This is a genomic window from Stutzerimonas sp., from assembly GCF_982611455.1.
Genome location: NZ_CEXBBO010000019.1, coordinates 1 through 56363, shown reverse-complemented (window position 1 = coordinate 56363; position 56363 = coordinate 1). Strand labels below are relative to the sequence as shown.

Sequence of the window (56363 nt, the reverse complement as noted above, 5' to 3'; positions counted from 1 at the left end):
CAAGGAAAGTCGAGGATTGCATTACACCCTGGATTACCCCGCGCAACTGCCCGAAGCGGTGGACACTATTCTGGCGCCGTCCACCTACGGCGACTGAACTTCAACCTGACCCGCAAACGCCGATGCTGCTCGAGCGGCATCGAACCACGCGGAATGCATATCCCGCGAGCGAACCACTCCCCAGGCACTTTGTAGCGCAGCACCACAGCCAGCGGCAGTGCGAGACTGTCAGGGCGTAGCTGGACGGGTTGCCAACCAGCACGCCGACTCCAGAGCGACCAGCCCTGCTGATCCTGGCGCAAGCCGAGGCAGGAAGAATCGCGGGAAAGAAGGATGCGAGACGGTATCACCCAGCCAGCATGCAGCAGGCAAAGCAGCAAGCCGAGGACTTGAAGCCAGAACGGGATTGGCAGCGCCAGCAGAGTGGCGAAGGCCACTAGCAGCACGGTCACATAGAGCGCCAACAACAGGTTCGAAGCCTGCCAGTGGCATTCGAATGTCTGGCTACTTTGGCTGGACACGATCAAGGATCATCCGAACGATGTAGCGCAGGTCTTCGTCGTCGGGCTCGGCGCGCTCCATGAACCAGCCAAACATGTCCTGGTCCTCGCAGCTCAGCAGCTTGCAGTAGCGGCGCTGGTCTTCTTCATTGAGCTGCGGGTATACCTCCTGGACGAAGGGCACCAACAAGACGTCCAGTTCGAGCATGCCGCGGCGGCTCTGCCAGAACAGGCGATTGAGTTCGGATTGTTCGACCATGGACGTGCTCCTGAGTTGAAGCCGGGCATTATAACGATTGGCGCAGCGGGCCGGCACGCCTATTAAAGGAACAGGCCCTAGCAAGACGGAAGGAGTGACACTTGGCGCACGCTGTGTTTTGCCAACGTCCTGCTATGATGCCCGTCCGGAATTTTTCACGGCGACCAGTCATGACCGACACTGCTTTTTTCTGCGTCCTGTCGCATGAAGGCGTCCTGGCCGTACGCGGCCCGGACGCCAGCAAGTTCCTGCAGGGGCAACTGACCTGCAACCTCAATTATCTCGACGCCCAGCATTCGAGCCTCGGTGCACGCTGTACCCCCAAAGGACGCATGCAGTCGAGCTTCCGCATTCTGCCGGAGGGCGACGGCTACTTGTTGGCGATGGATCGCGAATTGGTACAAACGCAGCTCGCGGACCTGGCCAAATACGCGGCATTCTCAAAATCCAAACTGTATGACGAGAGCACCGAATGGGTTCGCTTCGGGCTCAATGCTGGCGATGGTGTCCTGGTCAGCCTCGGCCTGGATCTTCCCCAAGACGCAGATCAGATGGTCACCGAGCACGGACTGATCGCCATTCGCCTTCTGGATGGTCGCGCCGAGCTCTGGGTCCGTGCTCTGGATGCCGAAACGATCCGCTTGCGGCTTAGCGCCCAGCTTCGCGAGGCACCGCTTGAACATTGGCTAATGGCACAGATTCGTGCGGGGATCGGACAGGTCGTCGCCAGCACCCGGGAGCTGTTCATCCCGCAGATGATCAACCTTCAGGCGCTGGGCGGCGTCAGTTTCAAAAAAGGTTGTTATACCGGCCAGGAAATCGTTGCGCGAATGCAGTATCTCGGCAAGCTGAAGCGCCGCCTGCATCGTCTTGCCGCTGAAAATGCCGAGGCGGAAGTGCCCGCTCCAGGGCTAGAGCTATATTCCCCCGTCCACGGCTCCAGCGTGGGTGAAGTAGTTCTGGCGGCAAGGGCAAGCGTCGACGGTGCATTGGAACTGCTTGCCGTACTGCAGGAGGACGCCGCGGCCGACGGTCGAATACTCCTCGGCTCACCGGATGGCTTGCCGCTGACCTTGCTCGACCTACCCTACACGCTAGACGCGGCCCGAGAAATCCAGCGCTAGCCATTGCCAGCCACGCCAAACATAGAATCACGACTAAGGAACGACATGAGCACCCTTGCCGATAAAGTCCAGCAAGAACTGATGCAGGCGATCGAAAATGACGAACTGGTCCTGCCGACGCTTCCCGAAGTAGCACTACGCGTCCGCGAGGCAGCGGAAGATCCGGACGTGAGCATTCCGACGCTGGCCAAGGTGATCGGCAACGACACCGCCCTCACCGCTCGCATCATCAAGGTGGTCAACAGCCCCTTGTTGCGTACCAATCGGGAAATTAACGATCTGCAGATGGCGATCAGCCGTCTCGGCATCAACTACACCTCAAACCTGGCAACCGGCCTCGCCATGGAGCAGATGTTCCAGGCCACCACCGACGTGGTGGACCGCAAGATGCGTGAAGTCTGGAACAAGAGCACCGAGATCGCCGCTATCAGCCATGTCCTGTGCCGCAACTTCACGCGCCTTCCCGCTGATCAGGCGACGCTGGCGGGGTTGGTGCATCAGATCGGTATCCTGCCGATTCTGACTTACGCCGAAGAACACAGCGCCTTGCTCAGCGATTCGATCAGCCTTAACCATGTGATCGACCGGATCCATCCAATCATCGGCGAGAAAATCCTGCGTACCTGGGAGTTTCCGGATCCGATCGCCACGGTTCCTGGCCAACACCTTAATTTCTCACGCGTGTCGGACAAGGCCGATTACGTCGATATCGTTCAGGTGGCTACCCTGCAGAGCTACAGCGGCACTTCGCACCCCTACACGCAGCTGGATTGGACCCAAATTGCCGCGTTCGCCAAATTGGGAATCGATCCGAACTCCCTACTGCAGGAAGACGAAGACCTGTCGGCGGCCATGGACGCGGCCATGAGCATGCTGCAATAACCCCCTCGTGGGCGCCCGGGGCACCCACTCGCCCTGCTCCATCTCTGACCGCTTGCCCGGTGCATGGAACCGCTACTGTGCGCTCCAGTCACAAAATAGACGGCGTTCTTGCCGCATCTCGCTAGTGCACCCATGGCCATGCCTTCGGCGTCGCACCGGCTTGCCGGGTAGATGAAGGAGAACAAGATGACTCGCACAACCAAAGCTTTTTTATCGGGTACCGCTGCACTGTTATTGGGTGTAGCGGCAAACCTCGCGCTGGCTGCCGATGGTGAAAACTTCGTTGACGAGGCCTCAGCAAAAGGCATGGCGGAAATCGAAACTGCCAAGCTTGCGCTGGATAAAGGCACCGCTGAGGACGTCAAGACCTTCGCTCAGAAAATGATCGATGATCACACCAAGTCGAATCAAAAGCTTGCCGAACTGGCCGGGCAGCATGACGACCTGGAGATGTCCGACGAAGCCATGTTGATGGACAAAGCCAAGGCCATGATTCTGAAGCTGCGTGACGGTGAGAATTTCGACGAGGCCTATGCCAACAACCAAGTAACCGCTCACGAGCAGACCATCGAGCTGTATCGCGAATACGCTCAGGATGGCGAGAATGCCCAGCTCAAGCAGTTTGCCGAATCGACTCTGCAGGAACTTGAGCAACACCTGCAAGATGCCAAAGAGCTTGCGTCCAAGCACGGCGGCAAGCAGTAAGCCTACGCGGGCGACTGGCGCCACCTCGCGCGGCGCCAAATCAAACCTCGGCCGGCAACTCCCAGTCGATCGGCGCCAGACCTTGCTGCTTCAGGAATTGATTGGCCCGGCCGAAATGGCCGTTACCGATGAAGCCTCTATGCGCCGACAGAGGCGATGGGTGCACTGACTTGAGCAGCAAATGCTTGGTCGGATCGATCAGTTTGGCCTTGCTCTGGGCATGCGCACCCCAGAGCATGAACACCACGCTTGGCCGCTGCTCGCTCACCACTTCGATGATCCTGTCAGTGAGGCGTTGCCAACCCATCTTCGCATGTGATCCTGCGATCCCCTGCTCCACCGTGAGCGACGTGTTGAGCATCAGCACGCCTTGATCCGCCCAGTGCTGCAGATAGCCGTGGCGAGGAATATCCAGGTTCAGGTCGCGCTTGAGCTCTTTGAAGATGTTTTGTAGCGACGGCGGCGGTGCAACACCCGGCTGCACCGAAAAGCATAGTCCGTGCGCCTGTCCAGGACCGTGATAAGGGTCCTGCCCGAGAATGACTACCCGAACCTGATCCAGCGGTGTTGAATTCAGTGCGTTGAAGATCAACGGGCCCGGCGGATAGATAACTTTTCCTGCCGCTTTCTCGCGCCGCAGAAACGCGCTCAACTCCTTCATGTATGGCTGCTCGAACTCTTCGTTCAAGGCCGCCTTCCAACTGGCTTCGAGTTTGACGCGGTCATCTTGTGTCATAGCGCTTTCCTGATCCACCGAGTCGCCGACCCTAAGGAAAGGAAACCGATGAGTCAATGCATGGCCGGACGCGAATCTCTGCTTGCTTAGCCTCAGCTGCAGCCGACAATTTCTCCCAAGAATGTCGTGCACCGCACGCCTGCGCATCAGGCCTTTGCCTACGACTAATTAAAGGGTGACGAATAGCCGCAGTGCACGGTAAAAAGCGTCTCGCCAACAAAAAATACAACAAGGATCTTGCGATGAAACGGACTACCCTCTTAGCTCTGGGGCTGGGTTTCTGTCTTGCTGCCGAAGCTGCCGACCCGATTACCCTTGGCCTCAACTATCCCCGTACCGGCAGCTACAAGGAAGAAGGCCTCTCGCAAATGCGCGGCGCACTGCTGGCCATTGACGAGATCAACGCCAAGGGTGGCGTGCTGGGTCGGCCATTGAAGCTTTCCAGCCGCAACTCCGCATCACGACCGGAGAAATCCGTCGCCAATGTCGACAAGCTGGCCGACGAAGGCGCCGCCATGCTGTTTGGAGGTGTCTCGAGCGCGGTCGCCATCGCTGCTGGCAAGCGCGCCAAAGAGCGCGGTTTGCTTTACTTCGGCACTCTCACTTATTCCAACGACACGACTGGCAAGGACGGTCATCGCTACATGTTTCGTGAGTGCAACAATGCCTGGATGAGCGCACAAGTACTGGGCCAGTATCTGAACAAGAACCTGCCGAACAAGCGCTACTTCTATATCACCTCCGATTACACCTGGGGCCATACCAGCGAGAGCTCGCTGCGCCAGGCAACCGGTACACAGGACAAGAGCAAGCATCCCGGCCTCAAAACGGCGTTTCCCGGGGCGCGCCTCTCTGATTATCGCGAAGCGTTGACCCAGGCGGCCAACAGCGATGCCGAAGTGCTGGCACTGGTACTGTTCGGCGAAGATCTGGTACGCGCGATGCGGATTGCCGATGAACTGGGCTTGAACAAAAAGATGCAGGTCGCTGTACCCAACCTCACGTTGAGCATGGTCGAAACCGCAGGCCCAGACATTATGCGAGGCGTGTTGGGCACCGAGCCATGGACCTGGCGGGTACCGGAGCTGGAGGGCTCGGTGGCCGGCCAGAAGTTTGTCGAGAATTACGACGAACGCTACCAGACTCACCCGTCCAGCTCGGCTGCATCGGCGTACAGCATCGTCTATCAATGGGCCGATGCGGCGACCCGCGCCCGTAGCCTGAATAGCGAACAAATCATCTCGGCGCTCGAAGGCCATCGTTATAGCCTGCTCAAAGACGAGCAGGAGTGGCGTGCCTTCGACCACCAGAACGTGCAGACGGTATACGCCGTCAAGGTCAAGCCACGTGAGGAAGTGCTCAAGGACCGCTTCAAGCAGGACTACTTCGAAATCGTACATCGCCTGACCGGTGAGCAAGCCGCGCCGACCTATGCCGAATGGCAGGCCGAACGCCGTGCCACCGGCCAGACACTGGCATTGCAATAGGCCACAGACGCAGCGGCACTGGGCAATCCAGTGTCGCGCCAACGTTTCGTCGCCCTCGGTCATCGCAGACGTACCGCCGCGCCAACCGCCTTCTCGTCCCGCCCTGTGCCCCATTCTCATACCAGCCAACGGCTCCGTATCAGAACTGGCGTATCGGCAGAACCAATGAATGAATGTCCTGAAACGCACGGATGATTCGCGAATCTGATGTAGACAAGCCGCACGCATTCGATCCCCGACGAGGAAGATGACCATGAGCACGACCGCAGTTGAACCTTACAAATCCGGGGTCTTCGACCTGACCCATAAGCTGACCGTGGAAAAGCACGGGCATACCGCACTGATCACGATCAACCATCCGCCCGCCAACACCTGGGACCGTGAGTCGCTCATTGGCCTCAAACAAGTCGTCGATCATCTGAATCATGATGACGAGGTCTACGCTCTGGTAATTAGCGGCCAGGGTGACAAGTTCTTCAGCGCGGGCGCCGATCTTAAACTCTTCGCCGATGGCGATCGAACCCGGGCACGGGAGATGGCTAGGCGCTTCGGCGAAGCGTTCGAAGCGCTGCGTGAGTTTCGCGGCGTATCGATAGCGGCTATCAACGGCTTCGCCCTCGGCGGCGGGCTCGAATGTGCGCTGGCCTGCGATATCCGCATTGCCGAACAACAGGCACAAATGGGCTTACCGGAGGCGTCGGTCGGCCTGCTGCCGTGCGCGGGTGGCACCCAGGCACTCGCTTGGCTGGTGGGCGAAGGTTGGGCCAAGAGGATGATCCTCTGCGGCGAGCGCGTTACCGCAGATACTGCGTTGCGTATCGGTTTGATAGAACAGATCGTAGAACCCGGCGAGGCCCGTGGACACGCATTGCTGTTGGCCTCGCGCGTGGCTCGTCAGAGCCCGGTCGCGGTGCGCACGATCAAGCCACTCATCGACTCGATGCGCAGCCGCGGCCCCGCCACCCTTGCTGCGAAAGAACGCGAGGCGTTCATCGATCTGTTCGAGGCGGAAGACACGCTCGAAGGCGTCAATGCGTTTCTGGAGAAGCGTGACCCGCACTGGAGAAACCGGTAGATCGTGCTACGAGTCCGGGAGAGAAAGCGCCGACAGACTAGTCGTGATTCAGCATGACGGCGCTAGAAGAGAGTTCCCACTCAGGCAGGCATCTATCTCGCTGACATCAACAAAGATGCCACTGACGTTTCAACGACGGTAGCTTCGGTTATTGAAGTCCCGATGCTGATGCATGCGGTAATCGCGTCCGTCACGAACCTGCGGTGGTCGGCCAAAATTCCGATCATTGCGGTTCCAGCGCTGAGGACGATCGAAGTTCGACTGCCGGCCTTGTAGCTGATGAATCGCTCGGCGGCGGTCATTGTCCCAGTGTTGCCGGTCAGACCCACGGTGCCGATCGTAATACCGCTGCGGCAGCTGCCCCTGATAGCGCGGCGGCAAGTTCTGCGGATATTGACGGTGCTGCGGATATGGACTGCGCGGGTCGTACTGGTACGAACGGTTGTCGACGCGATAGCTGCCTCCATCCGGTTGGTAGAACCACACGCCGCCGCGCGAGTCGGCGTATGCCTGAGAGCCCAGTCCCAGCGCAAGCAACAAAACCACGATTCGAGTCTTCATCGAACACCTCCAACAGCCGCTCTACCTGAAAGCTGCGACCTCATGCCATCAGACCACAGCAAATAGCCACCTGACGATCGAACGGACGGTCGGTGCATTTCCACATATGTCAGCGCCCCGCCTCGTTCCGTGCGGATACGTCAGGCAGCGCGGCTTGTATGGCTGCCGTCGCTTCCCGATAATAGCGGCCTTTTAGCTCGGGCTCATGCAGAGCACCAGAGGAACCTCGTGATGACCGAACTCGCCCTGATCATGGTTAGCGCCATTCTGGTCAACAACTTCGTGCTGGTGCAGTTTCTCGGTCTTTGCCCGTTTATGGGTGTATCGAAGAAGATCGAAACCGCTATCGGCCTTTCGCTGGCGACAACCTTCGTCTTGACGCTGGCCGCGATGTGCAGCTACCTGGTTCAGCAGTATGTGCTCAAGCCGCTGGACCTCGAATTTCTGCGCACCATTAGCTTCATCCTGGTAATCGCCGTCGTGGTGCAGTTCACCGAAATGGTGGTGAACAAGACCAGCCCGCTGCTGTACCGGGTGCTGGGCATTTTTCTACCGCTGATCACCACAAACTGCATTGTGTTGGGGGTCGCCCTGCTGAACGCCAACAAATCGGAATTCACCTTTATTACCGCCACGGCGAACGGCTTTGCCGCCGGCCTCGGGTTTTCCCTGGTACTGGTATTGTTCGCAGCCATGCGCGAGCGCATCGCGATTGCCGATGTGCCCAAGTCCTTTCAGGGCGCTGCGATTGGCATGGTCACCGCCGGCTTGATGTCGCTGGCGTTCATGGGCTTTTCCGGGTTGATCAAGCTATGAGCGTGGTCGTTATTGCTGTGCTCGCCTTGCTCGCGCTGTGCCTGGTATGCGGCGCAATTCTCGGTTTTGCCGCGGTGCGTTTTCGTGTCGAGGGCGACCCGATCGCCGAACAGATCAACGCCTTGTTGCCGCAGACCCAGTGCGGTCAGTGTGGCTATCCGGGCTGCAAGCCCTACGCCGAGGCGATTGCCGGCGGCGACAAGATCAACAAATGCCCACCGGGCGGCGAGTCGACGATCCAGGCGCTGGCCGATCTGCTCGACGTCGAGCCCGAGCCACTCGATGCCGTCGAGGGCGAAGTCCCTCCCCGCGTCGCCTATATCCGAGAGGCCGAGTGCATCGGCTGCACCAAGTGTATTCAGGCTTGTCCGGTCGACGCGATCGTCGGTGCGGCGAAGCAGATGCACACAGTCATTGTTTCCGAATGCACCGGTTGCGACCTTTGCGTAGAGCCCTGCCCAGTCGACTGTATCGACATGATCGAAGTGGGCAGCAACCTGCAGAGCTGGAAGTGGGGCCAGCCGCTGGCGCCAGGCCAGCTGATCGCCAGCGACCGGGAGCAGGCTGCATGACTTCGTTGACCGTCTGGGACATTCACGGCGGCATTCATCCGCCGGAGCGCAAGGCGCTCTCCAACCGCACGCCGATCCAGAAGATGCCATTGCCCGCGCAATTGGTTGTGCCGCTCGCCCAGCACCTGGGTACCCCGGCCGAGCCCTGCGTGACGCTCGGCGAACGTGTGCTCAAAGGGCAGAAAATTGCAGAAGCGAGTGGGTTCGTCAGCGCGTCGGTTCACGCGCCGACCTCCGGCACAGTCAGTCTCATCGGGCCACAGCCTTACCCGCACGTATCGGGGATACTCAGTGCCGCCATCGTTATCGACAGCGATGCTCAGGACGAGTGGATCGAGCTGCAACCGCGCCCCGAATACGCTCAGCTGCCGCCTGCAGAATTGCTGGACATCATTCGCCAGGCCGGTATCAGCGGCCTGGGAGGCGCAGGCTTCCCCACGACGGTCAAACTGAGCGCTTCACCGAGCCAAAAGGTCCGCACACTGATCATCAACGGCACCGAGTGCGAGCCCTATATCACCGCGGATGACCTATTGATGCGCGAAAAGGCTGCCGAGCTGGTGGCCGGTATCGAAATCCTTGCGTATCTGATCCAGCCGGAGCAGGTGCTGATCGGCATCGAAGACAACAAACCCGAAGCCATCGCTGCCGTGCAGGCGGCGGTCGACGAGCGGCCTTATGCGGTAAAGGTTTTTCCGACCAAATACCCATCCGGCGGAGAGAAGCAGCTCATCCAGATACTCACCGGCGAGGAAGTCCCCAGCGGCGGTCTGCCCGCCGATATCGGCATGCTCTGCCAGAATGTCGGCACCTGCGTGGCCATTCACGACGCAGTCCTGCTCGGCAAGCCGTTGATATCCCGTGTCGCCACCCTGACCGGCGGAGCGCTGGCGCGGCCGATGAATGTCGAAGCCCTGATCGGCACGCCAGTGGCGGAACTACTGGCCTTTGCAGGCCTCGACGGCAGCAAACTCAACCGGCTGATCATGGGCGGCCCGATGATGGGCTTCACCTTGCCATCGATGGACGTGCCGCTGATCAAGACCACCAACTGCCTGCTGGCTAGCACCCTGGCCGAGCTGCCACCACCACCGCCCGCCCTGCCATGCATTCGTTGCGGTGAGTGTGCCGAGGTCTGCCCGGCCAGCCTCCTGCCCCAGCAACTGCATTTTTTTGCCCTCGGGCAAGAACACGAACAGCTGAAGGCCTACAACCTGTTCGATTGCATCGAATGTGGCGCCTGCGCTTATGTCTGTCCGTCGAGCATTCCGCTGGTGCAGTACTACCGCGCGGCCAAGGGCGAGATTCGTGCGCTGGAGCAGAAGCAGCAAAAGGCCGATCACTCCAAACAACGTTTCGAATTGCGCCAGGAACGCCTGCGGCGGGCCGAGGAGCAAAAGGAAGCAGATCGCAAAGCCCGCGCCGAGCGCGCAGCACGCGCCAAGGCGACTCAAGCGGAAACCAGCTCGGTGCCCAACCAGGACGACCCGGTCGCTCGCGTTCAAGCACAAAAAGCCGGACTGTCAGAGCAGCAGAAGAAACTCAAAATTGAAGCCAGCATGGCTCAGGTCGCCTTGAAAAAGGCCGAAAAGCAACTCGCAGCGCACGCGACACCGGAGCTCGAGGCTCAGGTCGCCGATCTGCGCATTGTCGCTGCCAACGCCCAGAAGGCCCTGGATGAAGCCAACGCAGCCGTGACGGACACAACCGTCACAACACCTGCAGCGAACGACGAAGCCGCGAAAAAAGCCAAGATCGAAGCCGCCATGCTGCGTGCTCAGATACGCAAGTTGGAAAAACTCGACGCTCGCGATCCCGAGCAAGACGCAGAGTTGAGCCGCTTGCAATCACAGCTGGCCGAGACCGAAAAGGCGCTTGCATCGATACAAGACAGCGCGCCCATCGCACCGGGCAAGCCCGCTGCCCAGAGCGACGACGTAAAAAAAGCCAAGATCGAAGCCGCCATGCTTCGTGCCCAGGTCCGCAAGCTGGGAAAAGTAGAAGCTCGCAATTCCGAACAGGATATCGAGCTGAGCCGCTTGCAGTCGCAGCTGGCCGAGGCTGAAAAGATGCTTGCATCGACAACCGAAAGCGCTCCCCCGCCTGCCTCCAAAACAACCGGCGGCGAAGCCCTGAAGAAAGCCAAAATTGAGCTGGCGATGAAGCGTGCCGAACTCAAGAAGGCCGAAAAGGCCGGCGCTGAAGACGCCGAGCTGAGCAAGCTGCGTGATGGCCTGGCCAGCGCCGAGCAGGCACTACATGACGTTGAAGCGAATTCCGGCAAGCCAGAGCCGGAGCTGGTGCGCACCGACAAGCGTCCGATAGACGAACTGACTCGCACGCTGAAGACCGATGTCGCTTTTGCCCGAGCGGATCTGCGCAAACTGGAGCGCGATACAAACAGCGACACCAGAGACGTCGAGGCCGCACGGACGCGTCTGAACGAAGCCGAGCGCAAGTTGCAAGAACACACTGATTCGTAGATAGCTACGCCGCCGGCGCAACTATCCGGGAGCGACGATCGGCCTGAATGCGATCTCCACCCTGCAAAGCATCTGACCGGAGAGCCAATGGCCCTGCCTCGCATCACCTCACCGCATACAAAAGGCAACAACCGCACCCAGCGGGTCATGTTGCTGGTGCTGGCCGCCACGCTGCCCGGGGTGGTGGTGCTGACCTGGCTATACGGCGCCGGAACGTTGATCAATCTGGTTTGGGCCAGTGCCGCGGCGCTCGGCTGCGAGGCGCTGGTTTTGAAGCTGCGCCAGCGGCCGGTGCAATTCTTCCTGCGTGACGGCAGTGCGCTGGTTACTGCCGTGCTGCTGGCGCTCGCATTACCGCCCTACGCTCCCTGGTGGCTGACGCTGATTGCCACCGGCAGCGCCATCATCTTCGGCAAACAGCTCTATGGCGGCCTCGGCCAGAACCCTTTCAACCCGGCGATGATCGGTTACGTCGTGGTGCTGGTTTCGTTCCCGATCGAGATGACAACTTGGCCAATCCCGCACAGCGTCGGTCTTATAGACGGTCTGCAACACATCCTTGGCTTCGCCTCGCTACCTGACGGTTGGTCCCAGGCCACCGCACTGGACGTACTCAAGGTCAATAAAAGCCTGACGATCGATGAGCTCTGGGCCAGTCCGGCCTTTGGCCACTTTGGCGGCATTGGTTCCGAGGCTGTCAATCTGGCGTTTCTTGCTGGCGGTTTGTTCTTGCTGCACAAGCGGCTGTTCAGCTGGCACGCACCGATCGGCATGCTTGCTGCGCTGGGGATAATGAGTCTGCTGTTTTGGAACGGTTCGGGTTCCGATAGCCATGGTTCCCCCCTGTTTCACCTGCTCAGCGGCGCAACCATGCTGGGCGCGTTTTTCATCGTTACCGATCCGGTGAGCAGCGCCACCAGCAACCAGGGGCGTCTGATCTTCGGAGTCGGCACCGGCATTCTGGTCTACGTGATTCGTGCCTGGGGCGGCTACCCGGACGGCGTTGCGTTCGCCGTGCTGCTGATGAACCTGTGCGCGCCGACCATCGACTACTACACCCGCCCGCGCACCTACGGCCATCGCAAGGCCGAGCGCGGCTTCAAGCTGGGCGAATGACATGATTCTTCCTGAACTCAGCCGCTCGATGCTCAAGAACAGCCTGGTGCTGGGCCTGTTTGCCATCGTGACCGTAGGCGCGGTAACGCTCATGCAGCAATTCACCGCCGAACGCATCCAGGCGTCCGAACGGGCCGCACAGCTGCGTGCGCTGAACGAAATCCTGCCCCGAGACAGCTACGACAACCAATTGCTCGACAACGGCGTTGATGTGCATGATCCCCTGCTCGAGACCAAGCGACCGCTGCCCGCCTATATCGCGATCAAAGACGGCAAGCCCAGCGCAGTGATTCTCCAGGCCATCGCGCCGGATGGCTACAGCGGTGCCATCCATTTGCTCGTAGGGATCCGGGCCGATGGTCGGGTAGCCGGCGTGCGCGTAGTTGGTCACCGCGAGACACCCGGGCTCGGTGACAAAATCGAGCTAGCGAAGAGCCAGTGGATTCGCAGCTTCGAGAACCGGTCGCTAGGCAAGCCCGACGAGTCCGGTTGGGCAGTAAAGAAGGATGGCGGCGATTTCGACCAGTTCGCTGGTGCCACCATCACCCCTCGCGCCGTTGTTGGTGCGGTGCACCGAGCTCTGCAATATTTCGACGCGAACAAGGCCGAGTTGCTCGGCGCGTCAACCAACCCGATAGCGCCCGAAGATGCGTTGAAAAGCGCAGCAGAACCCGCCGAAACGACAACCCATTCACGCGCAGGCGCCGCCGCGACCCGTGAGGAACTGCAGGTCACCGACCCGCAGCTCGAGCAGAAAGGCAATACACCATGAGCAACCCCAGTTACCGCGAACTGAGCATCAATGGCCTGTGGAAGAACAACCCGGCGCTGGTCCAGCTGCTGGGGCTCTGCCCGCTGCTCGGGGTTAGTAACTCGGCGGTCAACGCTCTCGGGCTTGGGCTTGCCACGGCACTGGTGCTGGTCTGCTCGAACATCGGCGTGTCGCTGGTGCGCGGCGTGGTCAATACCGCCGTGCGCCTGCCGGCTTTCGTGATGATCATCGCGGCCCTGACCACCTGCATCGAACTGTTGATGCAGGCCTACACCTACGAGCTGTATCAGATCCTTGGCATCTTCATTCCGTTGATCACCACCAACTGCGTGATCCTTGGTCGCGCCGATGGCTTTGCCGCCAAGCACAACCCGCTGATCGCGGGGTTCGACGGCCTGCTGATGGGGCTGGGTTTTGCCCTTGTGCTTCTGATATTGGGCGGCCTGCGCGAGTTGTTCGGCACCGGGATTCTGTTCGCCAATATGCACCTGCTGTTCGGCCCGATTGCCGCCGACTGGCAACTCACCGTATTCAGCGAATACAAGGGCTTCCTATTGGCTATCCTGCCGCCCGGCGCATTCATCGTGCTCGGTCTGTTGATTGCGCTGAAGAACGGCATCGATGAACAGCTGGCAGAGCGCGCCAAAGCCAGACAGCCGGACGCGCCTGTGCAGAGCCGCCGAGTTCGAGTAACCGGGGTGATCGAATGATGCCGAATGGATTGCTTTCATGAACGCCGCAAAACGTCGCGAAATATTCCGCCGCTTTCACGAAGACAACCCCGAGCCGAAGACCGAGCTGGCATACGGCACGCCGTTCGAGCTATTGATCGCAGTGATCCTGTCCGCCCAGGCCACCGACGTCGGCGTCAACAAGGCAACCGCCAAACTATATCCGATCGCCAACACGCCGGAAGCGATCTACGCGCTCGGTTACGATGGCCTGTGCAGCTACATCAAGACCATCGGCCTCTACCCGAGCAAGGCCAAGAACGTGCTCGAGACCTGCCGCATCCTGATCGAGAAACATGGCAGCCAGGTGCCGGACAATCGCGAAGATCTCGAAGCCCTACCAGGCGTCGGCAGAAAAACCGCCAATGTCGTACTGAATACCGCCTTTCGCCAGTTCACCATGGCCGTCGACACACACATCTTCCGGGTCGCCAACCGCACCAATATCGCGCCCGGCAAGAACGTGCTGGAGGTCGAGCGACGGCTGATCAAGTTCGTGCCGAAGGAATACCTGCTCGATGCGCATCACTGGCTGATTCTGCATGGCCGCTACGTCTGCAAGGCGCGCAAGCCGCAATGTGGAAGCTGTCGAATAGAAGACCTTTGCGAATACAAGCACAAGACCTCGGACGATTGATAAGTCAGCAGAAAACCCTATCGCCCGATTGAAAAAATCTTTTTTACGGCCTTGTCTTTTGTCGCTATAAGGTGCGCCAACAACGCGCCTTAGCCGTGGAGTAACAAAGTGTCCGAGAAAGAAGATATCCAGATTGAAGACGACTTCGTCGCCGAGGACGAAGACGATACTGCCGAGGCTCCGGTTGAAGTAGCCAAAACCAATCTGACCAAGCGGCGAATTATCGACAACCTGCTCGAAGAGCGCCGACTTCAGAGGCAACTCAACGAATTCGACTTCGATCTCTGAAGCGAAAAGCCCCGTAAACAGACCGTGTGAAAACGTAGCGAGCGAAGGTTAGGCAAGGCAAAAACAGGCAAGGAAGCGGAGTTTACGAGTTGTAAATGAGCATTCCGAGCCTGTTTTTAACGCAGCATAACCGAGCGCAGTAGTTTTCACACAGTCTGTAAACGGGGCTTTTTGTGCGCGTTCGGACTCAATCCCGACGCGACGGCGACAGCAATTCGACCTTGTACCCGTCTGGATCTTCGATGAACGCGAGGATGCTGGTGCCATGCTTCATCGGTCCCGGCTCACGGGTAATCTTGCCCCCGCGGCTGCGGATGTCCTCGCAGGCCTTGTAAACGTCCTCCACCTCCAGCGCGATATGGCCGTAGCCATCGCCCAGGTCGTACTTGTCGACGCCCCAGTTGTGGGTCAGCTCCAACACGCTGTTATGCGCTTCGTCGCCGTAGCCGACGAAGGCCAGGGTGAACTTGCCTTCGGGATAATCTTTGCGGCGCAGCAGCGTCATGCCCAGCACTTCGGTGTAAAAGGCGATGGAGCGATCCATATCGCCCACTCGCAGCATGGTATGCAGCAATCTCATGGTTGGTTCTCCTCATTCGGCAGGCTTGTGGCTGTGCAGAAAGCATAACCCCGGCTGGTGCCGGGGTTATGGTCGGGCGCGGCGCAGCAGTCGTTTTAGAACTGCGTCCGGCCCTTGTTCGCGGCAATGCGCATACGCAGTGCGTTGAGCTTGATGAAACCACCCGCATCGGCCTGATCGTAGGCACCGGCATCATCTTCAAAGGTCGCGATGTTGGCATCGAACAGCGAGTCATTGGATTTGCGTCCGGTGACGATGACGTTGCCCTTGTAGAGTTTCAGACGGACCACGCCGTTCACAGAAATCTGCGATGCATCGATCATCTGCTGCAGCATGCTGCGCTCCGGGCTCCACCAATAGCCGTTGTAGATCAGACTGGCGTACTTGGGCATCAGCTCGTCTTTCAGGTGAGCGACTTCACGATCGAGGGTGATCGACTCGATGGCGCGGTGGCCCTTGAGCATGATGGTGCCGCCGGGGGTCTCGTAGCAGCCGCGCGACTTCATGCCGACGTAGCGGTTTTCGACGATATCCAGACGACCGATACCGTTCTCGCCACCGACCTTGTTCAGGTAGGTCAGCACTTCGGCCGGGGTCATGTCCTTGCCGTCGATGGCGACGATGTCACCCTTGCGGTAGGTCAGCTCGATATAGGTCGGGGTGTCCGGTGCGGCTTCCGGCGATTTGGTCCAGCGCCACATGTCTTCTTCGTGCTCGGTCCAGGTGTCTTCCAGCACGCCGCCCTCGTAAGAGATGTGCAGCAGGTTGGCGTCCATGGAATACGGCGACTTCTTCTTGCCGTGACGCTCGATCGGAATCTCGTGCGTGGCGGCGTAATCCATCAGCTTTTCACGCGACAGCAAATCCCATTCGCGCCAGGGGGCGATGACCTTGACGCCAGGCTTGAGCGCATAGGCGCCCAGCTCGAAACGCACTTGGTCGTTGCCCTTGCCGGTGGCGCCGTGGGAGATGGCATCGGCGCCCGTCTCGTTGGCGATCTCGATCAAACGCTTGGCGATGAGCGGTCGGGCGATGGACGTACCGAGGAGGTACTCGCCTTCATAAACGGTGTTGGCACGGAACATAGGGAAAACGAAATCGCGGACGAACTCTTCGCGCAGATCATCAATGTAGATTTCCTCGACACCCATGGCCTTGGCCTTGGCGCGGGCTGGCTCGACTTCTTCGCCCTGACCGAGGTCGGCGGTGAAGGTCACAACTTCGCAGTTATAGGTGTCTTGCAGCCACTTGAGGATCACCGAGGTGTCCAGGCCACCGGAATACGCCAGGACTACCTTCTTTACGTCGGCCATTGCCATCCACTCCCGGGATTGAAGGAAAGCGGGGATTCTACTGGTCGCGACGTTTGTTTTACAGGGGCGCTTCGCGATCTCAGGATGCCGGGGTGGTGGTCTCGGCTATCGCAGCGGTACTCACCGGGGCGCGATCCAGACGCAGAGTCACTCGGCGGTTCTTGGCGCGATTGGCTTCGCCGTTGTTAGGAACCAACGGGTAGCGCTCACCATGAAAGCGCACGGTGACCTGCTCCTTCGGCACGCCATTGGCAGTCAGGTATTCTTCAACCGCCAGCGCGCGGCGGCGGGACAGATCGCGATTGGTGAGTCGGTTGCCACTGTTGTCCGAATGGCCGTCGAGCTGGATACGATTGACGCTCGGATCGGCCTTGAGAAACTGCACAATGATATCGAGCTTGGCCTGGCCCAGCGCATCGAGAGCCACATCACTGCTGGGAAAGCCGATCTGGGATTGGCGAATCTGATCGAAATTCACTGGCAGCAGCTTCGCCGTGCAGGCGCGAAACTCCTCATACGCCTTGCCGAAACGCGCGGGCAACAACCGCACCTCGAGCGCTTCGCCGCCGTGCCGCGTGTGGTGGCGCACCACCGGACTGCGCCCATCCAGCAATCCACTGAGCAGCCGCCCGGCTTGCAAATGGGAGCTGTGGAAGGGAATTTCGCCGCCACCGACCGACACCACCCCCAGGTTGATATCGCTGCGTGCCGGCTGCCAGGGCGCAGCCGCCGCCAGCAATGTCGCCGAACCACTGCCCAACCAGCGATCCGGCGACTGCAGCCGGAAAACCGCCTGCTCGCCCGCTCGCCTGACGAACTCTCCCGAACCGAAACCGGCAATCGGCTGCACCAGCCGGCATTCGAATTGATCACCTTCAACCTGCCATTCCACCCTCTCCAGACGTGTCTGGAAAGTGATGGCATTGGCTGGCGAGGCCAGCAGGCAAGCCAGGATAAGAGGGCGCAGGCGCACGATGGACTCCAAGAGCAAAGCGGTCTCATGGGCTATCGGGCCGGGCCGGGAAAACTTGAGGTTTGCGGGTCGGCGGCGAACCGCCCGACGCTCCGGCAAGCGCCGTAACTGTCATGCGTCTAGGCGTGATAGCAGCCGCTGTTTACCTTTTCGAAGCGATTTCTAACGCTGAATCGATGCTGCCGGCCAGGCAACGCAGATAGTTTTTCAACAGCCTGCTAGCATTCACCGCCGCCAGTACCGAGTAGATGCTGGCTTCGATCCGTTCATGGGCGAGCAGATGATTCTCAATCGAAAACTCTCGAGTGGATGCTTTGAATCCCAGTAGTTCATCGTCACAGCCAACAGCCGATGCAGTAGATCAGGCGTTCTCCTCCGCGCCAAGCGAGCCGGACAGGCAGCGACTGATCATCTGTGAACACTGCGACTCGGTATATCTGCGCCCTGTCCTGGCCCGCCGACAGACGGCACACTGCCTGCGCTGCGGCGCGCTGTTGGAAAGGGCTCGGCTGCTGAATGCCGATCAGTTGCTGGCGCTTACGCTGGCTGCCGCCATCCTGTTTCTATTCGCCAATGCGTTTCCGATCATGCAAATAGGCCTGCAAGGGCTCAGTAACGAGGCGACGTTGTGGGGAACCGTCGAGGCGCTGGCTCACGGGCGGATCACGCCCCTCGCGCTGGTCGCCGGCCTGAGCATCATTTTCGCGCCGGCCTTGCAGATCATCCTGCTGACCTGGGTGCTGGTGCATGCGCGCAGCGGCCAGATCGCGCCGGGTTTTCGCGCCTGCATGCGGGCGCTGGAACATCTGCGTCCCTGGAGCATGCTGGAGGTATGCCTGCTGGGCATTCTCGTCGCCATCATCAAGCTCGGCGGTATGGTCGACGTGCATCCGGGGATCGGCCTCTGGGCCATGGCCATCCTGACCATTCTGATCCTGCTGATCCTGCTGATCGCCGGTCGTGATGTGCGCGACGGTTTATGGGACGAACTGGATGTGCCGGCACGATGACGCAGCCACCCTATGCATCCGAACTGGCCCTGCAGCTTTGCCACGATTGCGGCCTGGCGTGTCGCTTGGAAGATCGCCATTGCCCGCGCTGCGAAGCCTTGCTGCACAGGCGCAAGCCCAACAGCCTGGCACGTACCTGGGCACTGCTGCTCGCCGCACTGATGCTCTATATACCGGCCAACATGTTGCCGGTGATGTACACCGACATGTTCGGCAGCGGCAGCGAAAATACCATTCTCAGCGGCGTGATTAAGTTCTGGAAAGACGGCTCCTGGGACATTGCGCTGCTGATTTTCATTGCCAGCGTCGGGGTGCCCTGCATGAAGTTCTTCGTACTCGGCATGCTGCTGATCAGCACCCAGCGCCGCAGTCGCTGGGCCATGCGCGAACGCGCTCGGCTTTACCGTTTCATCGAAACCATCGGCTACTGGTCGATGCTGGACGTACTGGTGGTCGCGCTGGTAGCGGCACTGGTGCAGTTTCGCGCGCTGAGCACCATCGAACCACGGCTGGGCATCCTGTTCTTCGGGCTGGTCGTGGTGTTGACGATGATGGCTTCGATGAGCTTCGATCCGCGATTGATCTGGGATGCAGATAAAAACGATGTCAGATAACCCTCACCACCCTGAACTCCCTGCCGGCACGCCTGAAATCAGGCAGCGGCGTGTCCGTGTCTCGCTGGTCTGGCTGGTGCCTATCGCCGCCGCATTGGTGGGCTTTTCCATGGTTGTGCAGAACTGGCTTTCCGCCGGGCCGCAGATCAGCGTGAGTTTCGAGACAGCAGAAGGGCTCGAGGCCAACAAGACTCAGGTCAAATACAAGAACGTGGTCATCGGCCAGGTCACCGCGATCGCCCTGAGCGAAGACCACACTCGGGTCATCGCCACAGTCGAGCTGGACCAGCATGCCGAGCCCTTTACCCGTGAAGACACCAAGTTCTGGGTCGTGCGTCCGCGTATCGGGGCCAGCGGCGTGTCCGGCGTCGACACACTGCTTTCCGGCGCATTCATCGGTGCGGATGCCGGTCGCGCAGAGCAAACCCGGCGCGAGTTCGTCGGCCTGGAAGCACCACCGCCGGTGACCTTCGGCGCCAAGGGCAAGCAGTTCACGTTGCGCACCGATGATCTGGGCTCGCTCGGCATTGGCTCGCCGGTGTACTTCCGTCGCCTCCAGGTTGGTCAGGTAATTTCGTTCAAGCTCGCCGACGACGGCAAGGGCATTCAGGTACAGGTGTTCGTCAACGCGCCCTACGATCAGTTCGTCACCGACGACACGCGTTTCTGGAATGCCAGCGGCATCGACGTGTCCATTGCCGCCGATGGCCTTCGCGTGAATACCGAGTCGCTCTCGGCCATCCTTGCTGGCGGCATCGCTTTTCGCGCGCCCAACTACAGCCCCGACGCCGAGCCCGCCGCGCAAGATAGCCAATTCTCGCTGTTCGCCGATGCCCGCCAGGCGATGGCACCGGCGGATGGTCCTGCGCATTATGTGCAGATGCGCTTCGACCAAACCTTGCGAGGACTGAACGTCGATGCGCCAGTAGAATTCCTCGGCGTACCGATCGGCCGTGTGGTATCGGTCAAGCTCGACTATGACGAACGGAACAAGAGCTTTCCGGTGGTCGTCGGCGCGGTGATCTTTCCCAGCCGTCTGGGTGCTGCGCACGACAAGCTGACCCAGACCCTGGGCGGCGATACCGAAGAACATACCGCTCGTCTGATGCGGATATTCGTCGAACGTGGGCTGAGGGCGCAGGCACGCACCGGCAATCTGTTGACCGGCCAGCTCTACATTTCGCTGGACTTCGACCCGCGGGCGCCAAAGGTTGCCTTCGACCCGAATGCTCGTCCAATGGCCATCCCCACCATTGCCGGCAGTTTCGACAAGTTGCAGGAACAACTGCAGGCCATGGTCGAAAAACTCAGCAAACTGCCCATCGACTCTCTGGCCGACAACCTCAACGGCAGCCTCGGGGAATTGCGACAGACCTTGAAGCAAGTCAATGGCGACGTACTCCCACAGCTCCAGCGAACCCTGGAGCAATCGGAACAGACCCTGCAGAACGCCAGCCAGGCACTCGCCGAAGATTCGCCGCAACGTCGGCAGCTGGGCGATACCCTCGACGAAGTCCAGCGTGCGGTGCGCTCGGTGCGAACCCTCTCGGATTACCTCGGGCGTCACCCGGAATCGCTGATCCGCGGCCGCAGCGGCGACGAAACACCGGGCAGCTACAAAGGCCAAGCCACTTCCCGCGAATTGAATCCGGAGCATCAGCCATGATTCTGCGCCCTTATCTGCTCATGCTCGGCAGCGCGCTGTTCCTATACGCCTGCAGCTCGACGCCGACTCGATATCACACGCTCATCGCCGCCCAGCCGCGAACGGCCGAAACGGTCGAGGCCGTCGGGTTCCAGTTACAGGTACTGCCGGTGCGCATCCCGGTACAAGCCGATCAGCCCAGCCTGGTGGTGCGTGAAAGCGACGGGCGCCTGGCCATCCTGGAAACTGCGCTCTGGGCCTCGCCGCCGGCCGATGAATTCCATGATGCACTGGCCATCGAGCTGGAACACCGCCTCGGCGTACGTGATCTGGCGGGCCTACCGGGACGCTCGAACACACCTGTGCTGAGCCTGCGCGCCGACGTGCGTCGCTTCGACTCGCTGCCCGGCCGGCATGCTGCACTGGATGTCGTCTGGAGCCTGGAGATGAGCGAGCGTGACCGGGAAAACCGGACGCTGACCTGCGCCAGCGTGATCCACGAGCAGGCCGGTATCGAGCTGGAGAGCCTGGTACTGGCCCATCAGCGCGCCATCGCCGAGCTGGCCGATACGATCGCCCGGACCGCCCGGAACTGGGCGGCGAATCCCAATGGCGATTGTCCACCGTAGCGGTCGCCACTTTTTCGCCCGCGTGCGTCTTGCCACCCTCGGATGACTAATAGCGCCAAAGGGCACCTATAGTTTCAGGGGCTGAAGCGAGCCACCGAATTTTCCGGTAGCATTTGCGCACGTTTTACCCGCCTGGAAACCTGCATGTCCGACCGACTGACTCTACTGCGCCCCGACGATTGGCATATTCATCTGCGCGACGGCGCAGCGTTGCCGCATACCGTGGCGGACGCTGCTCGCCAGTTCGCCCGCGCGATCATCATGCCGAACCTGGTCCCGCCGGTTCGCAACGCGGCCGAGGCGCAGGCTTACCGCCAGCGCATTGTTGCCGCTCGCCCGGGCGGCAACAGCTTCGAGCCGCTGATGGTGCTCTATCTCACCGATGGTACGCAGCCCGACGACATCCGCGCGGCGCAGGCCAGCGGCTATGTTCACGCAGCCAAGCTCTATCCGGCCGGTGCGACCACCAATTCGGCATCCGGCGTGACCCGCATCGACAATATTTTTCCGGTGCTGGAAACCATGGCCGAAGTCGGTCTTCCGCTACTGGTGCACGGCGAAGTGACCCGTTCGGAAATCGATATCTTCGATCGCGAGAAGTACTTCATCGACGAGCAACTGAGCCGGGTGACCGAGCGTTTCCCAACCCTCAGAGTGGTGTTCGAACACATCACCACCCGCGACGCGGTGCAGTTCGTCGAGGCATCCAGCAGCAACGTCGGCGCGACCATTACGGCCCACCACCTGCTCTACAACCGCAACCACATGTTGGTTGGCGGGATTCGCCCGCACTTCTTCTGCCTGCCGATTCTCAAGCGCAACATCCACCAGGAAGCCCTGCTCGACGCGGCGACCAGCGGCAGTCCGAAATTCTTTCTTGGCACCGACTCGGCACCACACGCCCAACACGCCAAGGAGAACGCCTGTGGCTGTGCCGGTTGCTACACCGCCTTTGCTGCGATAGAGCTCTATGCCGAGGCGTTTGAACAACGCCAGGCGCTGGACAAACTGGAAGCCTTCGCCAGCCACTTCGGTGCCGACTTCTACGGTCTGCCGCGCAATACCGAGCAGATCACTCTGGTACGCGAATCCTGGAACGTGCCGGCCAATTTGCCCTTCGGCGAGCATAACGTGGTCCCCCTGCGCGCGGGCGAAACCCTGCAATGGCGGCTGGAGACAAGCGCATGAGCGACGAGCAGTTCGACGACGAGCTCGAAGGCAATCTCCCCGGCAAGCCGCGCTCGCCCATGGCAAGACGCTTCCGTGGCTTCCTGCCGGTGGTCGTGGACGTCGAGTGCGGCGGCTTCAACTGCGCCACCGACGCGCTGCTGGAAATCGCCGCCGTGACCATCGGTATGGATGAGCAGGGCCTGCTCTATCCCCAGGAAACGCTGTTCTTCCGGGTAGAACCCTTCGCGGGAGCCAATATCGAGGCAGCGGCGCTGGAATTCACCGGCATCAAGCTGGACCACCCGCTGCGCATGGCGGTCCCCGAGTCGCAGGCGCTGAGCGAAATCATCCGCAGTGTGCGCAAGGCAGTTAAATCGGCCGGCTGCAAGCGCGCCATTCTGGTTGGACACAACAGCAGTTTCGATCTTGGCTTTCTCAACGCGGCGATCGGTCGCTGCGATATCAAGCGCAACCCTTTCCACCCCTTCTCAAGCTTTGATACGGCGACCCTCGCCGGCCTCGCCTACGGCCAGACCGTCCTGGCCAAAGCCTGCCAGGCTGCGGGTATTGATTTCGACGGGCGCGAAGCACATTCAGCGCGCTACGACACCGAGAAAACCGCCGAGCTGTTTTGCGGCATCGTCAATCGCTGGAAAGAAATGGGCGGCTGGGAAGAGTTCGACGAGTAGCTGCCGGGACACCAGCTGATCGCCCAAGCGGCAATCAGCCAGCCCCACGGCCCAACAAGCCTGCACCACTGGCGATCCTGTCATCCAGGATCGCCCGCGCCACGTATCAGGCCAACGCCTGTTCCAGCACCCTCGCCACATGCAAGGCTTCGCGCTGCGCCCCGTCATGGATCTGGTGACGACAGCTGGTACCGTCGGCGACTATCAGATCCTTGGCTTCGGCCTTACGCACCGCCGGCAGTAGCGCCAGCTCGGCCATCTGCATCGAGGCATCGTAGTGCTCGCGCTCGTAGCCGAAACTGCCGGCCATCCCGCAGCACGAGGTTTCGACGGTTCTGACCTCCAGATCCGGTATCCAGCGCAACACCTGCTCCACCGGTCGCAGCGCATCGAATGCTTTTTGATGGCAATGACCGTGCAACAGCGCGCGCGGCGCATCCAGCCCCTTGAGCTTGAGTTGTAGATTACCGACAGCCTGCTCCCTGACCAAAAACTCCTCGAACAGGAAGGACGCCTTCGACAACGCCTTGGCCTGTTCGCCATAGCCGTAACGCAGGAACTCGTCGCGCATGGTCAGCAGGCACGAGGGTTCAAGCCCGACGATGCTCACGCCACGCTCGACGAACGGCAGCAGATAGTCGAGCGTGCGCCTGGCCTCAGCCTTGGCTTTGTCGACCTGTCCCGATGCCAGGTAGGTGCGTCCGCAGCACAGCGGCCGCTCCTGGGGCTCCTGGTTGAAATGCACCCGATACCCGGCTGCCTCGAGTACGCGACAGGCGGCTCGCGCGTTCTCCGGCTCCATGTAGTTGTTGAAGGTATCGACGAACAGCAGGACTTCCCGGGTATGCGTCGAACGGCTTGCCGGAGCGGTCGCTAGGAAGTTACCCGCGAAGCGCGGCAGCGCGCGCTGCCCGGCCAACCCGAGCGTGCGCTTGAGCCATTGCGACAGCAGCGGCATGTGCTCGACGAGGCCCGTCACGCCGGCCAGATGGCGGGCATACGGCGCATAGCGTGGCATCTCCGCGACCATTCGCTCGCGTAGCGGCAGCGGATGCGTTTTTGCCCAGGCGGCGCGGGCCTCGATTTTCATCTTCGCCATGTCCACGCCAGTCGGGCATTCGCGCTTGCAACCCTTGCAGGACACACATAGGTCGAGCGCGGCCTTGACGTCCTCGCTGGCCAGCCCATCGGGACCCAGCTGGCCGGATAACGCCAGACGGAGCGTGTTGGCGCGACCACGGGTCAGGTGTTGCTCGTTGTGTGTCGCTCGGTAGCTTGGGCACATGGTGCCGGCGTCGAATTTGCGACAATGGCCGTTGTTGTTGCACATCTCCACGGCGCCGATCAGCCCCCCGGTCGGATCGGCGCCACTGCCGGGCGCGCTCTGCTTGCCGGTAAGTGGATCGCGCAGCACGTTCCATTCCGACCAGTCGAGCACCGGCATCACCGGGATCGGCTGATAGGTCTTGGGAAAGCGGAAATAGCTGTGGTCATCCATGCGCGGGGTATCGACGATCTTGCCCGGATTGAGCAGGTTATCCGGATCGAACAGCTGCTTGATCTCCTTGAACGCGGCATTGAGTTGCGGGCCGAATTGCCAGGCCACCCATTCTCCACGGCACAGGCCATCCCCGTGCTCACCGGAAAAGGCCCCCTTGTAAGCCCGCACCAGCGCGGACGCTTCTTCGGCGATGGCGCGCATCTTTTGCGCGCCATCGCGGCGCATGTCGAGGATCGGCCGTACATGCAGGGTGCCGACGCTGGCGTGGGCATACCAAGTGCCTTCGGTGCCGTGCTTGTGAAATACCTCGGTGAGCTTGGCGGTGTATTCGGCCAGGTGCTCCAGCGGCACCGCGCAATCTTCGATGAAGGACACCGGTTTGCCGTCGCCCTTCATGCTCATCATGATGTTCAGACCGGCCTTGCGTACGTTCCACAGGGCCGTCTGCTCCGCCGCCTCGGTCATCCTGACCACACTGCCGGGTAATCCGAGGTCGGCCATCAGCTCGCTCAGTCTGCCGAGCTGCTCATGCAGACCCGCGATGTCCTCGCCCGCGAATTCGACCAGCAGCAATGCCTCGGGCTGGCCGATCAGCGCCTTCTCGATCACCGGCCTGAAGGATGGGTTTTCCATCGACAAATCAATCATCGTGCGATCGACCAGTTCGACCGCCGTCGGGTCGAGCTTCACGATGTGCTGGGTCAGGTCCATCGCCTGGTAGAAGGTCGGGAAGTTCACCACCGCCAGCACTTTTTGCCGGGGCAGCGGTGCCAGCTTGAGCTTGATTCGACGGGTGACCGCGAGCGTACCCTCCGAACCGATCAGCAGATGGGCCAGGTTGACCTGGCCAGCCGCGTCGTAGGGGAGCGGATTCTGGCAGTCGAACAGATCGAGGTTGTAACCGCCCACGCGGCGCAGCACCTTTGGATAATGCTCGCGGATATTGGCATGCTCGCGCTCGGCGATACGCTGCACCTCATGGGCGATCTGCCGTACCCGATGCCCCTGGGCCAGCTCGTGGAGCAGACCGAAGCGAGCCTCGCTACCGTCCGCCAGCAACGCATCGATGCCCAAGACGTTGTGCACCATGTTGCCGTAGCGGATCGAGCGCGAGCCGCAGGAGTTGTTGCCCGCCATGCCGCCCAGGGTGCACTGGGCTGAAGTCGATACATCTACCGGGAACCACAACCCATGCGGCTTGAGCCAGCGGTTCAGCTCATCGAGCACCACCCCCGGCTCGACCACCACGGTCAGGTTTTCTGCGTCGAATTCGACGATCTGGTTCAGCCAGCGGCTGGTGTCGACCACCAGCGCATCGCCAACCGTTTGCCCGCACTGACTGGTGCCGCCACCGCGCGCCAGCAACGGGACCTTGGCATCCCGCGCGATATCCAGTGCCACTTGCAAGTCATGCTGATGGCGCGGAATCACCACGCCGACCGGCGTGATCTGGTAGATCGAAGCATCCGTCGCATAGCGGCCACGTGACGCCCGATCGAACAGCACCTCGCCGGCGATTTCGCGCTGCAACCGCGCCGCCAGCGCCGAAGCACGCTCTGACGACACTTTGCTGGCCGTTATTTTGGGTTCGGTAAACGAAGTCATCAGGACCTCCCATGTCAGCCATCAAAGGGGAATGTCAGCGCGCGTCGTCCAGCGGGTTCGCTGCGAAATAGTCCAGCGCGGCGAGTACACCGCTGCCCTTGAGCGACACGCCGGACATCTTCAGGCCGGCCTCGCAACCGCCGAGGGTGGCGATCAGGGTGAGATCGTTGCAATCACCGAGATGGCCGATGCGGAACATCTTGCCCTTCGCCTTGCCCAGCCCGGTGCCCAGCGAAAGGTCGAAGCGGCGGTAGATCAGGCTGCGAACCTCGTCGGCATCCACGCCTTCGGGCATCACCACACCGGTCAGCACCGGCGAGTAAACGCTCGGCTCCTGGCACTGCACCTCCAGGCCCCAGGCTTTGACGGCTGCGCGCACCCCGGCGGCCCAACGCTGATGGCGTGCAAAAACATGGTCGAGCCCCTCTTCCAACAGCATGTCGAGCGCCTCGTTCAGCCCGTACAGCAGGTTGGTGTTGGGGGTGTACGGCCAGTAGCCGCTGCGGTTGAGTTCAAGAATCTCATCCCAGGCCCAGAAGCTCTTCGGCAGCTGCGCGCTGCGGCTGGCCTCGATCGCCTTCTCCGATACCGCATTGAAGCTGATGCCCGGCGGCAGCATCAGCCCCTTCTGCGAACCGGAGATGGTGACGTCCACGCCCCAGGCATCGTGCTGGTAATCGGCGCAGGCCAGGCCGGAAATGGTGTCCACCATCAGCAGCGCTGGGTGCTTGGCCGCATCGATGGCACGACGCACCGACGCAATGTCACTGGTCACGCCGGTGGACGTTTCGTTGTGCACCACGCAGACAGCTTTGATGATGTGGCTGCTGTCCTCCTTCAGGCGCCGCTCGATCATGTCGGCCTGCACACCACGACGCCAACCTTCGTAACCCGGCAGCCCGATGAATTCAGGCTCGAGCCCCAGGCGTCGGGCCATCTTTTCCCACAGGGTGGAAAAATGCCCGGTTTCGAACATCAGTACCCGATCGCCCGCTGACAGCGTATTCATCAGGGCCGCTTCCCACGCCCCGGTACCGGACGCCGGATAGATCACCACCGGTTGCTGCGTCTTGAACACGCGACGGATTTTGCCCAGCAGTTCGCGGCCCAACGCACCGAACTCGGGGCCACGATGATCGATGGTGGGCAAGCTCATGGCACGCAGAATCCGGTCCGGAACAGGCGAAGGACCTGGGATTTGCAGGAAATGACGTCCGGACGGGTGAAAGTTGAGTTTCAACATGGCGGTTCTCCAAATCTTGTTCTTGTATTTTGAGTTTTGAATTCACAACAAATTAAAGCTCAGACGTCTTTCAGCGGATGCAACCCTCGCTTCGCAGACTGCCGATGTCCTCATCGCTCATGCCAATCCCGTGCAGAACCTCGTCGGTGTGCTCGGCGAACAACGGAGCTGGTCGACGGATCTCCAGGGGCGTTCGGGAAAACTTGGTGGGAAAGCCGATCGTTTTCATCTCGCCGATCACCGGGTGGTTGACTTGCTGGACCATGCCGCGTGCCAGGTAGTGTTCGTCGTGCATGGCCTGGGCGAAATCGTTGATCGGCCCTGCCGGCACCCCGGCCGTGTCACACAGGTCGAGCCAGTGCTTCATGGGCTGCTGGGACAGAATTCCTTCGAGAAGGTCTTCGAGCACCTCGACATTGCGGGCTCGGTCGCTATTGGTGACGAAACGCTCGTCGCCGAGCAAATCCTCGCGCGCGATCACGTCGCGGCAGAGGCGCTCCCAGGTTCGCTGATTGGCGCAGCCGAGCATCAAGTAGCCGTCCTGAGTTCTGACGGCCTGATACGGCGCCGAAATGCGGTGACGCGATCCGGTAGGCTGCGGCACGGTACCGTTGGCGAAATACGCCGCTGCCTCCCAGGCGAACCAAGGCAGCCCGCACTCGGTGATGGCAATGTCGATGTGCTGCCCTTCCCCGGTGTTCTGCTTGTGGATATAGGCGGCGAGAATCGAATAGATCGCGGTAAGGCCAGCCCCGATATCGTAAACCGCTATGCCGGTCTTCAACGGACGCTTGCCGGGCTCGCCGGTCATCGACATCAGACCGCTCATACCCTGAGCGACTAGATCGAAACCGCCTTTGTTGCTGTAGGGACCGGTTTGGCCATATCCGGAAATTGAGCAGTAGATAATCCCTGGATTGATTGCACGGATCGTCTCGTAGTCGATCTCCAACGATTGGGTCACGCCAGGCCGGTAATTCTCGACGATGACGTCGGCGTCAGCGGCCAGCCGATAGAAAATATCCCTGGCCCGTTGGTCCTTCAGATTCAGCGAGATGCTCTTCTTGTTTCGGTTGATCTGAAAAAAACAGGTGGATTCGCCGTTTACATAGGGGCCCATTTGCCGGCTGTCATCACCGCCATTGGACTTCTCCACCTTGATCACCTCGGCTCCGAGATCGCCCAGCACCATGGTGCAATAAGGGCCCGCCATGATTTGCGAGATATCCAGAATTTTCACGTTGCTTAGCGGAAGCATGCTTGGCTCTCCAAAACTGGGACCGGCGAGACGTTACTCACCGGTCCATTCGAACGGGGTCTTGCTGACGAACTTGCCGACGGCGGCCTTGAAGTCGCGGCTGCCGTAGCAGGTTCGTATCCAGTCATCGCTGGCGTCTGCCGGAGTGCGCCGATGCGCCAGTACTCGGTTGATGGTCTCCTTGGTCGCTTGCACGGTCAGCGGTGCGCGACCGGCAAACGCCTGCGCCTTGCGAGCGACCTCCGCACTGATGACGTCGGGCTCGAACACCTCGCTGACCAAGCCGGCCGCTAGCGCCTCCGGTGCCTCGATCAGTTTGGCTGCCATCAGCACTTCCTTCGTCCGCGGTACGCCGAGCAGATCCATGAGGCGTGAAACATTCGTCACCGAGAGGCAGTTGCCAAGCGTCTCGGCGATCGGCACGCCAAACTTCAGCGAGGGCGTGCAATAGCGGAAGTCGCAGGCCAGCGCGATGGCCGCGCCGCCGCCGACACAGAATCCCTCAAGCATGGCGATGGTCGGCTTGCGCAGGTTTTCCAGTCCTGCGATCACGCTGTCGATCCGACGCTCATAGTTCACGCCCGCTTCACCACCTTCGAAATCTGCGAACTGCTTGATATCGGTGCCGGCGACGAAAGCCTTACCGCCACATCCATGAAACACCACGGCGATGATTTCGGGGTCCGCCTCCAATTCCCGGCACAAACGCTCCAGTGCGTCGTACATGGTCCAAGTCATCGCGTTGCGACTCTCCGGCCGGTTGAAGCCGATCCAGGCGACGCCCTGATCGATGCGACAGTCGACCTGCCCCTGAGACATATCACTCATCTTCGTCTCCTCTAGCTCGATGCCGCTCACGCGCCGTAAACGAAATTCACCAGAGCCATGGCAATGGCCGGGATGTAGGTGTTGATCAGCAGAATCGCGAAGAGCACCCCGAGGAACCACAGATTGGTACGGGAGGTGGCCCAAATATCGGACTTGGCGATCGAGCAGGACGCGATCAGCACACTGGCGACCGGTGGAGTTTGCTGGCCGATGGCCAGGTTGAGCGTGACAATCAGACCGAAGTGAATTGGATCGATACCCACCGCAAGCACCAGCGGCAAAACGATCGGGACCACCAGAATGATCGCGGCTGCCGAATGCAGGAAGACGCCGAGAATCAGGAAGACGATGTTAAGCAGCGCCAGGATCACGTACTTGTTGCTAGTCCACTCGCTGATGGAGCTGGCGAGTTGCTGCGGCAGCTGCGTTTCAGTCAGGTAGAGGCCCACCACCGCGGAACTCGCCACCAGCAGCATCACCACAGCGGTTTGCACGCCGGCATCGAGGCAAGCTTTGTAAAAGGTTCGTAGGGTGAACTCGCGATAAACGAAGGCACTGATGAAGATCGCCACCACCACTGCCAACGCCGCTCCCTCAGTTGCAGTGACGACCCCGCCGAATATTCCACCGAGGATGATGACTGGAATCGACAGCGCCCAGATTGCCCCCTTGAACGCCTCCCACAACCGCTTGGTCTGGAAGGCCCCTTCGGATGGAAAGTTGTTCTTCCTGGCCAGGTAATAGCACATGCCCGCCAGCCCCATGGCACCGAGCAAGCCTGGGAAGATGCCGGCGACGAACATCTTCACTACCGACTCTCCAGACATCACGGCGTAAAGGATCATCGGAATCGATGGCGGCAAGATGATCGCCAGGCTGGCCGCCGAGGATGACAATGCCGCCGCGAATTCCTTGGAGTACCCTTTCTGGGTCATCGCCGGAATCATGATGCTGCCGATAGCCGATACGCCCGCTACCGCCGAACCGGAAATCTCTGCGAAGAAGATCGAGGCGCCGATGGTCACCATCGACAACCCACCCTTGATGAACCCGAGCATCGCCGAGGCCAAATCGATCAGACGCCGCGAGATGCTCGAGGCATTCATGATTGCGCCAGCGAGAATGAAAAGTGGGATGGCAATTAGAGGGAAGCTGGTGGTGCCGTCGTACATCACCATCCCGATGTTGGGAAGAGCCAGCGCACCGTAGCTGGAGAAGATTGCAACCGCACCGACGATGCCCAGCGATATGGCGACTGGGACATTGATCAGGATGAGGAAGATCAGACCCAGAAACATGTAGAGGATTATCATCTTGTTATTCTCCCAAGCGCCTTAGCAGGCGCTCGCTCTGAACTGTCCCAGTCATGCCTTCACCGGCTTGACGCCTACTTCTTCCAACTCGTGATCGACGAATCCATCGCCTTTCGCGCTCTTGATCACTTCAGGCAATCGCAAGATCTCGGCGATGATGAAAAGTACCGATCCAATCGGCAGCACTGATTGCGTCAACTGCAGCGAGACGTTGGTGAGACTGACCAGTGAGGAGCCTTCCAGGATGAGCACGACCTGCATGCCGGTATAGGCCAGCAGCACGAAGAAGCTGATCGTGATCGCCTCAGCGAGCAGAGCGATTGGCAAGCGCAGCGTTGGAGAGAAATAATTGATTACGCTAGGGCAACCGATGTGGGCGCCCTTCGCCGCGGCCAACGCCGCGCCGTAGTAGGTGAGCCAAGCTAGACCGACAGAGGCCACCTCGTCGTACCAGCTGAACGGCGAGCCGGCCAGCCGCGATGCGAAGCCGATTGTAACGACCAACGTCAATGCGATTACGTTGGCAACCACGATGATTTCCAGAAGTTTGGAAAAACCCTTTCTGAAAGCGGTGAAGGAATCCATCAGCTCTCTCCGGTCTGCCTGAAGCACCGCGGTGCTCAGGCGTTAATCAGAATGCGATCGTGCAGACGCGAAGTCGGTTACATCTGGCGAAGCTGTTCGACCTCGTCGAGCATTTCCTGGCCACCTTCGACTTCCTTGGCGAACTTCGCGTAGATGGCCTTGGAGCCGTCGATGAAGGCCTGCTGATCGACCTTGTTCACCTCCATGCCTGCCTCCTCCATTTTCTTGACGAGGCTTTCATCGAGCATTTCCCCTTGTTCAAGCGCATAGGCTTCGGCTTCCACAGCAGCGTCGCTCAGGACCTTCCTCACGTCCTCGGGAAAACGCTTCCAACTGGCGCCAGCGAGAACGAACGCAGGGGTGTAGACGTGATTGGAAAGGGAAAGGTATTTCTGCACTTCATGGAAACGCTGGGAATAAATCTGCACCAGCGGATTTTCCTGACCATCCATGGCACCGGTCTGCAGCGCCACAAAGGCTTCGGAGAGCGCCATCGGAGCCGGGTTGGCGCCGTAGCTCTTGAACATCTCGACACGCCATATGCCGTTGGGCGTGCGCAGCTTGAGCCCTTTGAGATCCTCCGGTACGACGATCGGCCGAGAGTTGTTGGTGATTTGCCGGAAGCCGTTTTCCCACACCCCGATGATCCGGTAGCCCTTGTCTTCGGCGGTCTTGTACATCACGTCACGCACCAGCTCGTCGCGAACTCGCTTCATATGTTCCCGATCGGTGATCAGGTACGGCATCTCGAATAGCGAAAACTCCGGCGCCACGCTACTCATCACCGTCGACGGCAAGGCCAGGTCGAGCGAGCCCAGCTTGAGCTTGTTGAGCATCTGGGAGTCGCTGCCCAATTGGCTGGAGCCGTAGGTCACGACCTTGGCTTTGCCCTTGAGCTTTTCGTTAACGGTCTCGGCGAATTTATTGGCGGTGATTTCGAACAAAGATCCCGGTCCGCCGACATGGCCGAACTTGATCTGGAGTTCGGCCGCCTGGGCTGTGGTCGTGGCTAGACCGAACAGGGATGCGATCAAGGCTGTTTTCAATATTTTCATGCTGACCTCCACTCTTGTTTTTATCGAGGCGTACCGCAAAGACCATCCTTACAGTCGAGGAATAACCCGTCCCCACTGCAACGCCGGTAGCGGCTGAACCGGCAATCGCGCCGGGAAACGAAAAATGAATTCATTATTCATAACCCGATCCAGACCTTAGACCAGCTTTTTGCGGTACGCCAGGAATGAGGCAAGAAAAATCGCCACCGTCTGTCCCTTTCGCCGGACAAGGCGAAGCGCAGGCCGACGCAGGAGCAGCGCTCCGTCGTCAGTCCTGGCTACCTTGGTTCAGAAAAGGTTTGGCGGGTTATCCGGCACAGCCGTTGGGAAAGTGGCAGCCGCGATGAATGAGCGTCGATGCGAGGCGCTGGTGCTAATCGTCAGCCGAAAAGCGATCGTACCCATGGCGAGCAGATCGATGCGAGGCGATCTGCCAGTGCCGATCGCCAATCCCACTGAAGGCGGGCGTCAGGCCGGAACGATACCGGCCCGGAACCCTGCCGCTTCTATTCCCAGAATGGCCACTTGCTCGTCCTCGTCCGAGGACGCACCGCTGGCTCCCACGGCACCGATCACTTCGTCATTGTTCGAGAGAATCAACACTCCGCCCGGTACGGGCACGAAGTGCCCGTCGGAAGCCGCCGCCACCGAGGCTAGAAAAGCAGGACGTGATTCGTTTCGCTCGCCGACCGTACGGCTGGATATACCGTTGCCCAGTGCCGCAAAGGCTTTGCCTCTGGCGACCGGAAAGCGCAAGGGTGCACAGCCATCTTCGCGTTCGGCCGCGATGAGGTTGCCGCCGGCATCCATGACGAATAGGGTGAGCGGTTCCATATCCTTGGCTCTTGCCTCGGCGAACGCGGCATCGATAATTCGCCGGGCTTGTGCCCGTGATATGACTACGTTCGAACGATATACCTTGCCAGCCATGTTATTTCCTCTGAGGGCCCGGTGCAGAGCCAGGCGAACTGATCAGGCCCGTGCATTGCAGGGCAACAGCGCGGAGCCAGGCTTTGGCGTGGCGCATATGCGCCTACCTTTGTTACTCCCTTTTAGCGTATGTCGCACTTTTGACCTATTTTGTATTCTTAATTCAAACGCTAGCAGACCTTTCACTGATATCAACAGCGGACGTGATTCAGCTATCGGTGTGCCTCATCAGGAATACGCCCCCTTGGAAAAAATTCAGCACAAGATCCTGTATCAGGAAGCCGCAAACCGAATCCGTGAGTTGATCGAGCACGGCTCGCTGGTCGCAGGTGAAAAAATTTCCGAGAAGCAGCTTTGCGAGACGTTCGGCATTTCCAGAACGCCGCTTCGCGAGGCGCTGAAGGTTTTGACTTCAGAAGGACTAGTGGAAATTCTGCCGAATCGGGGAGCACGCGTAAGCCGCTTGTCTCTAAGCGACGTGAAACACACCTACGATGTCATGGCGGCCCTGGAAGGGCTGGCCGGCGAAGCCGCCTGCTATCGTCTGAACGACGAAGAGTTGGCAGCCCTTTGCGAGCTTCACCAGAAAATGGTCGATTACTACGAGCGCAAGGACCTGCAGGCTTATTTCCAAGCCAACCAGCAAATACATGAAAGGATTCTGCTGGCTTCCGGGAACCCGATCCTGCTGGAGATGTACAACAACCTCAGCCAGCGAGTGAAAAGAATTCGCTACACGATGGAAATGAACGAAGACTTTTGGCGCAAGGCGGTGAACGACCACGAGGAAATGATCGATGCATTGCGGGATCGTGACGGCAAGCGCTTGGGCAATATTCTCAGAGGCCACCTCAGCCACAAGCTCGAAGCGGTCAATCTTGAGGGAGTAATTGTCGTGGGTTGATGGCCTGTGGAGCTGCCGGCTCGATAGCGCTGTAAGACCGATGGCGGACCCTTGAGCAAGGAACGCGCGAACTTAGCGCCTTTGAATACTCTGCCAGTTCCCCGCTGCTCCGCTGAAAGCGGTTGGCCACGTCGAGCAAGGTAAGCAACGACGCTCCGGTGAAGCACAGCGTTTAGCTCGACAAAAGCTGACCGACTTGCGCTTGGTCCCGTCACGGAAACCAAGCGCTTCCATCGGATGAATTAGCGAGTCAAATCACAGCGGCTTGCCGCGATTGCCGTGCTCGCCGACAAAGGCCTGCATCGTCTTGAGATCATTGGCCAGCACCGTGCAGCGCTCCGGTCGCTCGAACAGGTCGGCGAGGTGGGTCGGAAGCTCAAGCGCCTTACCAACACCAGCCTTCTCGACCGCCTCGGGGAATTTCACCGGATGGGCAGTGGCCAGCGTCACCATGGGTGTCGACAGGCTGCGACGGCATTCACGTGCGGCATAAACGCCGATCGCAGTGTGCGGATCAAGTAGCTCACCGGTGCTGGTGAATACTTCGGCAATGGTCTTGCAGGTCTGTTCGTCATCCACGGCCAGCGAATCGAACAGCTTGCGTGCCTCTGTCCAGCGCTCCTCTTCCACCGACAGTTTGCCACTGGACTTGAAGGTGTTCATCAGCTCGGCCACGGCGGCGCCGTTACGCCCGTGCAGATCGAACAGCAGGCGCTCGAAGTTCGACGACACCATGATATCCATGGAGGGTGACAGCGAAGGATGCAGAGTGTCCTTGTCGTAGCGGTTGCCACTCATGAAACGATGCAGAATGTCGTTGCGGTTGGTCGCGACCACCAGTTGGCTGATCGGCAGGCCCATGTTGCGCGCCAGGTAGCCGGCGAAGATGTCGCCGAAGTTACCGGTCGGCACGGAGAACGCCACCGAACGCGCCGGACCGCCCAACTGTAGCGCGGCGTGGAAGTAGTAGACGATCTGGGCCATGATCCGCGCCCAGTTGATCGAGTTCACTGCCACCAGACGAGTTCCCTTGAGGAAGCCCTGATCGGCAAAGCTGTCCTTGACCATTTCCTGGCAGTCATCGAAGTTGCCTTCGATGGCGATGTTGTGGATGTTGTCACCGTAAATGGTCGTCATCTGCCGGCGCTGCACTTCCGATACGCGGTTGTGCGGATGCAGGATGAAGATGTCGACGTTGTCGCAACGACGGCAGCCTTCGATCGCCGCCGAGCCGGTATCCCCAGAGGTCGCACCGATGATCACCACGCGCTCGCCACGCTTGGCCAGCACGTAGTCAAGCAAGCGGCCGAGCAGTTGCAGGGCGAAATCTTTGAACGCCAGGGTTGGGCCGTGAAATAGCTCCAGGACCCATTCGTTGCCGTTCAGCTGACGCAGGGGAGCGACCGCGCCATGTGCGAAGACGCCGTAGGTTTCTTCGAGAATCTGCTTGAAATCGGCATCTGGAATGCTGCCGGAAACGAACGGGCGCATAACCTTGAAGGCCAGCTCGTGGTACGGCAGACCCGACCAGGAGGCAATTTCCTCGACAGTGAAGCGCGGCAGGTTTTCCGGTACGTAGAGGCCACCGTCGCTGGCCAGTCCGGCGAGCAGCACGTCTTCGAAATTCAGGGCGGGCGCCTGGCCACGGGTACTGATGTAGCGCATTTTTTCAAACCTTCGGTTCGAGCCTGAAGCCTGAAGCCTGAAACCTGAGCGATCCACTCTGGCTTCCAGTTCCCAGCTTCCAACTCCAGTTAATTCAGCTGTTCCACACGAATCCGCACGACGTCGCCACTGACCCCTTCGAGCTGCTCGAGGGCCGAGATGGCGTCGTCGATGCGCTTTTCCAAAACCCGGTGAGTGACCAGGATCATCGGCACCAGGCCGTCATGCTCCTCGGCTTCCTTCTGCATGATCGACTCGATGTTGATCCCGCGCTCGGACAAGATGGTCGCGACCTGGGCCAGAACACCAGGATGATCCTTGGCCTGAATGCGCAGGTAATAGGCGCTTTCGCAGGCGCCGATCGGCAGGATCGGGTGGGCCGAAAGCGAGTCGGGTTGGAACGCCAGATGCGGGACGCGATTGTTCGGGTCAGTGGTCAGCGCGCGGGCCACGTCGACAAGATCGGCGACAACTGCCGATGCCGTCGGCTCCATGCCGGCACCCGCGCCATAATAGAGCGTCGAACCAACCGCATCACCGTTGACCATTACGGCATTCATCACGCCGTTAACGTTGGCAATCAGACGATCGGCCGGGATTAGCGTCGGGTGCACACGCAACTCGATACCCGAAGCCGTGCTGCGTGCGACTCCCAAATGCTTGATGCGATAACCCAGCGCCTCGGCATAAGTTACGTCAGCCGTGGTCAAGCGGGAGATACCTTCGGTATAGGCTTTTTCGAACTGCAAAGGCACGCCAAAGGCAATGGACGCAAGAATCGTCAGCTTGTGCGCAGCGTCGATTCCCTCGACGTCGAAGGTCGGATCGGCCTCGGCGTAACCCAGCTCCTGCGCCTCCTGGAGTACATCTTCGAAGGTGCGGCCCTTCTCGCGCATCTCGGTGAGGATGAAATTGCCGGTACCGTTGATGATACCCGCTAGCCAGTTGATCTGATTACCCGCCAAGCCTTCACGAATCGCCTTGATCACCGGGATTCCGCCAGCAACCGAGGCTTCGAACGCGACGATGACGCCTTTCTCACGAGCCCTGGCGAAAATTTCGTTGCCATGCACCGCGATCAACGCCTTGTTCGCGGTAACCACGTGCTTGCCGTTTTCGATCGCCTTGAGAACCAACTCACGGGCCAGGGTATAACCGCCGATCAGCTCGACGACGATATCGATTTCGGGGTTGTTTGCGACGTCGAAGATATCAGCGGTAATCGGGGTGTCACCGGTATCGCACCTGGGGTTCGGATGGCGTGCAGCAATCTGCGCAACCTCGATTCCACGCCCGGCACGGCGGGCTATTTCCGCAGCGTTGCGCTCGAGCACATTGAAGGTACCGCTACCGACGGTTCCCAGCCCACAGATGCCAACTTTGACCGGTTTCAAGCTGCACTCCCCATTACCAACGAACGGCCGAGTACAGCGGCCGAACAAAAGAGTCGCACATTACGAAGCGCGCGGGGTTTAGTCAAATCGGTGGAGATGATGACGCGACCCGCCGCTATCTGGAATTGCCTAGCAGTCTCAGGCGCTGGTGCCATTGTGCGAGCGACTCGTCCGGGTATTCATCGAAACAGCGATCATCAGGGCCAATCTGCAGCTCGACCCAAGAGGCTTTCGAAGCCAGCATCAGATGGGTCGACTCCGGAGGACTCGGTAAATCGGTATCGATAGCGGATGCGTGAGGGTGAACCAAATCCGGCCAATTCGGATCCCACAGCCAGAGCGCGCTACCGCAATGCTTGCAGAAATGACGCTGGCCATCGCTGATGGTGGTTGAACCCGTTTGCGCATCAACCATCTTCGCCTGATAGATGCTCAGGTGTTCGCGCCCTTCGACAGTCAGGGTTCGATGATCACCACCCAGGTTGATTGCATAGCCACCCGCCCCAGCCGTCTTGCGACAGATAGTGCAATAGCACCGCATGAAGGGATAAGGTTCGGCCGACTCGAGCGAAAAACGCACAGCCTTGCAGTGACAGGAACCTTCGAGTTTCATCTTCGCGCCTCCTTGGTATGTATGCCTTCAGGCTTTGAACGCAGGGGGCGCAACAGTTCAGGCGGTGCCAAACAGGAGGACGTCTTTTCGACTGAAGGCGCCCTCCTCGAATATCACTTCGCCTTCAATGCGAGCTCGGCAAGCTGTGGTGCGGGCTGGTAACCAGGAATGATCTGACCGTCAGCGAGAACGATCGCCGGGGTGCCTTGAACACCAATCAACTGACCCAGCTCGTACTGCTCGGCCACTGGATTGTCGCAGCTGGCGGAAGATACTTCCTCACGCGCCTTGGCCTTGTTCATCGCAGCCTGACGATCCTTGGCGCACCAAACGCTAGCCAGCGTATTGGCCCCGTGGCTACCCATACCCTGCCTTGGGAAGGCCATATAGCGAACCTCGACGCCCAGGCGATTCAGCTCAGGCACTTCGCTGTGTAGCTTCTGGCAATAGCCGCAATCGGTATCGGTAAACACCGTGATATGGGTCTTCGGTTTCTCGGGGGCGAACACCACCATCTCGCTGGTAGGAATGGCGTCGATCGCCTTGGCAACCGAGCGGCTCTGGGCCTGCTCGGTCAGGTTGGTCGCCTGACCGTTCTTGAACTGGAACATGTAACCCTGGATCAAAAATTGTCCGTCAGCACTGGCGTAGAGCTGACGTCCGCCCTTGAGCTGCACCTGGTAAACACCGTCCATGGGGCTTTCGGCAATCGCTTCGATCGGCATGTCGGGCTGAATGGAGAGCAAGGATTCACGGATCGCCTTGTCGGCGTCCGCAGCCAGCGCAACGGAGCCTGCCAGACCGATAGTCGCGGCAGCAAAAAAACGAATCACGCGCATGAAATCTCCTGGCGACTTCGATCAAGGTAAGACAGGCAGATTAACATAGGCACTGCCATACGGCGCATGGCGCCAGGTTTCGGTCGTTGGCTTTGCGGTTGTCACGCACCTTGCCAGCGACCGCTACTCAGCCACGCGGGTGGTGCTGCGCATGCAGTTCCTGCAGGCGCGCACGAGCGATGTGTGTATATATTTGCGTGGTAGATAAATCGCTGTGGCCGAGCAGCATTTGCACGGTGCGAAGATCCGCGCCGTGGTTGAGCAAATGCGTGGCGAACGCATGACGCAGCGTATGCGGTGAAATCGATACCGCTATCCCCGCGACCTTAGCGTGCAGCTTGATTCGATACCAGAAGGTCTGGCGCGTCATCTGGTCGCCGCGCAGACTGGGAAAGATCACATCGCTGGCCTTACCCGCAAGGAGCGTCCCGCGGGCATCGCGCAGGTAGCGCGTCAGCCAGTGCATGGCCTCCTCGCCCAGCGGCACCAAACGCTCCTTGTTGCCCTTGCCGAAGGTACGCAGCACACCCTGGCGAAGATTGATCTGTTCCAGGCTGAGGCTGACCAATTCAGTCACTCGCAAACCAGACGCATAAAGGACCTCCAGCATCGCACGGTCGCGCATTCCCAGCGGCTCTCCGATATCGGGAGCGGCCAGCAATGCCTCGACATCTGCCTCGGACAACGCCTTGGGCAGCGGGCGTCCAAGTTGCGGCAGATCGACCCGCAGCGTAGGGTCGACCGAGATCGAACCTTCGCGCAGGAGGAACCGGTAGAAGCCACGAAGCCCGGAAAGTAGCCGTGCAGTAGAGCGAGCCTTATAGCTGCTAGCCAGACGCCAGGCAAGATGATCCAGGATCATGTCGCGGCCAGCATCGACCAAGCGCACGCCGTGCTCGTCGAGCCAGCCGTTAAACAACGTCAGGTCGCTGCGATAGGCCTCGCGAGTGTTGTCCGACAATCCCTTCTCGAGCCAAAGTGCATCGAGGAAACGGTCAATTATGGGGTCGTCAAGTGCAGGCATGAAGGGTGTTCGGCAGGTGGAAGCGCGCTAGTGTTCCATAGGCCGCATCAGCTCCGCCAGAATCAGTCGCCAATCGCCGGCAACACGGCCACAGGGAAATCAACGCCGCCTACTGCAACGAAGCTGAAGGTGTCTTGGCGGCAAGCTCGCGACCGTCGCTCTACATGCTTTCGACATCCACCTTGAGACGGGTATTGCCGGCACGAACCACACGACCGATCAGCTCAACGATCGAACCGGCAGGAGTCGGGTGATTGAAATCCACCCGGTCGCAAGAAACCGTTACCAGCGGCAAGCAACAGAAACGCGTTGCGATGATGAGCGACACCTCATCCAGGCAAGCGCGGTGCCGCCGAACAGTGTGATTGGTAACAGCAGAAGCAGCGCCTTGGTTACCTGACGGATCACTCGGTACGGTGCTGGATCTCAACTTCTCTGGAAGGGGGTGACACCACTCCAGATTGGAGCCGCCACCGTGTTGCGAATCTGGTCTTATTGTCACGCCACCACAAGCAACAACCGTAACTTGTAATGTACGTATTCAGTCGAATATTGACCCAATAAAAAAGCAGCCCGTAGGCTGCTTTTTTAAAAGAAAACCTTCCTCAGGAAAGCTTTTCCTTGATGCGGGCTGCCTTGCCGGACAGCGCGCGAAGGTAGTACAGCTTGGCTTTGCGAACATCACCACGGCGCTTGACGCTGAGGCTGTCGACCATTGGGCTGTAGTACTGGAAGGTACGCTCAACGCCAACGCCGTTAGATATCTTGCGAACGGTGAATGCGCTGTTCAGGCCGCGGTTACGCTTGCCGATAACGACGCCTTCGAAGGCCTGCAGACGTTCACGCTCGCCTTCCTTTACCTTCACCTGGACGACAACAGTGTCACCGGGGGCAAACGGAGGCAGTTCTTTGGTCATCTGCTCGGCTTCGAGCGCCTGGATAATTTTGTTGGTCATGCTGTGTGCTCCTGAGACAAGCCGTTCTGGCGTGCCATCGATACGTTAACTATCGTCCCGCTGTCGGATGTATTCCTTCAGCAGCTTTTGTTCTTCCCCAGAAAGCGAGCGGCTATCCAGAAGATCAGCACGGCGTTCCCAGGTCCTGCCGAGGGACTGCTGCAAGCGCCAGCGCCGGATGTGTTCATGGTTGCCGCTAAGCAGCACCTCAGGAACACGTTTATCCGCATACACTTCCGGTCGCGTGTAGTGCGGACAGTCGAGCAGGCCGTCGGTAAACGAATCCTCCTCAGCGGAATCAGCATGCCCCAAGGCTCCAGGGAGCAATCGGGTCACTGCATCGATCAGCACCATCGCCGGCAACTCACCACCGGACAGTACGTAGTCGCCGATCGACCATTCTTCATCGACATGCGCTTGGATAAAGCGCTCGTCGATACCCTCGTAACGACCGGCTATAAGGATCAGCGCCTCTTCCTTCGCCAAGTCACGAACATCAGCTTGCTTAAGCTGACGCCCCTGCGGCGAAAGGTAGATCACTTTCGCCTTCTCGCCTGCGGCCTGCATGGCATCAGCCAGGGCAAGCTCCAGCGGCTTGATCTTCATTACCATGCCGGGGCCACCACCGAAGGGGCGATCATCCACCGTCTGGTGACGATCTTCGGTATAGGCGCGCGGGTTCCAGCACTGCAACTGGAGCAACCCCTGCTTTACCGCGCGACTGGTAATACCGTAGTCGCGGATGGCAGCGAACATGTCCGGAAACAGACTGATCACATCGACACGTAGACTGGGCATGTCGGTCAGAAATCCGCATCCCATTCAACGTGCATCTCGCCGGCATCCAGATCGACCTTCAAGACACACGGGTCGGTGTATGGTAGCAGTCGCTCACGATCATCCAGGCTACCGTCGAACGGCTTGACCACCAGGACATCGTTGGCTCCCGTCTCGAGCAGATGGTCTACCCGGCCGAGAACTTGCCCGAGCTGGTTGATGACTGTCAGACCCTGAAGCTGGAACCAGTAAAACTCGTCATCGGTCAATGCAGGAAGTTCGCTACGGGGTATGCAAATATCGAAATCGGCGTAGCTACGCGCCTCTTCACGATCAGTCAGCCCTTTCAGCGTCGCCACCAGGATCTTGCCCTGAAGGCGCCCCTTGACCAGGTCGACCTGCTTGACCTCGTCACCTCGCCTGAGCGTCCAGCGACGATATTCCAGCAGGTTGTCGATCGGATCGGTAAAGGAATAGATCTTTACGTCACCACGCACGCCATGCACCGAAACGATCTTGCCGATGACGATCAGGTCTTCGGCCGGGGCTGACGTTGCGTTCATGTGTTTCAGGCAGCAGCCTTGGCAGCTTCCTTCAGCAGCTGAGCAACACGCTCAGACGGCTGTGCGCCCTGGCCCAGCCAGTATGTGGCACGCTCCTGGTTTACAGAGAGCTTCACTTCCGCACCCGAGGCGACCGGATTGAAGAAACCGATACGCTCAACGAAACGACCATCGCGCGGGTTGCGGCTGTTGGTCACGGTCAGGTGGTAGAAAGGGCGCTTCTTGGAGCCGCCACGGGCGAGACGAATAGTTACCATGTGAACATCGTTCCTGTAGTCGGTACAGCAAATCTGAATGCAGGGCCCAAGGCCCGAAAGGCCGCATATTCTAAGGATTATCCGGACTTTTGCAAATGGCTTTTTCAAAAACAACCGCAGGCCCTTGCAGCAGGCCTATCACGCTTCGGCGGGCGCTTGGTAAAAGAGCCGCCCGCAACGCGAGAAATCAGAATTTGGGCATCCCGCCGCCCCCCGGGAGCATTCCGCCCATACCGCGCATCATCTTCGCCATGCCGCCTTTGCCGCTGACCTTCTTCATCATCTTCTGCATCTGCTTGTGCTGCTTGATAAGCCGACCGATATCCTGCGCCTGTGTGCCGGACCCCATGGCGATGCGACGCTTGCGAGAACCGCTGATGATGTCCGGATTACGCCGCTCGACGGGCGTCATCGAGTTGATGATGGCTTCCATTTGCTTGAACTGTTTCTCAGCTGCTCCTTGCGCGCTGCCCATCTGCGACAGATTCATGCCTCCGATTGCAGGCAACTTGTCCATCAGACCGCCGAGACCACCCATGTTTTTCATTTGCTGAAGTTGATCGCGGAAATCTTCCAGATCGAAGCCCTTACCCTTCTTCAACTTCTTGGTGAGCTTCTCGGCCTTTTCTCGATCCAGGGTCTGTTCGGCCTGCTCGATCAGGCTGAGTACATCGCCCATGCCAAGGATACGCGAGGCGATCCGATCAGGATGAAACGGCTCTAGCGCGTCGCTCTTCTCACCCATGCCGAGAAATTTGATCGGTTTTCCGGTGATATGGCGCACTGACAACGCGGCGCCACCGCGTGCGTCACCGTCGACCTTGGTCAGCACCACGCCGGTCAACGGCAGCGCTTCACCGAAAGCCTTCGCTGTGTTGGCAGCATCCTGACCAGTCATGGCGTCGACAACGAACAACGTCTCCGCCGGATTGATCGCCGCGTGAACCGCCTGGATCTCGGCCATCATTTCGGCATCAATGGCCAGGCGACCGGCGGTATCGACCAATACCACGTCGATATATTTGAGCTTGGCCTCGCGAATGGCTGCCTGAGCGATCTCGACCGGTTTCTGGCTGATATCCGAAGGAAAGAAGGTCACGCCCACTTCCGCAGCCAGCGTTTCCAGTTGCTTGATCGCCGCCGGGCGATAAATGTCTGCGGAAACCACCAGTACCGATTTTTTCTTGCGCTCCTTAAGGAAGCGCGCCAGCTTGCCAACGGTGGTGGTCTTGCCCGCGCCCTGCAGACCCGCCATCAGTACCACAGCCGGCGGCACCACACTCAAGGCAAGGTCTTCGTTGGCCGCGCCCATCAGCTCTTCCAGCTCGGCGCGAACGATCTTCACGAAAGCCTGGCCAGGTGTCAGGCTCTTGGAAACCTCCGTACCGACGGCCCGATCCTTGACCTTGGCGACGAAATCCTTGACCACTGGCAGCGCGACGTCGGCCTCGAGCAGTGCCATTCGAACTTCACGCAGGGTGTCTTTGACGTTGTCCTCGGTCAGCTTGGCCTTGCCTGTAACGTGGCGAAGCGTTTGCGAGAGGCGATCGGTTAGGTTTTCAAACATGTGCCGTTTCCACGCTAGATGTGGTTAAGGCATCGATTATAGAAGCTGCGACCCCTATGCCGGTACCCCGCCGTCAATGCTTTTGATCGCGACCGCCGAACTAACTCGACGACATGAACCGCAACGCGTTGACGACAAGCAAGGGCACCGTACCGATCCAGCAACAGCAACCAATAAACAGCGCCAACCTACCCCTGCATTCGCACGCTTTTGCGCTTCGGGTGTTTGTGCCACACTCAACGCCTTCCAAACCTGTTAACGGACCTATGCATCCTTTGCTACCGAGCCTAGCTGCCGCCTGTCTTTATGCTGGTGTCACCGGATATCAAGGCCTACGCCTGGCGCAACGTACCGTACCGGATAAACGCCTGCTTCTCGCGTTGGGCGCACTGGCGCTAATTGCGCACGGAGTGAGCCTGTTTATTCAACTGCTCTCGCCGAGCGGCCTGCACCTGGATTTCTTCACTGCATCGAGTCTGATAGCCGCGGCCGTGATCCTCTTGATCCTGCTCGCACTGTATCGAATGCCGGTCGAGAATCTGCTGCTGTTGCTTTTCCCACTGGGCTGTCTGACGGTACTTTTCGCCCAGTTCGCCCCGTCCGGCACTGCGCCCGCCATCAGCGAGCAGCCGGGAATCCTTGCGCACATCCTGCTCTCCATCCTTGCCTATGGGATGCTCACGATTGCGGTATTTCAATCGCTGCTTCTTCTGTTGCAGGACCACCATCTCAGGCACAAGCATCCGTCCGGCCTGATCAAGAACTTTCCGCCTTTGCAGACCATGGAAAGCCTGCTGTTCGGCTTCCTGCTGGCCGGTTGGCTGCTGCTTTCGGCCTCGCTGATTTCCGGCTGGCTGTTTCTCGATAACCTGTTCGCCCAGCATCTGGTGCACAAGACGCTGCTATCGGTCATCGCCTGGGTAGTTTTTGGCCTGCTGCTATGGGGGCGCCACCAGCTTGGCTGGCGCGGCTACAAGGCCATCCGCTGGACGCTTGCGGGCTTCTGCCTGCTGATGTTGGCCTACTTCGGCAGCAAGCTGGTCCGCGAATTCATCCTGCATATCTAAGGCAACCACGTGGAAAATCTACACCCCGGCTTTCTGGTCGGCTTGCTGGTCTTCCTGCTTCTTTGCTCGGCATTCTTCTCCAGCTCCGAAACCGGGATGCTTAGCCTCAACCGCTACCGCCTTCGCCACCAGGCCAAGGAAGGGCACCGTGGTGCAATACGCGCCAGCGACCTGCTGGCACGGCCGGACCGACTGCTCGGGACCATCCTGGTCGGCAACAACTTCGTCAATATCCTCGCCTCGTCGATAGCAACCGTCCTGGCCATAAAGCTATGGGGCGAAGCCGGCATCGCGATCGCGACTATCGGCCTGACCATCATCCTGCTGATCTTCGGTGAGATCACGCCAAAGACCCTGGCGGCTTTGCGACCCGAGGCGGTTGCATACCCGGTCAGTCTTCCGCTTCTATTGCTACAGAAAGTGCTCTACCCACTGGTGGCACTGCTCGGCTGGATCAGCAACGGATTGCTCAAACTGCTCGGCGTGGACCCGTCAAAGAAAGGCACCGATAGCCTGTCCACCGAAGAGCTGCGTAGCGTGGTGCGCGAATCGGGCAGCAACATGCCGATGAATCGGCAAAGCATGTTGCTCGGCATCCTTGATCTGGAACGAGTCACCGTCGACGACATCATGATTCCGCGCAACGAGGTCACCGGCATTGATCTCGAGGACGATCTGGAAACCATAGTGACCCAGCTGCGCACTACGCCGCACACCCGCCTTCCGGTATTTCGCAAGGACATCAACCAGATCGAAGGCATCGTGCATATGCGCCAGATCGCGCGCCTGCTGAGCCACGATCAGTTGACGCGGGAAAACCTGCTGGAAGCTTGCAACGAGCCCTACTTCGTGCCCGAAAGCACGCCGTTGTCGACGCAACTGCTGAATTTCCAGAAGCAGAAGCGCCGCATCGGCATCGTCGTCGACGAGTATGGCGATGTGCTGGGTATCGTCACACTGGAAGATATTCTCGAGGAGATCGTCGGCGAGTTCAGCAATCAGGATGCCTTACGCAGTCCCGACATACATCCGCAGGACGACGGCACCCTGGTTATTGATGGTGCCGCCTATCTACGTGAAGTGAACCGCGCGCTCGGCTGGCAGCTGCCCTGCGACGGCCCCAAGACCCTCAACGGATTGATAACCGAGGCACTGGAGCACATTCCGGACAGCGGCATTTGTCTGCAGATCGACCAGTACCGCCTGGAGATACTGCAGGCGGCCGACAACCGCGTGAAAAGCGTGCGAGCCTGGGTCATCGAGAGCCCCCCAGCACCATCGAACGACGCGCAATAGCCGCGTCATTCAGACCCGCGCCTCGTCTAGAGCTGCGTATCGATCGCCGACGCGGCTCGTAGCGCCTTGTCGCGCGCCGCCTCGGTCGATTCATCACGGGCCAGTGCGACTCCCATCCGCCGCTGGCCACTGACACCCGGCTTGCCGAAAAGCCGCAACGCGGTATCCGGCTCGGCCATCGCCGCTGCCAGATTACCGAAGCTCACCTGTGCGGACTCGCCCTCCACCAGTACTACGGCCGAAGCGGACGGGCCGTGCTGCCGAATCGCCGGAATCGGCAAGCCGAGAATCGCTCGCGCATGCAAGGCGAACTCGGACAAATCCTGAGAAATAAGGGTCACCAAACCGGTATCGTGCGGCCGCGGCGAGACCTCGCAGAACCACACCTGATCATTTTTAACGAACAATTCGACACCGAAGATGCCGCGCCCACCCAGAGCACCGGTTACGGCTAGGGCAATTCGCTCGGCCTCGGCCATCGCCCCGGCGGTCATCGGCTGCGGCTGCCAGGATTCCTGATAATCGCCTTTCTCCTGACGATGCCCGACCGGCTGACAGAACGTGGTTCCGCCCGCGTGGCGGACCGTCAGCAATGTGATCTCATAGTCGAAATCGATAAAGCCCTCGACAATCACCCGCCCCTTGCCAGCCCGGCCACCGGCCTGGGCGTACTCCCAGGCGGGGAGAATATCGGACTCGCCGCGTAACACCGACTGACCCTTGCCAGATGAACTCATGACAGGTTTTATCAAGCATGGAAACCCGAGCGCTGAAGCCGCCGCACGGCATTCCTCCAGCGAGTCCGCGAAGCGATAGGGCGATGTGGGAAGCCCAAGCTCTTCGGCAGCCAGCCGGCGAATGCCTTCACGATTCATGGTCAGCTGAGCGGCCCTCGCGGTCGGGATTACCGTATAGCCCTCGCCCTCCAGTTCGACCAGCGTCGCGGTGGCAATCGCCTCGATTTCCGGCACGATGAAGTGCGGCTGCTCCTGCTCGATGATTGCCCGCAACGCCGCGCCATCGAGCATGTCGATCACATGATGGCGATGCGCGACCTGCATGGCCGGTGCATTGGCGTAACGGTCCACCGCAATGACTTCCACGCCCAGGCGTTGAAGCTCGATGACCAGCTCCTTGCCAAGCTCACCGGAACCACAGAGCAGCACACGAGTAGCGCTGGCAGACAGGGGAGTGCCTATTCGGGGCATGGTATTCCTCGTTATTCGATCGTATTCAAAGCCGCACACCGACGCGTTGCGCATCGGTGTTAGAGCAGCAGACCACTCGCCTGCGCACGCTCGTGGCAACGCAGTAACACGTCGCGCCGCTCGGCATTGTTCATACAGCTCCAGCGACGGATCTCATCGACGCTGCGCTGGCAGCCGGTGCAGATATCATCCTCATCCAATGCGCAGATACTCACACAAGGAGAGGCGACAGGCTTGTCCTGAGCGTTCAATCGTCTTGTTCCGACAGGTCACGAGCGTAACGCTGAGCGTTGTGCACATAATGCGCAGCGCTGGCTTCGAGCATCTTCTTCTGCTGCTCGGTCAGTTCGCGAACCACCTTGCCCGGCGAGCCCACCACCAGCGAACCGTCGGGGATCTCCTTGCCTTCAGCGATCAGCGCGTTTGCGCCGATGATGCAGTACTTGCCGATTTTCGCCCCATTGAGAATCACCGCATTGATGCCGACAAGGCTGTAGTCGCCTACCGTGCAACCGTGCAGCATCGCGTTATGGCCAACGGTGACGCCAGTGCCGAGCGTTAGCGGGTGACCCATGTCGGTATGCATGACGCTCCCGTCCTGCACGTTGCTGTTCTCGCCGATATGGATCAGCTCGTTGTCACCACGCAGCACGGCGCCAAACCAGACGCTGGCTCCGGCATCCAGGCGAATCTTGCCGACCAATGTGGCGTTCGGTGCCACCCAGCTTTGCGGGTGGGTTTCAACGCAGGAGTCACCCAGGCGATATTTCACGGTCATGACCTCGTTTGGCTCAGATCGACAAAGGAAGCGGGAGGCTGGCGCAACTCAATCCCGGCGTCGTACACCAGATTTACCAGCTCGACGATCATGATGGCTGTCAGCCCCCAGATTTTGTATTCGCCATAACGGTAAGACGGGACGTACCAGGCGCCACCCTGATAATCGATTCGGTGGATAACTTCACGCGGACCCTGGCAGAAGAACTCCAAGGGCACGGAAAAGACCGAGGCTATTTCGGCATCATTCGCACGATATTCGACGTAGTCCGGCACGATCCCAACGTAAGGGGTGACATGAATGCCATGGCGCGAAACAAGGCTACTGAGAGGCCCGACGATTTCCACGATCCCCGGTGCCAGACCAACCTCTTCCTCGGCCTCGCGCAGAGCTGTATCGATCAGATCGCGATCTTCCGGATCACGGCGACCGCCCGGAAACGCCACCTCTCCGCCGTGTGTGGACAAACCACTGGCGCGAAGAGTCAACACCAGCTCCGGTGAGTCACCACGGGTAATCGGCATCAATACCGCCGCCTCAGGCATACGGCCTTCCGGCTCCAGAAGATGCGGGGAGTAGTCGCGCACCCGTTGGAGAATCTTGTCCAGCATGAAACTTCTCTTTCTGTCTTTGATAGGCATCATGGCATGAATCAGCAGGGTGCCCAAGACAGGCAAAGCTAAAACCCGGCGCTTTCAGCTTTAACGGTGACGGCTCGCTCCTGCATCAACCACCGCCCGGTAATAGAAAATTTTTTTGTCCCGAGACCGCTTTCAGCATTAGCCTGCTATCGGGTCAAAATACAGTAGGGTGATCGACTCACCACCGAAGGAATCGCGATGAAATTCTGTAGCCAGTGCGGAGGCCCGATAACAGAACTGATCCCTGATGGGGACAACAGGGCCCGCTTTGTCTGTGGATCATGCAACATGATTCACTATCAGAATCCACGTATCGTCGCCGGCTGCCTCCCCGTTTGGGAAGATCATGTGCTGCTCTGCCGACGCGCAATCGAACCGCGACGCGGATACTGGACACTGCCGGCAGGCTTCATGGAAAACGGCGAAACCATGCAGCAAGCAGCGGAGCGAGAGACATTGGAAGAAGCATGCGCCAGAGTCACGGACCTGCAGCTCTATACATTGTTCGATCTGCCGCACATCAATCAGGTCTATATGTTCTTTCGTGCCGAATTGGTCGACGAGCAATTCTGCGCGGGCACCGAGAGCCTTGAAGTGAGGCTTTTTCGGCAGACCGAAATCCCTTGGTCGGCGCTCGCTTTTCCGACGGTAGGCCGTACCCTAGAATACTTCTTCGCCGACCGGGTGCAGCAGACCTTCCCGGTGCGCAACGAAGCCATCGAAGCAATGCGGGTGGCATACAAACAGGTTTGATGCCGTAAGGATTCAGGAAAGCTCCAATGCGCTGGCTGTTAGCGATTTTCTGCTTCACGTTTGCCGCCCTATCCCATGCCACCTCCGCGCCAGTGCTCGATGACTTTTTTATCGACAAGGTTCTGGTAGTCAAATCCGAGCGCAAGCTGCACCTGATCAGCCGGGGCGTCATGATGAAGAGCTATCGCGTCTCGCTGGGCAAGCAGCCGGGGCCCAAGCAGCGCGAAGGCGATCACCGGACGCCCGAGGGGCTCTATTGGATCGACTGGCGCAAGACTTCAGACAAATACAACCTGGCGATGCACATTTCTTACCCGAACGCCAAGGATCTGGCCCGAGCCAGCGGTGACGGCTCGCGGCCAGGCAGCATGATCATGCTCCACGGGACCCCGCTCGATGAAGAGTATCCGGAATGGTTCTTTCATACCCTCGACTGGACCGAAGGCTGCATCGCACTGAAGAACGACGACATGCGTGAGATCTGGAATCTGGTACAGGACGGCACCTTGATCGAGATTCGCCCCTAGCGGTCTGTTTAATTCGATTAGTCAATTTTGGCGCCTGGGGCCAGCTACAGCGTGGCCTACCGTGTTAGCGCTTTTCCTATCGACAGCGCAGCGCCTTGCCTCAGGAGCTAGGTGAGTTAACCAACTAATTACCTAGGCCACTAACCGAGCTTGGCAGGAAGCAGAGCAGCACGTTAACGTGAACCCATCTCCCCGCCATTCGATCAGCCATGACGACGACCTTTTCAGATAAGCAATTGCAGCTGGATAACCAGCTGTGCTTTGCGCTCTACTCCGCCTCGCTGCAGATGACCAAGGCCTACAAGCCGTTGCTGCAGAGCATTGGTCTGACGTACCCGCAGTATCTGGCGATGCTCGTGTTGTGGGAGCGCGACGGCCTAACCGTTGGTGAAATCAGCGCCCGCTTGCTGACCGAGCCCGGCTCGCTAACGCCACTGCTTAAACGCCTGGAAGCTGAAGGACTGATCAGCCGGACCCGCAGTAACACGGATGAACGAGTGGTAGAGCTGCACCTTACCGATGCCGGGCGTGCCCTCAAGCAGCGCGCCGAAGACTTCCCCTCCTGCATGGTCGAGTGCACCGGCCAGTCGCCCGAAGCGCTTCTGGCCTTGCGCAACCAGCTCGTGTCCCTTCGCAGCGCCTTGCTGAGAACGACCTGACCGCGAACGGATAGCGTCCGCAAGCTCCTTCATTCAAAGCAAACCGCTCGTGTCGTGCGGCCCCGATATTTATCTTGTGCGCAAAATATTATCGCGATAACTTAAATGTCCGCTATTAATTACCGAAGGAATCGAATCATGCAAACCATCAAGGTTCTCTATACCGCTATTGCTACCGCTATCGGAGGCCGTGACGGTCGTGCCGCATCTTCCGACGGCCTGCTCGACGTGAAGCTTTCGACCCCTCATGAACTGGGCGGTCAGGGCGGCGAAGGCACCAATCCTGAGCAACTGTTCGCTGCGGGCTACTCGGCATGCTTTATCGGCGCGCTCAAATTCACCGCCAGCCAGCTGAAGCAACAGCTGCCCGCCGACACTGCGGTCACCGGAAAGGTTGGCATCGGCCAGATTCCGGGCGGATTCGGGCTCGAAGTAGAGCTGAACGTCAGCCTGCCAGGCCTCGACCAGACAACCGCCGAGCAACTGACCGAAGCCGCACACAAGGTATGCCCTTACTCCAACGCGACGCGTGGAAATATCGAGGTGCGCCTGAACGTCAATGTGTGATCCCTGCCCTCGTCGGCGCAACGAAAAACCCCGAGTCGCGATTGGCGACCCGGGGTTTCTCGTTCAGCATCAATCAGAACTGCATGTCGGAAAGCCGCCACACCTCGAATGCTGGCGTCTCGTACGGATGCGCTCTTTTGAGCGCCTTGACGCTGTCGTGAATCAACTCGTCAGCCACCACCAGCTCAACCTTCCACTCCGATACTGATTGCAACTGGCCCTGCTGGCCGAGAAATGGCTGACTGCCTTCGAGCGGCCGATACTGTCCATGCCCAAGTACCTGCCAGCAACAGCTGTCATATGCACCAATACGCCCGGCCCCGGCTGCAAAAACCGCTTTCTTGACTGCGTCCAGATGACTCTCCGGAACATAGAAACACAGCTTGTACATCAACGTCTCCGCACAAAGAACAATCGGCGGAACACCTTCCCCACCGAATAAAAACCAGTTTTCAAAAGCCGACAGGCAACCTGCCAGCGTTCGACATAAGACGGTGCCTTAGGTGCTTGGTTCAGCGATCACGGTCGGCCGCCCCATGGTTACGGAAAAAGCCCGGAGCGCCTGCACGCTACCGAGCTTTTTCTTTTCCTTCGCAGACCTGAATCAGTCGACCCAGACCCTCGCGTTGCGGAACATCCGCATCCAACCGCCGTCTTCCTGCCACTCATCCGGGCGCCAGGAGTTGGTCACCGCTCGGAAGACGCGCTCCGGGTGCGGCATCATGATGGTCACGCGACCGTCGCGGGTAGTGAGACCGGTGATGCCGCGCGGCGAACCGCCCGGGTTGGCCGGATAGCGCTCGGTGACCTTCCCGTAATTATCGATATAACGCAGCGCCACAGTGCCGGACAGATCGGCTTCGAGCAGCGCCTCTTCGCTTTCGAATTCCGCGTGCCCTTCCCCATGCGCAATGGCGATAGGCAGACGCGAGCCAGCCATACCCTGAAGGAAGATCGACGGCGAGTCCTGTACCTGAACCATGGCCACGCGCGCCTCGAACTGTTCGGACCGGTTGCGCACGAAGTGCGGCCAGGACTCGCTGCCGGGCACTAGCTCATGCAGGTTCGAGAGCATCTGACAGCCGTTGCAGATACCCAGCGAGAAGCTGTCCTTGCGCTCGAAGAAGGCGCTGAAGTCTTCGCGGGCGCGGCTGTTGAACAAGATCGACTTGGCCCAGCCTTCACCTGCGCCGAGCACGTCGCCATAAGAGAAGCCACCACAGGCGACCAGCCCCTTGAACCGATTGAGGCTGATGCGCCCCGACAGAATGTCACTCATATGCACGTCGACTGCGGCGAAGCCGGCGCGGTCGAACGCAGCGGCCATTTCGGTCTGACCATTGACGCCCTGCTCGCGCAGGATCGCCATTTCGGGTCTTACGCCACGCTTGATATACGGCGCCGCAACGTTCTCGTTGGGGTCAAATCCCAGATTGACGCTAAGGCCTGGGTTGTCCTCTTCGAGCAGCGCATCGAATTCCTGATCGGCACAGTCGACATTGTCGCGTAGCCGCTGGATCTGGTAGCTGGTTTCGGACCACTGACGCTGTAACAAACGACGGTCGCCGCTAAACACGTCGGCACCGTCGAACTTGATCGCCACATGACCGTTGTTGATCGGCTGACCGACCACAGCGACGCAGTCGGCCAGACCGGCCGCGCTAAACTGTGCCAGCACCACTTCGGTGTCGCCCTGGCGGACCTGAATCAGTGCACCCAATTCCTCGTTGAACAGCACCGATGGGACTTCCGCAGCATTCTCGGCCAGAGCATCAAGACAGAGGTTGAGGCCACAGTGACCGGCAAACGCCATCTCCAACGCTGTCGTCAGCAAACCACCGTCGGAACGGTCGTGATAGGCCAGCAGCAAACCGTCGGCATTCAGGCCTTGAACGACCGCAAAGAACGCCTGCAGGTCTTCAGCGTCGTCCACATCCGGCGTCTGGCGACCGATCTGACCGTAAACCTGAGCGAGGATCGAACCACCGATACGGTTCTGCCCGCGACCGAGATCGACCAGGATCAGATCGGTCTCGCCCTTATCCAGCCGCAGTTGCGGCGTCAGGGTCTCGCGAATATCGACCACAGGGGCGAAGCCGGACACGATCAACGACAACGGCGAGGTCACGCTCTTCTCCGCGTCGCCGTCGGTCCAGCGGGTCTTCATCGACATAGAGTCCTTGCCCACCGGGATGGTGATGCCCAGCTCCGGGCACAGCTCCATACCGACAGCCTTGACCGTGTCGTACAGGCGCGCATCCTCGCCTGGGTGACCGGCAGCGGCCATCCAGTTGGCGGACAGCTTGATGTCGGAAATCTTTTCGATACGTGCAGCGGCTAGGTTGGTCAGCGTCTCGCCGATCGCCATGCGTCCCGAAGCCGGCGCATCGAGCAATGCCAACGGCGTACGTTCGCCCATGGCCATGGCTTCGCCGGTGTAGACGTCGTAGCTGGTGGCTGTAACGGCACAATCAGCCACCGGAACCTGCCACGGACCGACCATCTGGTCGCGGGCAACCATGCCGGTGATGCTGCGATCGCCAATGGTGATCAAAAAGCTTTTGCTGGCTACCGCAGGGTGGTGCAGCACGCGGTTGACGGCCTCGGTCAGATCAACTTGATCCGCCGCGAAATCATCGCCTAGCTCAGCTTCGCGAGCGGCGCTGCGGTGCATGCGCGGTGCCTTGCCGAGCAGCACATTGAGCGGCATGTCGACTGGATTGTTGTCGAAATGACGATCGGCAACGGTCAGGTGCGGCTCGGCGGTCGCTTCACCGACAACGGCGAAGGGGCAGCGCTCGCGCTTGCAGATGGCCTCGAAACGTTCGAGGTCGACGGCATCGACCGACAACACGTAGCGCTCTTGGGATTCGTTACACCAGATCTCGTGGGGCGCCATGCCCAGCTCATCATTGGGCACCTTGCGCAGTTCGAAACGGCCACCGCGACCGCCATCATTGACCAGTTCCGGGAAAGCATTTGACAAGCCACCCGCACCGACGTCATGGATGAACTTGATCGGGTTGTTCTCGCCCAGTTGCCAGCAGCGGTCGATGACCTCCTGGCAGCGGCGCTCCATTTCAGGGTTGTCACGCTGTACCGAGGCAAAATCCAGGTCCGCCGAGCTGCTGCCGGTGGCCATGGATGACGCCGCGCCGCCACCGAGGCCGATCAGCATCGCCGGGCCGCCCAATACGATCAGCTTGCCGCCTACCGAGATTTCAGCCTTCTGCACATGATCTTCACGAATGTTGCCCATGCCGCCAGCGAGCATGATCGGCTTGTGATAGCCGCGTACTTCGGCGCCATGCGGTGTATCGATGGATTGCTCGAAGGTACGGAAATAACCGTTTAGCGCCGGTCGGCCGAATTCGTTATTGAAGGCCGCGCCGCCCAGCGGGCCTTCGATCATGATGTCGAGCGGCGTAACGATGCGTTCGGGCTTACCGTAAGGCACTTCCCAAGGCTGCTCGAAGCCCGGGATGTTCAGATTGGAAACGGTAAAGCCAGTAAGGCCGGCCTTGGGCTTGGCGCCACGACCGGTTGCGCCCTCATCGCGGATCTCGCCGCCGGAGCCAGTAGCTGCGCCGGGGAATGGCGCGATGGCCGTCGGGTGGTTGTGGGTTTCCACCTTCATCAGGATGTGCACGGGCTCCTGATTCGCCGCGTATTCACCGGTCTCGGCGTTCGGGTAGAAGCGCCCCGCCACATTGCCCACGATCACCGCAGCGTTGTCCTTGTAGGCGGACAACACGCCTTCACCGTGCAGTTGGAAGGTGTTCTTGATCATGCCGAACAGCGACTTTTCCTGGCTTTCGCCATCAATGTCCCAACTGGCGTTGAAAATCTTGTGACGGCAATGCTCGGAGTTGGCCTGGGCGAACATCATCAATTCGATATCGTGCGGGTTACGCCCGAGGCTGATGAAGCTGGTTACCAAATATTCGATTTCATCGTCCGCCAGAGCTAGCCCTAGCTCTACGTTGGCTTTCTCCAGGGCAGCGCGGCCGCCCGCCAGCACGTCGACGACACTGAGCGGCTTGGGCTGGGCATGACTGAACAGATTCTCCGCGTTTTCGAACCGATCGAGCACCAGTTGGGTCATGCGGTCATGCAGAGCCGCAGAGATTTGCGCTGCCTCAGCGTCGGAAAAGCTTCCGGCGACATAGTAGGCGATGCCTCGCTCGAGTCGCTGGATCTTGTCCAAGCCGCAGTTACGGGCGATATCGCTGGCCTTGCTCGACCAAGGAGAAATGGTGCCGAAACGCGGCACGACTAGGAACAACCGACCGGCCGGCTCCTGCACGGGTACGCTCGGGCCATATTTCAGCAGCCGGGCCAATACTTGCTGCTCGTCCGCGCCAAGGGTGCCGGATACCTCGGCGAAGTGAGCGAACTCGGCATATAGCCCGCTGACAGCAGGGACCTTCTCGGTCAATTGTGCCAGGAGCTTGCCGTGACGGAAGGCGGAAAGAGCGGGAGCGCCGCGCAAGATCAACATCGTCGGAACAGCCTCGGAGGGGGAGCAGTCGGGGGCGCGTATTCTAGCTCATGACGGAGGGCAAGGGGCAGCTGCAAGCTGCAAGCTGCAAGCTGCAAGCTGCAAGCTGCAAGCTGCAAGCT

General features: G+C 59.7%; 58 protein-coding genes and 1 pseudogene (1 of these 59 running past the window's edge). 27 read left to right on the top strand and 32 right to left on the bottom strand.

The window, feature by feature from the left end:
• Positions 1–97: the 3' portion of an L-aspartate oxidase gene (gene nadB, locus AC2LD7_RS13035; RefSeq protein WP_484598160.1), read on the top strand. It extends 1517 nt beyond the left edge of the window; only the last 97 of its 1614 coding nucleotides appear in the window; its start codon lies beyond the left edge, outside the window; the stop codon is at positions 95–97.
• Here the strand turns inward: nadB and AC2LD7_RS13030 are convergent.
• Positions 66–521, bottom strand: coding sequence for a protein YgfX (locus tag AC2LD7_RS13030; RefSeq protein ID WP_484598159.1), 456 nt, complete (start codon positions 519–521; stop codon positions 66–68). The genes nadB and AC2LD7_RS13030 overlap by 32 nt on opposite strands.
• Positions 505–759 (bottom strand): FAD assembly factor SdhE, encoded by a 255-nt coding sequence (locus AC2LD7_RS13025; protein ID WP_484598158.1) that lies wholly within the window; start codon positions 757–759, stop codon positions 505–507. The genes AC2LD7_RS13030 and AC2LD7_RS13025 overlap by 17 nt, the downstream gene beginning before the upstream one ends.
• Before the next feature lie 170 nt (positions 760–929).
• Here AC2LD7_RS13025 and ygfZ point away from each other — a divergent pair, with 170 nt between their 5' ends.
• From ygfZ to AC2LD7_RS13010, 3 genes are all read left to right on the top strand, one after another.
• Complete coding sequence (ygfZ, locus tag AC2LD7_RS13020) at positions 930–1883, top strand: CAF17-like 4Fe-4S cluster assembly/insertion protein YgfZ (RefSeq protein ID WP_484598157.1); 954 nt, start codon at positions 930–932, stop codon at positions 1881–1883.
• A 45-nt stretch (positions 1884–1928) separates the two neighbouring features.
• The gene (locus tag AC2LD7_RS13015) at positions 1929–2765 is read left to right on the top strand and encodes an HDOD domain-containing protein (RefSeq protein ID WP_484598156.1); all 837 of its coding nucleotides are present in this window, start codon (positions 1929–1931) and stop codon (positions 2763–2765) included.
• Between the two features lie 186 nt (positions 2766–2951).
• Positions 2952–3470: a DUF4142 domain-containing protein gene (locus tag AC2LD7_RS13010; protein WP_484598155.1), complete on the top strand. Its 519-nt coding sequence runs from the start codon at positions 2952–2954 to the stop codon at positions 3468–3470.
• Between the two features lie 40 nt (positions 3471–3510).
• Here the strand turns inward: AC2LD7_RS13010 and ung are convergent, their stop codons facing one another.
• Complete coding sequence (gene ung / locus AC2LD7_RS13005) at positions 3511–4206, bottom strand: uracil-DNA glycosylase (RefSeq protein ID WP_484598154.1); 696 nt, start codon at positions 4204–4206, stop codon at positions 3511–3513.
• A gap of 242 nt (positions 4207–4448) precedes the next feature.
• Here ung and AC2LD7_RS13000 point away from each other — a divergent pair, with 242 nt between their 5' ends.
• Together AC2LD7_RS13000 and AC2LD7_RS12995 are read left to right on the top strand one after the other, a co-directional pair.
• The gene (locus AC2LD7_RS13000) at positions 4449–5693 is read left to right on the top strand and encodes an ABC transporter substrate-binding protein (RefSeq protein ID WP_484598153.1); all 1245 of its coding nucleotides are present in this window, start codon (positions 4449–4451) and stop codon (positions 5691–5693) included.
• Positions 5694–5946: 253 nt separating this feature from the next.
• Positions 5947–6768: an enoyl-CoA hydratase gene (locus tag AC2LD7_RS12995; RefSeq protein ID WP_484598152.1), complete on the top strand. Its 822-nt coding sequence runs from the start codon at positions 5947–5949 to the stop codon at positions 6766–6768.
• Positions 6769–6897: 129 nt separating this feature from the next.
• On the opposite strand, the gene AC2LD7_RS12990 is transcribed toward AC2LD7_RS12995, so the two are convergent.
• Positions 6898–7329, bottom strand: coding sequence for a hypothetical protein (locus tag AC2LD7_RS12990; RefSeq protein WP_484598151.1), 432 nt, complete (start codon positions 7327–7329; stop codon positions 6898–6900).
• Between the two features lie 231 nt (positions 7330–7560).
• On the opposite strand from AC2LD7_RS12990, the gene rsxA reads away from it, so the two are divergent.
• From rsxA to AC2LD7_RS12950, 8 genes are all read left to right on the top strand, one after another.
• Positions 7561–8145, top strand: a complete 585-nt coding sequence (gene rsxA / locus AC2LD7_RS12985; RefSeq protein ID WP_484598150.1) for an electron transport complex subunit RsxA — start codon at positions 7561–7563, stop codon at positions 8143–8145.
• A complete protein-coding gene (rsxB, locus tag AC2LD7_RS12980) occupies positions 8142–8717 on the top strand; it encodes an electron transport complex subunit RsxB (protein WP_484598149.1) in 576 nt (191 codons plus the stop codon). Before rsxA ends, rsxB begins: the two co-directional genes overlap by 4 nt.
• A complete protein-coding gene (gene rsxC / locus AC2LD7_RS12975; RefSeq protein ID WP_484598148.1) occupies positions 8714–11200 on the top strand; it encodes an electron transport complex subunit RsxC in 2487 nt (828 codons plus the stop codon). Before rsxB ends, rsxC begins: the two co-directional genes overlap by 4 nt.
• A gap of 87 nt (positions 11201–11287) precedes the next feature.
• Positions 11288–12316: an electron transport complex subunit RsxD gene (gene rsxD / locus AC2LD7_RS12970; RefSeq protein WP_484598147.1), complete on the top strand. Its 1029-nt coding sequence runs from the start codon at positions 11288–11290 to the stop codon at positions 12314–12316.
• Position 12317: 1 nt separating this feature from the next.
• Positions 12318–13088, top strand: coding sequence for an electron transport complex subunit RsxG (rsxG, locus tag AC2LD7_RS12965; RefSeq protein WP_484598146.1), 771 nt, complete (start codon positions 12318–12320; stop codon positions 13086–13088).
• Positions 13085–13798, top strand: a complete 714-nt coding sequence (locus AC2LD7_RS12960) for an electron transport complex subunit E (protein ID WP_484598145.1) — start codon at positions 13085–13087, stop codon at positions 13796–13798. Before rsxG ends, AC2LD7_RS12960 begins: the two co-directional genes overlap by 4 nt.
• 19 nt (positions 13799–13817) lie before the next feature.
• Complete coding sequence (nth, locus tag AC2LD7_RS12955) at positions 13818–14456, top strand: endonuclease III (RefSeq protein WP_484598144.1); 639 nt, start codon at positions 13818–13820, stop codon at positions 14454–14456.
• A gap of 108 nt (positions 14457–14564) precedes the next feature.
• Positions 14565–14744 (top strand): PA3496 family putative envelope integrity protein, encoded by a 180-nt coding sequence (locus AC2LD7_RS12950; RefSeq protein WP_484598143.1) that lies wholly within the window; start codon positions 14565–14567, stop codon positions 14742–14744.
• 187 nt (positions 14745–14931) lie between these two features.
• Here AC2LD7_RS12950 and gloA read toward each other — a convergent pair whose 3' ends face one another.
• The 3 genes from gloA to AC2LD7_RS12935 form a co-directional block, all read right to left on the bottom strand.
• Positions 14932–15324, bottom strand: coding sequence for a lactoylglutathione lyase (gloA, locus tag AC2LD7_RS12945; RefSeq protein WP_484598142.1), 393 nt, complete (start codon positions 15322–15324; stop codon positions 14932–14934).
• Between the two features lie 95 nt (positions 15325–15419).
• Positions 15420–16637 (bottom strand): argininosuccinate synthase, encoded by a 1218-nt coding sequence (locus tag AC2LD7_RS12940; protein WP_484598141.1) that lies wholly within the window; start codon positions 16635–16637, stop codon positions 15420–15422.
• 79 nt (positions 16638–16716) lie between these two features.
• Positions 16717–17610: a flagellar protein MotY gene (locus AC2LD7_RS12935; RefSeq protein ID WP_484598140.1), complete on the bottom strand. Its 894-nt coding sequence runs from the start codon at positions 17608–17610 to the stop codon at positions 16717–16719.
• A gap of 404 nt (positions 17611–18014) precedes the next feature.
• On the opposite strand from AC2LD7_RS12935, the gene AC2LD7_RS12930 reads away from it, so the two are divergent.
• The 6 genes from AC2LD7_RS12930 to rnt all read left to right on the top strand — a co-directional run bounded on the left by AC2LD7_RS12930 (position 18015) and on the right by rnt (position 23367).
• A complete protein-coding gene (locus AC2LD7_RS12930; RefSeq protein WP_484598185.1) occupies positions 18015–18620 on the top strand; it encodes a paraquat-inducible protein A in 606 nt (201 codons plus the stop codon).
• Positions 18617–19234, top strand: coding sequence for a paraquat-inducible protein A (locus AC2LD7_RS12925; RefSeq protein ID WP_484598139.1), 618 nt, complete (start codon positions 18617–18619; stop codon positions 19232–19234). The genes AC2LD7_RS12930 and AC2LD7_RS12925 overlap by 4 nt, the downstream gene beginning before the upstream one ends.
• Positions 19224–20900, top strand: coding sequence for a PqiB family protein (locus AC2LD7_RS12920; protein ID WP_484598138.1), 1677 nt, complete (start codon positions 19224–19226; stop codon positions 20898–20900). The genes AC2LD7_RS12925 and AC2LD7_RS12920 overlap by 11 nt, the downstream gene beginning before the upstream one ends.
• Positions 20897–21508 carry a PqiC family protein gene (locus tag AC2LD7_RS12915; protein ID WP_484598137.1) on the top strand — a complete coding sequence of 204 codons (612 nt, stop codon included), beginning with the start codon at positions 20897–20899 and terminating at the stop codon, positions 21506–21508. Before AC2LD7_RS12920 ends, AC2LD7_RS12915 begins: the two co-directional genes overlap by 4 nt.
• Before the next feature lie 144 nt (positions 21509–21652).
• Positions 21653–22696: a dihydroorotase gene (gene pyrC / locus AC2LD7_RS12910; RefSeq protein ID WP_484598136.1), complete on the top strand. Its 1044-nt coding sequence runs from the start codon at positions 21653–21655 to the stop codon at positions 22694–22696.
• The gene (rnt, locus tag AC2LD7_RS12905) at positions 22693–23367 is read left to right on the top strand and encodes a ribonuclease T (protein ID WP_484598135.1); all 675 of its coding nucleotides are present in this window, start codon (positions 22693–22695) and stop codon (positions 23365–23367) included. The genes pyrC and rnt overlap by 4 nt, the downstream gene beginning before the upstream one ends.
• A gap of 106 nt (positions 23368–23473) precedes the next feature.
• Here the strand turns inward: rnt and AC2LD7_RS12900 are convergent, their stop codons facing one another.
• The 8 genes from AC2LD7_RS12900 to AC2LD7_RS12865 all read right to left on the bottom strand — a co-directional run bounded on the left by AC2LD7_RS12900 (position 23474) and on the right by AC2LD7_RS12865 (position 33685).
• Complete coding sequence (locus tag AC2LD7_RS12900) at positions 23474–26473, bottom strand: FAD-binding and (Fe-S)-binding domain-containing protein (RefSeq protein ID WP_484598134.1); 3000 nt, start codon at positions 26471–26473, stop codon at positions 23474–23476.
• A 34-nt stretch (positions 26474–26507) separates the two neighbouring features.
• Positions 26508–27716: a pyridoxal-phosphate-dependent aminotransferase family protein gene (locus AC2LD7_RS12895; RefSeq protein WP_484598133.1), complete on the bottom strand. Its 1209-nt coding sequence runs from the start codon at positions 27714–27716 to the stop codon at positions 26508–26510.
• 70 nt (positions 27717–27786) lie between these two features.
• Positions 27787–28974 (bottom strand): CaiB/BaiF CoA transferase family protein, encoded by a 1188-nt coding sequence (locus tag AC2LD7_RS12890; RefSeq protein ID WP_484598132.1) that lies wholly within the window; start codon positions 28972–28974, stop codon positions 27787–27789.
• 33 nt (positions 28975–29007) lie between these two features.
• Positions 29008–29802, bottom strand: coding sequence for an enoyl-CoA hydratase/isomerase family protein (locus AC2LD7_RS12885; RefSeq protein ID WP_484598131.1), 795 nt, complete (start codon positions 29800–29802; stop codon positions 29008–29010).
• A 26-nt stretch (positions 29803–29828) separates the two neighbouring features.
• Entirely contained in the window at positions 29829–31115 is a 1287-nt protein-coding gene (locus AC2LD7_RS12880; protein ID WP_484598130.1) for a TRAP transporter large permease, read from the bottom strand.
• 51 nt (positions 31116–31166) lie between these two features.
• Positions 31167–31700, bottom strand: coding sequence for a TRAP transporter small permease (locus AC2LD7_RS12875; protein ID WP_484598129.1), 534 nt, complete (start codon positions 31698–31700; stop codon positions 31167–31169).
• A 77-nt stretch (positions 31701–31777) separates the two neighbouring features.
• Positions 31778–32755 (bottom strand): TRAP transporter substrate-binding protein, encoded by a 978-nt coding sequence (locus tag AC2LD7_RS12870; protein ID WP_484598128.1) that lies wholly within the window; start codon positions 32753–32755, stop codon positions 31778–31780.
• Positions 32756–33223: 468 nt separating this feature from the next.
• Complete coding sequence (locus tag AC2LD7_RS12865; RefSeq protein ID WP_484598127.1) at positions 33224–33685, bottom strand: GlcG/HbpS family heme-binding protein; 462 nt, start codon at positions 33683–33685, stop codon at positions 33224–33226.
• 55 nt (positions 33686–33740) lie between these two features.
• On the opposite strand from AC2LD7_RS12865, the gene AC2LD7_RS12860 reads away from it, so the two are divergent.
• Positions 33741–34589, top strand: a complete 849-nt coding sequence (locus AC2LD7_RS12860; RefSeq protein WP_484598126.1) for a GntR family transcriptional regulator — start codon at positions 33741–33743, stop codon at positions 34587–34589.
• Positions 34590–34844: 255 nt separating this feature from the next.
• Here the strand turns inward: AC2LD7_RS12860 and thrC are convergent, their stop codons facing one another.
• From thrC to ffh, 11 genes and pseudogenes are all read right to left on the bottom strand, one after another.
• Positions 34845–36254, bottom strand: coding sequence for a threonine synthase (thrC, locus tag AC2LD7_RS12855; RefSeq protein ID WP_484598125.1), 1410 nt, complete (start codon positions 36252–36254; stop codon positions 34845–34847).
• 89 nt (positions 36255–36343) lie between these two features.
• The gene (locus AC2LD7_RS12850) at positions 36344–37648 is read right to left on the bottom strand and encodes a homoserine dehydrogenase (protein WP_484598124.1); all 1305 of its coding nucleotides are present in this window, start codon (positions 37646–37648) and stop codon (positions 36344–36346) included.
• Between the two features lie 115 nt (positions 37649–37763).
• Entirely contained in the window at positions 37764–38261 is a 498-nt protein-coding gene (locus tag AC2LD7_RS12845; RefSeq protein ID WP_484598123.1) for a GFA family protein, read from the bottom strand.
• Between the two features lie 113 nt (positions 38262–38374).
• A complete protein-coding gene (locus AC2LD7_RS12840; protein WP_484598122.1) occupies positions 38375–39100 on the bottom strand; it encodes a DsbC family protein in 726 nt (241 codons plus the stop codon).
• A gap of 127 nt (positions 39101–39227) precedes the next feature.
• Complete coding sequence (gene xerD, locus AC2LD7_RS12835; RefSeq protein ID WP_484598121.1) at positions 39228–40124, bottom strand: site-specific tyrosine recombinase XerD; 897 nt, start codon at positions 40122–40124, stop codon at positions 39228–39230.
• 62 nt (positions 40125–40186) lie between these two features.
• Positions 40187–40576, bottom strand: a pseudogene (locus AC2LD7_RS12830) (acyl-CoA thioesterase).
• A 153-nt stretch (positions 40577–40729) separates the two neighbouring features.
• Complete coding sequence (rplS, locus tag AC2LD7_RS12825; RefSeq protein ID WP_021208319.1) at positions 40730–41080, bottom strand: 50S ribosomal protein L19; 351 nt, start codon at positions 41078–41080, stop codon at positions 40730–40732.
• Between the two features lie 45 nt (positions 41081–41125).
• Positions 41126–41878 carry a tRNA (guanosine(37)-N1)-methyltransferase TrmD gene (gene trmD / locus AC2LD7_RS12820; RefSeq protein WP_484598120.1) on the bottom strand — a complete coding sequence of 251 codons (753 nt, stop codon included), beginning with the start codon at positions 41876–41878 and terminating at the stop codon, positions 41126–41128.
• A 5-nt stretch (positions 41879–41883) separates the two neighbouring features.
• Entirely contained in the window at positions 41884–42420 is a 537-nt protein-coding gene (gene rimM / locus AC2LD7_RS12815) for a ribosome maturation factor RimM (protein ID WP_484598119.1), read from the bottom strand.
• 5 nt (positions 42421–42425) lie between these two features.
• Entirely contained in the window at positions 42426–42677 is a 252-nt protein-coding gene (gene rpsP / locus AC2LD7_RS12810; protein WP_484598118.1) for a 30S ribosomal protein S16, read from the bottom strand.
• 187 nt (positions 42678–42864) lie between these two features.
• Positions 42865–44244 (bottom strand): signal recognition particle protein, encoded by a 1380-nt coding sequence (ffh, locus tag AC2LD7_RS12805; RefSeq protein WP_484598117.1) that lies wholly within the window; start codon positions 44242–44244, stop codon positions 42865–42867.
• 266 nt (positions 44245–44510) lie between these two features.
• Between ffh and AC2LD7_RS12800 the strand changes: the two genes are divergently transcribed.
• The gene (locus tag AC2LD7_RS12800) at positions 44511–45311 is read left to right on the top strand and encodes a cytochrome C assembly family protein (RefSeq protein WP_484598116.1); all 801 of its coding nucleotides are present in this window, start codon (positions 44511–44513) and stop codon (positions 45309–45311) included.
• A 9-nt stretch (positions 45312–45320) separates the two neighbouring features.
• A complete protein-coding gene (locus AC2LD7_RS12795) occupies positions 45321–46607 on the top strand; it encodes an HlyC/CorC family transporter (RefSeq protein WP_484598115.1) in 1287 nt (428 codons plus the stop codon).
• Between the two features lie 26 nt (positions 46608–46633).
• Here AC2LD7_RS12795 and purT read toward each other — a convergent pair whose 3' ends face one another.
• Genes purT through AC2LD7_RS12775 form a run of 4 tightly spaced genes read right to left on the bottom strand, consistent with a single transcriptional unit; the run spans position 46634 to position 49204 of the window.
• Positions 46634–47815: a formate-dependent phosphoribosylglycinamide formyltransferase gene (gene purT, locus AC2LD7_RS12790; RefSeq protein ID WP_484598114.1), complete on the bottom strand. Its 1182-nt coding sequence runs from the start codon at positions 47813–47815 to the stop codon at positions 46634–46636.
• Between the two features lie 59 nt (positions 47816–47874).
• Positions 47875–48066, bottom strand: a complete 192-nt coding sequence (locus tag AC2LD7_RS12785) for a DUF1289 domain-containing protein (RefSeq protein WP_484598113.1) — start codon at positions 48064–48066, stop codon at positions 47875–47877.
• Positions 48063–48587 carry a gamma carbonic anhydrase family protein gene (locus AC2LD7_RS12780; RefSeq protein WP_484598112.1) on the bottom strand — a complete coding sequence of 175 codons (525 nt, stop codon included), beginning with the start codon at positions 48585–48587 and terminating at the stop codon, positions 48063–48065. Before AC2LD7_RS12780 ends, AC2LD7_RS12785 begins: the two co-directional genes overlap by 4 nt.
• 2 nt (positions 48588–48589) lie before the next feature.
• The gene (locus AC2LD7_RS12775; RefSeq protein WP_484598111.1) at positions 48590–49204 is read right to left on the bottom strand and encodes a CoA pyrophosphatase; all 615 of its coding nucleotides are present in this window, start codon (positions 49202–49204) and stop codon (positions 48590–48592) included.
• A 228-nt stretch (positions 49205–49432) separates the two neighbouring features.
• Between AC2LD7_RS12775 and AC2LD7_RS12770 the strand changes: the two genes are divergently transcribed.
• The 4 genes from AC2LD7_RS12770 (at position 49433) to AC2LD7_RS12755 (ending at position 51740) form a co-directional block, all read left to right on the top strand.
• Positions 49433–49987 (top strand): NUDIX hydrolase, encoded by a 555-nt coding sequence (locus AC2LD7_RS12770; protein ID WP_484598110.1) that lies wholly within the window; start codon positions 49433–49435, stop codon positions 49985–49987.
• 26 nt (positions 49988–50013) lie between these two features.
• Positions 50014–50514: a L,D-transpeptidase family protein gene (locus AC2LD7_RS12765; RefSeq protein WP_484598109.1), complete on the top strand. Its 501-nt coding sequence runs from the start codon at positions 50014–50016 to the stop codon at positions 50512–50514.
• Between the two features lie 209 nt (positions 50515–50723).
• Positions 50724–51173: a MarR family winged helix-turn-helix transcriptional regulator gene (locus AC2LD7_RS12760; protein ID WP_484598108.1), complete on the top strand. Its 450-nt coding sequence runs from the start codon at positions 50724–50726 to the stop codon at positions 51171–51173.
• A gap of 138 nt (positions 51174–51311) precedes the next feature.
• The gene (locus AC2LD7_RS12755) at positions 51312–51740 is read left to right on the top strand and encodes an organic hydroperoxide resistance protein (RefSeq protein ID WP_484598107.1); all 429 of its coding nucleotides are present in this window, start codon (positions 51312–51314) and stop codon (positions 51738–51740) included.
• A gap of 73 nt (positions 51741–51813) precedes the next feature.
• On the opposite strand, the gene AC2LD7_RS12750 is transcribed toward AC2LD7_RS12755, so the two are convergent.
• Together AC2LD7_RS12750 and purL are read right to left on the bottom strand one after the other, a co-directional pair.
• A complete protein-coding gene (locus tag AC2LD7_RS12750; protein WP_484598106.1) occupies positions 51814–52131 on the bottom strand; it encodes an NGG1p interacting factor NIF3 in 318 nt (105 codons plus the stop codon).
• A 213-nt stretch (positions 52132–52344) separates the two neighbouring features.
• Positions 52345–56241 (bottom strand): phosphoribosylformylglycinamidine synthase, encoded by a 3897-nt coding sequence (gene purL / locus AC2LD7_RS12745; protein ID WP_484598105.1) that lies wholly within the window; start codon positions 56239–56241, stop codon positions 52345–52347.
• Positions 56242–56363: the final 122 nt, after the last annotated feature.

Bases quoted from the DNA above. Each gene is read 5' to 3' on its own strand.
- AC2LD7_RS13025 (WP_484598158.1), bottom strand. From the start codon at position 759: ATGGTCGAACAATCCGAACTCAATCGCCTGTTCTGGCAGAGCCGCCGC.
- ygfZ (WP_484598157.1), top strand. From the start codon at position 930: ATGACCGACACTGCTTTTTTCTGCGTCCTGTCGCATGAAGGCGTCCTG.
- AC2LD7_RS13015 (WP_484598156.1), top strand. From the start codon at position 1,929: ATGAGCACCCTTGCCGATAAAGTCCAGCAAGAACTGATGCAGGCGATC.
- AC2LD7_RS13010 (WP_484598155.1), top strand. From the start codon at position 2,952: ATGACTCGCACAACCAAAGCTTTTTTATCGGGTACCGCTGCACTGTTA.
- ung (WP_484598154.1), bottom strand. From the start codon at position 4,206: ATGACACAAGATGACCGCGTCAAACTCGAAGCCAGTTGGAAGGCGGCC.
- AC2LD7_RS13000 (WP_484598153.1), top strand. From the start codon at position 4,449: ATGAAACGGACTACCCTCTTAGCTCTGGGGCTGGGTTTCTGTCTTGCT.
- AC2LD7_RS12995 (WP_484598152.1), top strand. From the start codon at position 5,947: ATGAGCACGACCGCAGTTGAACCTTACAAATCCGGGGTCTTCGACCTG.
- AC2LD7_RS12990 (WP_484598151.1), bottom strand. From the start codon at position 7,329: ATGAAGACTCGAATCGTGGTTTTGTTGCTTGCGCTGGGACTGGGCTCT.
- rsxA (WP_484598150.1), top strand. From the start codon at position 7,561: ATGACCGAACTCGCCCTGATCATGGTTAGCGCCATTCTGGTCAACAAC.
- rsxB (WP_484598149.1), top strand. From the start codon at position 8,142: ATGAGCGTGGTCGTTATTGCTGTGCTCGCCTTGCTCGCGCTGTGCCTG.
- rsxC (WP_484598148.1), top strand. From the start codon at position 8,714: ATGACTTCGTTGACCGTCTGGGACATTCACGGCGGCATTCATCCGCCG.
- rsxD (WP_484598147.1), top strand. From the start codon at position 11,288: ATGGCCCTGCCTCGCATCACCTCACCGCATACAAAAGGCAACAACCGC.
- rsxG (WP_484598146.1), top strand. From the start codon at position 12,318: ATGATTCTTCCTGAACTCAGCCGCTCGATGCTCAAGAACAGCCTGGTG.
- AC2LD7_RS12960 (WP_484598145.1), top strand. From the start codon at position 13,085: ATGAGCAACCCCAGTTACCGCGAACTGAGCATCAATGGCCTGTGGAAG.
- nth (WP_484598144.1), top strand. From the start codon at position 13,818: ATGAACGCCGCAAAACGTCGCGAAATATTCCGCCGCTTTCACGAAGAC.
- gloA (WP_484598142.1), bottom strand. From the start codon at position 15,324: ATGAGATTGCTGCATACCATGCTGCGAGTGGGCGATATGGATCGCTCC.
- AC2LD7_RS12940 (WP_484598141.1), bottom strand. From the start codon at position 16,637: ATGGCCGACGTAAAGAAGGTAGTCCTGGCGTATTCCGGTGGCCTGGAC.
- AC2LD7_RS12925 (WP_484598139.1), top strand. From the start codon at position 18,617: ATGACGCAGCCACCCTATGCATCCGAACTGGCCCTGCAGCTTTGCCAC.
- AC2LD7_RS12920 (WP_484598138.1), top strand. From the start codon at position 19,224: ATGTCAGATAACCCTCACCACCCTGAACTCCCTGCCGGCACGCCTGAA.
- AC2LD7_RS12915 (WP_484598137.1), top strand. From the start codon at position 20,897: ATGATTCTGCGCCCTTATCTGCTCATGCTCGGCAGCGCGCTGTTCCTA.
- pyrC (WP_484598136.1), top strand. From the start codon at position 21,653: ATGTCCGACCGACTGACTCTACTGCGCCCCGACGATTGGCATATTCAT.
- rnt (WP_484598135.1), top strand. From the start codon at position 22,693: ATGAGCGACGAGCAGTTCGACGACGAGCTCGAAGGCAATCTCCCCGGC.
- AC2LD7_RS12900 (WP_484598134.1), bottom strand. From the start codon at position 26,473: ATGACTTCGTTTACCGAACCCAAAATAACGGCCAGCAAAGTGTCGTCA.
- AC2LD7_RS12895 (WP_484598133.1), bottom strand. From the start codon at position 27,716: ATGTTGAAACTCAACTTTCACCCGTCCGGACGTCATTTCCTGCAAATC.
- AC2LD7_RS12890 (WP_484598132.1), bottom strand. From the start codon at position 28,974: ATGCTTCCGCTAAGCAACGTGAAAATTCTGGATATCTCGCAAATCATG.
- AC2LD7_RS12885 (WP_484598131.1), bottom strand. From the start codon at position 29,802: ATGAGTGATATGTCTCAGGGGCAGGTCGACTGTCGCATCGATCAGGGC.
- AC2LD7_RS12880 (WP_484598130.1), bottom strand. From the start codon at position 31,115: ATGATAATCCTCTACATGTTTCTGGGTCTGATCTTCCTCATCCTGATC.
- AC2LD7_RS12875 (WP_484598129.1), bottom strand. From the start codon at position 31,700: ATGGATTCCTTCACCGCTTTCAGAAAGGGTTTTTCCAAACTTCTGGAA.
- AC2LD7_RS12870 (WP_484598128.1), bottom strand. From the start codon at position 32,755: ATGAAAATATTGAAAACAGCCTTGATCGCATCCCTGTTCGGTCTAGCC.
- AC2LD7_RS12865 (WP_484598127.1), bottom strand. From the start codon at position 33,685: ATGGCTGGCAAGGTATATCGTTCGAACGTAGTCATATCACGGGCACAA.
- thrC (WP_484598125.1), bottom strand. From the start codon at position 36,254: ATGCGCTACATCAGTACCCGTGGCCAGGCGCCCGCCCTGAATTTCGAA.
- AC2LD7_RS12845 (WP_484598123.1), bottom strand. From the start codon at position 38,261: ATGAAACTCGAAGGTTCCTGTCACTGCAAGGCTGTGCGTTTTTCGCTC.
- AC2LD7_RS12840 (WP_484598122.1), bottom strand. From the start codon at position 39,100: ATGCGCGTGATTCGTTTTTTTGCTGCCGCGACTATCGGTCTGGCAGGC.
- xerD (WP_484598121.1), bottom strand. From the start codon at position 40,124: ATGCCTGCACTTGACGACCCCATAATTGACCGTTTCCTCGATGCACTT.
- rplS (WP_021208319.1), bottom strand. From the start codon at position 41,080: ATGACCAACAAAATTATCCAGGCGCTCGAAGCCGAGCAGATGACCAAA.
- trmD (WP_484598120.1), bottom strand. From the start codon at position 41,878: ATGCCCAGTCTACGTGTCGATGTGATCAGTCTGTTTCCGGACATGTTC.
- rimM (WP_484598119.1), bottom strand. From the start codon at position 42,420: ATGAACGCAACGTCAGCCCCGGCCGAAGACCTGATCGTCATCGGCAAG.
- rpsP (WP_484598118.1), bottom strand. From the start codon at position 42,677: ATGGTAACTATTCGTCTCGCCCGTGGCGGCTCCAAGAAGCGCCCTTTC.
- ffh (WP_484598117.1), bottom strand. From the start codon at position 44,244: ATGTTTGAAAACCTAACCGATCGCCTCTCGCAAACGCTTCGCCACGTT.
- AC2LD7_RS12800 (WP_484598116.1), top strand. From the start codon at position 44,511: ATGCATCCTTTGCTACCGAGCCTAGCTGCCGCCTGTCTTTATGCTGGT.
- purT (WP_484598114.1), bottom strand. From the start codon at position 47,815: ATGCCCCGAATAGGCACTCCCCTGTCTGCCAGCGCTACTCGTGTGCTG.
- AC2LD7_RS12775 (WP_484598111.1), bottom strand. From the start codon at position 49,204: ATGCTGGACAAGATTCTCCAACGGGTGCGCGACTACTCCCCGCATCTT.
- AC2LD7_RS12770 (WP_484598110.1), top strand. From the start codon at position 49,433: ATGAAATTCTGTAGCCAGTGCGGAGGCCCGATAACAGAACTGATCCCT.
- AC2LD7_RS12765 (WP_484598109.1), top strand. From the start codon at position 50,014: ATGCGCTGGCTGTTAGCGATTTTCTGCTTCACGTTTGCCGCCCTATCC.
- AC2LD7_RS12760 (WP_484598108.1), top strand. From the start codon at position 50,724: ATGACGACGACCTTTTCAGATAAGCAATTGCAGCTGGATAACCAGCTG.
- AC2LD7_RS12755 (WP_484598107.1), top strand. From the start codon at position 51,312: ATGCAAACCATCAAGGTTCTCTATACCGCTATTGCTACCGCTATCGGA.
- AC2LD7_RS12750 (WP_484598106.1), bottom strand. From the start codon at position 52,131: ATGTACAAGCTGTGTTTCTATGTTCCGGAGAGTCATCTGGACGCAGTC.
- purL (WP_484598105.1), bottom strand. From the start codon at position 56,241: ATGTTGATCTTGCGCGGCGCTCCCGCTCTTTCCGCCTTCCGTCACGGC.